Source organism: Streptomonospora halophila (assembly GCF_039542725.1).
GTDB classification, from domain to species: Bacteria; Actinomycetota; Actinomycetes; order Streptosporangiales; family Streptosporangiaceae; genus Streptomonospora; species Streptomonospora halophila.
Map to the genome: position 1 here is coordinate 1 of NZ_BAABIK010000026.1, position 56,179 is coordinate 56,179.

General features: G+C 74.2%; 50 protein-coding genes (1 of these 50 cut by a window edge). 28 read left to right on the plus strand and 22 right to left on the minus strand.

The features are described from left to right. Positions 1-49: 49 nt before the first annotated feature. The 8 genes from ABEA15_RS19680 to ABEA15_RS19715 all read right to left on the minus strand — a co-directional run bounded on the left by ABEA15_RS19680 (position 50) and on the right by ABEA15_RS19715 (position 11,233). The gene (locus ABEA15_RS19680) at positions 50-919 is read right to left on the minus strand and encodes a class I SAM-dependent methyltransferase (RefSeq protein WP_345558114.1); all 870 of its coding nucleotides are present in this window, start codon (positions 917-919) and stop codon (positions 50-52) included. A 34-nt stretch (positions 920-953) separates the two neighbouring features. After that, entirely contained in the window at positions 954-2,675 is a 1,722-nt protein-coding gene (locus tag ABEA15_RS19685) for a class I adenylate-forming enzyme family protein (protein WP_345558116.1), read from the minus strand. Beyond that, complete coding sequence (locus tag ABEA15_RS19690) at positions 2,672-4,591, minus strand: CoA transferase (RefSeq protein WP_345558118.1); 1,920 nt, start codon at positions 4,589-4,591, stop codon at positions 2,672-2,674. Before ABEA15_RS19690 ends, ABEA15_RS19685 begins: the two co-directional genes overlap by 4 nt. Positions 4,592-4,880: 289 nt before the next feature. Continuing rightward, positions 4,881-6,506, minus strand: a complete 1,626-nt coding sequence (locus ABEA15_RS19695; RefSeq protein WP_344142071.1) for an AMP-binding protein — start codon at positions 6,504-6,506, stop codon at positions 4,881-4,883. After that, positions 6,503-7,843: a protoporphyrinogen/coproporphyrinogen oxidase gene (locus tag ABEA15_RS19700; RefSeq protein ID WP_345558120.1), complete on the minus strand. Its 1,341-nt coding sequence runs from the start codon at positions 7,841-7,843 to the stop codon at positions 6,503-6,505. The genes ABEA15_RS19695 and ABEA15_RS19700 overlap by 4 nt, the downstream gene beginning before the upstream one ends. A gap of 49 nt (positions 7,844-7,892) precedes the next feature. After that, complete coding sequence (locus ABEA15_RS19705; protein ID WP_345558122.1) at positions 7,893-8,879, minus strand: UbiA family prenyltransferase; 987 nt, start codon at positions 8,877-8,879, stop codon at positions 7,893-7,895. Positions 8,880-8,888: 9 nt separating this feature from the next. Further along, on the minus strand, positions 8,889-10,043 hold the full coding sequence (locus tag ABEA15_RS19710) for a DegT/DnrJ/EryC1/StrS family aminotransferase (RefSeq protein ID WP_345558124.1): 1,155 nt from the start codon (positions 10,041-10,043) through the stop codon (positions 8,889-8,891). Next, complete coding sequence (locus ABEA15_RS19715) at positions 10,040-11,233, minus strand: DegT/DnrJ/EryC1/StrS family aminotransferase (RefSeq protein WP_345558126.1); 1,194 nt, start codon at positions 11,231-11,233, stop codon at positions 10,040-10,042. Before ABEA15_RS19715 ends, ABEA15_RS19710 begins: the two co-directional genes overlap by 4 nt. Positions 11,234-11,819: 586 nt before the next feature. Between ABEA15_RS19715 and ABEA15_RS19720 the strand changes: the two genes are divergently transcribed. From ABEA15_RS19720 to ABEA15_RS19745, 6 genes are all read left to right on the plus strand, one after another. Then, on the plus strand, positions 11,820-12,929 hold the full coding sequence (locus tag ABEA15_RS19720) for a Gfo/Idh/MocA family oxidoreductase (RefSeq protein WP_345558128.1): 1,110 nt from the start codon (positions 11,820-11,822) through the stop codon (positions 12,927-12,929). Then, positions 12,913-13,866, plus strand: coding sequence for a sugar phosphate isomerase/epimerase family protein (locus tag ABEA15_RS19725; protein ID WP_345558129.1), 954 nt, complete (start codon positions 12,913-12,915; stop codon positions 13,864-13,866). Before ABEA15_RS19720 ends, ABEA15_RS19725 begins: the two co-directional genes overlap by 17 nt. Then, a complete protein-coding gene (locus tag ABEA15_RS19730; RefSeq protein WP_344142082.1) occupies positions 13,863-15,215 on the plus strand; it encodes a M20/M25/M40 family metallo-hydrolase in 1,353 nt (450 codons plus the stop codon). Before ABEA15_RS19725 ends, ABEA15_RS19730 begins: the two co-directional genes overlap by 4 nt. Positions 15,216-15,401: 186 nt before the next feature. Then, complete coding sequence (locus tag ABEA15_RS19735) at positions 15,402-16,610, plus strand: Ldh family oxidoreductase (RefSeq protein ID WP_345558131.1); 1,209 nt, start codon at positions 15,402-15,404, stop codon at positions 16,608-16,610. Beyond that, complete coding sequence (locus ABEA15_RS19740; protein ID WP_345558133.1) at positions 16,610-17,590, plus strand: Gfo/Idh/MocA family protein; 981 nt, start codon at positions 16,610-16,612, stop codon at positions 17,588-17,590. Before ABEA15_RS19735 ends, ABEA15_RS19740 begins: the two co-directional genes overlap by 1 nt. Beyond that, the gene (locus tag ABEA15_RS19745) at positions 17,587-18,039 is read left to right on the plus strand and encodes a DUF6917 domain-containing protein (RefSeq protein ID WP_344142086.1); all 453 of its coding nucleotides are present in this window, start codon (positions 17,587-17,589) and stop codon (positions 18,037-18,039) included. Before ABEA15_RS19740 ends, ABEA15_RS19745 begins: the two co-directional genes overlap by 4 nt. Before the next feature lie 207 nt (positions 18,040-18,246). On the opposite strand, the gene ABEA15_RS19750 is transcribed toward ABEA15_RS19745, so the two are convergent. From ABEA15_RS19750 to ABEA15_RS19760, 3 genes are all read right to left on the minus strand, one after another. Further along, a complete protein-coding gene (locus tag ABEA15_RS19750; protein WP_344142087.1) occupies positions 18,247-18,774 on the minus strand; it encodes an EF-hand domain-containing protein in 528 nt (175 codons plus the stop codon). A gap of 587 nt (positions 18,775-19,361) precedes the next feature. Further along, positions 19,362-20,072: an acetate uptake transporter family protein gene (locus tag ABEA15_RS19755; protein ID WP_344142089.1), complete on the minus strand. Its 711-nt coding sequence runs from the start codon at positions 20,070-20,072 to the stop codon at positions 19,362-19,364. Between the two features lie 318 nt (positions 20,073-20,390). Continuing rightward, a complete protein-coding gene (locus tag ABEA15_RS19760; protein WP_345558134.1) occupies positions 20,391-21,497 on the minus strand; it encodes an oxygenase MpaB family protein in 1,107 nt (368 codons plus the stop codon). A gap of 361 nt (positions 21,498-21,858) precedes the next feature. Here ABEA15_RS19760 and ABEA15_RS19765 point away from each other — a divergent pair, with 361 nt between their 5' ends. From ABEA15_RS19765 to ABEA15_RS19780, 4 genes are all read left to right on the plus strand, one after another. Beyond that, on the plus strand, positions 21,859-22,827 hold the full coding sequence (locus ABEA15_RS19765; RefSeq protein WP_345558135.1) for a DUF1206 domain-containing protein: 969 nt from the start codon (positions 21,859-21,861) through the stop codon (positions 22,825-22,827). A gap of 99 nt (positions 22,828-22,926) precedes the next feature. Further along, on the plus strand, positions 22,927-23,682 hold the full coding sequence (locus ABEA15_RS19770; RefSeq protein WP_344142094.1) for a DUF4429 domain-containing protein: 756 nt from the start codon (positions 22,927-22,929) through the stop codon (positions 23,680-23,682). Between the two features lie 670 nt (positions 23,683-24,352). Continuing rightward, the gene (locus tag ABEA15_RS19775) at positions 24,353-24,574 is read left to right on the plus strand and encodes a hypothetical protein (protein WP_344142095.1); all 222 of its coding nucleotides are present in this window, start codon (positions 24,353-24,355) and stop codon (positions 24,572-24,574) included. Between the two features lie 754 nt (positions 24,575-25,328). Then, the gene (locus ABEA15_RS19780; RefSeq protein WP_345558137.1) at positions 25,329-26,870 is read left to right on the plus strand and encodes a tetratricopeptide repeat protein; all 1,542 of its coding nucleotides are present in this window, start codon (positions 25,329-25,331) and stop codon (positions 26,868-26,870) included. 105 nt (positions 26,871-26,975) lie between these two features. On the opposite strand, the gene ABEA15_RS19785 is transcribed toward ABEA15_RS19780, so the two are convergent. Together ABEA15_RS19785 and ABEA15_RS19790 are read right to left on the minus strand one after the other, a co-directional pair. Further along, positions 26,976-27,257: a hypothetical protein gene (locus tag ABEA15_RS19785; RefSeq protein ID WP_345558138.1), complete on the minus strand. Its 282-nt coding sequence runs from the start codon at positions 27,255-27,257 to the stop codon at positions 26,976-26,978. Next, positions 27,254-27,736, minus strand: a complete 483-nt coding sequence (locus ABEA15_RS19790) for an ATP-binding protein (protein ID WP_345558140.1) — start codon at positions 27,734-27,736, stop codon at positions 27,254-27,256. Before ABEA15_RS19790 ends, ABEA15_RS19785 begins: the two co-directional genes overlap by 4 nt. Before the next feature lie 431 nt (positions 27,737-28,167). Here ABEA15_RS19790 and ABEA15_RS19795 point away from each other — a divergent pair, with 431 nt between their 5' ends. Both ABEA15_RS19795 and ABEA15_RS19800 read left to right on the plus strand, forming a co-directional pair. Then, entirely contained in the window at positions 28,168-28,992 is an 825-nt protein-coding gene (locus ABEA15_RS19795; protein ID WP_345558142.1) for a helix-turn-helix domain-containing protein, read from the plus strand. Continuing rightward, on the plus strand, positions 28,976-29,206 hold the full coding sequence (locus tag ABEA15_RS19800; protein WP_345558144.1) for a DUF397 domain-containing protein: 231 nt from the start codon (positions 28,976-28,978) through the stop codon (positions 29,204-29,206). Before ABEA15_RS19795 ends, ABEA15_RS19800 begins: the two co-directional genes overlap by 17 nt. Positions 29,207-29,233: 27 nt before the next feature. Here the strand turns inward: ABEA15_RS19800 and ABEA15_RS19805 are convergent, their stop codons facing one another. Continuing rightward, positions 29,234-30,133, minus strand: coding sequence for an alpha/beta fold hydrolase (locus ABEA15_RS19805; protein WP_345558146.1), 900 nt, complete (start codon positions 30,131-30,133; stop codon positions 29,234-29,236). Between the two features lie 240 nt (positions 30,134-30,373). Here ABEA15_RS19805 and ABEA15_RS19810 point away from each other — a divergent pair, with 240 nt between their 5' ends. The 4 genes from ABEA15_RS19810 (at position 30,374) to ABEA15_RS19825 (ending at position 33,840) form a co-directional block, all read left to right on the plus strand. Then, positions 30,374-31,351, plus strand: coding sequence for an aldo/keto reductase (locus ABEA15_RS19810; protein WP_345558148.1), 978 nt, complete (start codon positions 30,374-30,376; stop codon positions 31,349-31,351). 291 nt (positions 31,352-31,642) lie between these two features. Continuing rightward, the gene (locus ABEA15_RS19815; protein WP_345558150.1) at positions 31,643-32,455 is read left to right on the plus strand and encodes an ArsR/SmtB family transcription factor; all 813 of its coding nucleotides are present in this window, start codon (positions 31,643-31,645) and stop codon (positions 32,453-32,455) included. Positions 32,456-32,541: 86 nt separating this feature from the next. After that, positions 32,542-33,261: a helix-turn-helix domain-containing protein gene (locus ABEA15_RS19820; protein WP_345558152.1), complete on the plus strand. Its 720-nt coding sequence runs from the start codon at positions 32,542-32,544 to the stop codon at positions 33,259-33,261. A gap of 45 nt (positions 33,262-33,306) precedes the next feature. After that, positions 33,307-33,840 carry a dihydrofolate reductase family protein gene (locus ABEA15_RS19825; RefSeq protein WP_345558154.1) on the plus strand — a complete coding sequence of 178 codons (534 nt, stop codon included), beginning with the start codon at positions 33,307-33,309 and terminating at the stop codon, positions 33,838-33,840. An 84-nt stretch (positions 33,841-33,924) separates the two neighbouring features. On the opposite strand, the gene ABEA15_RS19830 is transcribed toward ABEA15_RS19825, so the two are convergent. After that, positions 33,925-35,160 carry an ROK family protein gene (locus ABEA15_RS19830; RefSeq protein ID WP_344142109.1) on the minus strand — a complete coding sequence of 412 codons (1,236 nt, stop codon included), beginning with the start codon at positions 35,158-35,160 and terminating at the stop codon, positions 33,925-33,927. A 714-nt stretch (positions 35,161-35,874) separates the two neighbouring features. Between ABEA15_RS19830 and ABEA15_RS19835 the strand changes: the two genes are divergently transcribed. Beyond that, positions 35,875-36,711 carry a poly(ethylene terephthalate) hydrolase family protein gene (locus tag ABEA15_RS19835; protein ID WP_345558156.1) on the plus strand — a complete coding sequence of 279 codons (837 nt, stop codon included), beginning with the start codon at positions 35,875-35,877 and terminating at the stop codon, positions 36,709-36,711. Between the two features lie 300 nt (positions 36,712-37,011). Next, positions 37,012-38,595: a PQQ-dependent sugar dehydrogenase gene (locus ABEA15_RS19840; protein WP_345558158.1), complete on the plus strand. Its 1,584-nt coding sequence runs from the start codon at positions 37,012-37,014 to the stop codon at positions 38,593-38,595. On the opposite strand, the gene ABEA15_RS25665 is transcribed toward ABEA15_RS19840, so the two are convergent. Together ABEA15_RS25665 and ABEA15_RS25670 are read right to left on the minus strand one after the other, a co-directional pair. Then, complete coding sequence (locus ABEA15_RS25665) at positions 38,592-39,158, minus strand: alpha-galactosidase (RefSeq protein ID WP_425579416.1); 567 nt, start codon at positions 39,156-39,158, stop codon at positions 38,592-38,594. The genes ABEA15_RS19840 and ABEA15_RS25665 overlap by 4 nt on opposite strands. Further along, positions 39,086-40,051: a glycoside hydrolase family 36 N-terminal domain-containing protein gene (locus ABEA15_RS25670; RefSeq protein WP_425579417.1), complete on the minus strand. Its 966-nt coding sequence runs from the start codon at positions 40,049-40,051 to the stop codon at positions 39,086-39,088. Before ABEA15_RS25670 ends, ABEA15_RS25665 begins: the two co-directional genes overlap by 73 nt. A gap of 159 nt (positions 40,052-40,210) precedes the next feature. On the opposite strand from ABEA15_RS25670, the gene ABEA15_RS19845 reads away from it, so the two are divergent. The 5 genes from ABEA15_RS19845 (at position 40,211) to ABEA15_RS19865 (ending at position 47,281) form a co-directional block, all read left to right on the plus strand. After that, positions 40,211-42,724, plus strand: coding sequence for a glycoside hydrolase family 2 protein (locus ABEA15_RS19845; RefSeq protein WP_345558160.1), 2,514 nt, complete (start codon positions 40,211-40,213; stop codon positions 42,722-42,724). Continuing rightward, positions 42,721-43,611, plus strand: coding sequence for a LacI family DNA-binding transcriptional regulator (locus tag ABEA15_RS19850; RefSeq protein ID WP_344142113.1), 891 nt, complete (start codon positions 42,721-42,723; stop codon positions 43,609-43,611). The genes ABEA15_RS19845 and ABEA15_RS19850 overlap by 4 nt, the downstream gene beginning before the upstream one ends. 176 nt (positions 43,612-43,787) lie before the next feature. Then, entirely contained in the window at positions 43,788-44,810 is a 1,023-nt protein-coding gene (locus ABEA15_RS19855) for a LacI family DNA-binding transcriptional regulator (protein WP_425579415.1), read from the plus strand. Between the two features lie 276 nt (positions 44,811-45,086). Further along, positions 45,087-46,322 carry an AGE family epimerase/isomerase gene (locus ABEA15_RS19860; RefSeq protein ID WP_345558165.1) on the plus strand — a complete coding sequence of 412 codons (1,236 nt, stop codon included), beginning with the start codon at positions 45,087-45,089 and terminating at the stop codon, positions 46,320-46,322. Beyond that, positions 46,319-47,281: a PfkB family carbohydrate kinase gene (locus ABEA15_RS19865; RefSeq protein WP_345558167.1), complete on the plus strand. Its 963-nt coding sequence runs from the start codon at positions 46,319-46,321 to the stop codon at positions 47,279-47,281. The genes ABEA15_RS19860 and ABEA15_RS19865 overlap by 4 nt, the downstream gene beginning before the upstream one ends. Positions 47,282-47,408: 127 nt before the next feature. Here ABEA15_RS19865 and ABEA15_RS19870 read toward each other — a convergent pair whose 3' ends face one another. Then, the gene (locus ABEA15_RS19870; RefSeq protein WP_345558169.1) at positions 47,409-47,741 is read right to left on the minus strand and encodes an antibiotic biosynthesis monooxygenase family protein; all 333 of its coding nucleotides are present in this window, start codon (positions 47,739-47,741) and stop codon (positions 47,409-47,411) included. 63 nt (positions 47,742-47,804) lie between these two features. Between ABEA15_RS19870 and ABEA15_RS19875 the strand changes: the two genes are divergently transcribed. From ABEA15_RS19875 to ABEA15_RS19885, 3 genes are all read left to right on the plus strand, one after another. After that, positions 47,805-48,236 (plus strand): MarR family winged helix-turn-helix transcriptional regulator, encoded by a 432-nt coding sequence (locus ABEA15_RS19875; RefSeq protein ID WP_344142120.1) that lies wholly within the window; start codon positions 47,805-47,807, stop codon positions 48,234-48,236. Positions 48,237-48,863: 627 nt separating this feature from the next. Continuing rightward, positions 48,864-49,466, plus strand: coding sequence for a DUF4352 domain-containing protein (locus ABEA15_RS19880; protein ID WP_344142121.1), 603 nt, complete (start codon positions 48,864-48,866; stop codon positions 49,464-49,466). A gap of 180 nt (positions 49,467-49,646) precedes the next feature. Further along, positions 49,647-50,072, plus strand: coding sequence for a PPOX class F420-dependent oxidoreductase (locus ABEA15_RS19885; RefSeq protein WP_344142122.1), 426 nt, complete (start codon positions 49,647-49,649; stop codon positions 50,070-50,072). A 546-nt stretch (positions 50,073-50,618) separates the two neighbouring features. Here the strand turns inward: ABEA15_RS19885 and ABEA15_RS19890 are convergent. Continuing rightward, positions 50,619-51,569 (minus strand): helix-turn-helix domain-containing protein, encoded by a 951-nt coding sequence (locus tag ABEA15_RS19890; RefSeq protein ID WP_345558172.1) that lies wholly within the window; start codon positions 51,567-51,569, stop codon positions 50,619-50,621. Positions 51,570-51,841: 272 nt separating this feature from the next. Between ABEA15_RS19890 and ABEA15_RS19895 the strand changes: the two genes are divergently transcribed. Continuing rightward, on the plus strand, positions 51,842-52,021 hold the full coding sequence (locus tag ABEA15_RS19895) for a hypothetical protein (protein ID WP_344142124.1): 180 nt from the start codon (positions 51,842-51,844) through the stop codon (positions 52,019-52,021). Positions 52,022-52,267: 246 nt separating this feature from the next. On the opposite strand, the gene ABEA15_RS19900 is transcribed toward ABEA15_RS19895, so the two are convergent. Continuing rightward, complete coding sequence (locus ABEA15_RS19900; RefSeq protein ID WP_345558174.1) at positions 52,268-54,451, minus strand: HelD family protein; 2,184 nt, start codon at positions 54,449-54,451, stop codon at positions 52,268-52,270. A gap of 421 nt (positions 54,452-54,872) precedes the next feature. On the opposite strand from ABEA15_RS19900, the gene ABEA15_RS19905 reads away from it, so the two are divergent. After that, on the plus strand, positions 54,873-55,406 hold the full coding sequence (locus ABEA15_RS19905; protein WP_344142126.1) for a hypothetical protein: 534 nt from the start codon (positions 54,873-54,875) through the stop codon (positions 55,404-55,406). 21 nt (positions 55,407-55,427) lie between these two features. On the opposite strand, the gene ABEA15_RS19910 is transcribed toward ABEA15_RS19905, so the two are convergent. Beyond that, a complete protein-coding gene (locus ABEA15_RS19910; RefSeq protein ID WP_344142128.1) occupies positions 55,428-55,787 on the minus strand; it encodes an ArsR/SmtB family transcription factor in 360 nt (119 codons plus the stop codon). A 127-nt stretch (positions 55,788-55,914) separates the two neighbouring features. Continuing rightward, a protein-coding gene (locus ABEA15_RS19915; RefSeq protein WP_345558177.1) for an MFS transporter crosses the window boundary here: on the minus strand, positions 55,915-56,179 show its 3' portion. The gene runs 962 nt beyond the window's last position; the window shows 265 of its 1,227 coding nt (coding positions 963-1,227); the start codon falls outside the window, past its right edge; the stop codon is at positions 55,915-55,917.

Genomic DNA, 56,179 nt, shown 5'->3' on the forward strand with positions numbered 1-56,179 from the left:
GCGCCCTTCGCCATGCCCGCAGCCGGTTCGGGAAACTCCCATCAACGATCTAGCGGCGGCGGGCTTGGACGGTGTAGAACGCGGGCGAGCACGCGAGGAAGTCCGGGTGCGCCAGCAGGCGGCGCACCCGCTCCAGCTCCTCCTCGGTCATGCCGGCCTCCAGCAGCGCTCCGCGCAGGTGGCGGGTGTGGTGCGCCTGCAGGCGCGCGCCCGGCGACCCGGCGCACCACACCGACACGTGCGGCCGCGGGTCGACGTCGGCGAACCCCGCCCGGCGCAGCGCCGCAGCGGCGTGCGCGCCCCACGCGGGATCGGCCCCCGACGCCGTGAGCGCGCGGAGCTTGGCCCGCTGGAAGCGCGCGTACAGCCGTGCCCCCGCCGCGTCGGGCATCGCCAACCCCGGCGCGTGGCTGGCGTCGAGCTCGTCCAGCTGCAGCCACCCGCCCGGGCGCAGCGTGCGCAGCAGCCGGGCCAGGACGGCGTCGCGCTCGGGCAGGTGCATCAGCACCAGCCGCGCGTGGACCAGGTCGAAGGCGCTCTCGGGCAAGCGCTCGCGCACGACGTCGTGGCGCACCACCCGCATGCCCGGCTCGCGCGGGATGCGCTCGGGCTTGATGTCGGTGACCACCACCGCGCCCTGCGGCGCCACGCGCCGGGCCAGCCACCGGCCCACGCTGCCGCCTCCGCCGCCGACCTCCAGGCAACGCCAGCCGGGGCCCGCACCCGTCCGGGCGAGGGCCTGCGTGGTGGCGGCATCGTAGGCCGCCGCCAGGCAGTCGTGCTGCTCGACGGCGTGGTCGCTGTCGTTGTCGAACAGGTACCCCGTGGGCCCCGGCCGCCCCGCCGCCTCCGGCTCCGCCGCCGCGGGGGCCCTCTCGTTCGCGTCGACCGCGTCGACCGCGTCCGTGGCGTCCGCCATGTCCTCCCCCTGTCCTCCGCCCGGTGTCCCGCGCCTACCTGCCGTGCCGGGCCGCGGCCGCGGGTGCCGGCCCGGGACCGGGCGCGGGCGCCCGGTCGCCGAGGGACGCCGCCCACTCCGCCAGCGTGCGGTGGCAGACCTTGCCGGTGGCTCCCAGCGGCAGTTCGCTCAGCCGCAGCAGCGCCTCCGGCAGCTTCATGCGCTCCAGCCCGGCGCCGTCTTCCAGGAACGCCCTCAGCTCGGCCAGCGCGATCGGCTCCGCGCCCGCGCGCTGCACCACGCACGCGCACAGCCGCTCGCCCAGGTCCTCGTCGGGCACCCCCACGCACACCGCCTCGGCGACGGCCGGATGCGCTGCGACGTGCCGCTCGACCTCGCGCGGGCTGACGGAGTAGCCGCCGCGCTTGACGACGCGCTTGAGCCGGTCGATCACCCGCAGGGCGCCGTCGTCCTCGAACCTGCCACGGTCGCCGCTGCGCACCCAGCCGTCCTGCGACCGGTAGCGCGCGTCCAACTCGGGTGCGTTGACATAGCACAGCGGGCTCATCGGCCCCCGCGCCCAGATCTCGCCCTCGCCGCCGGGCGCGGCGTCGAGTCCGTCGGAGGCCACGATGCGGATCTCGGCCGCGGCCGGGTCCGGGGGCCCGGTCACCCCGCCCGGCCGCGCGCCGGCGCCGTGGGGGGTGTGGCAGTTCATGCCGTCCGCGGAGCCGTAGACGGTGAGCACCGGGCGGCGGAACCTGGCGCGCGCGGCGTCGAGGACCCCGGCCTCCAGGATCGCCGAGCTGGTCACGACGGTGCGCAGCGACGACGTGTCCTCGTCGGGGCGGTGCGGCCGGGCCGCCATCCGGCGCAGCATGGTGGGCACCGCGAACAGGTGGGTGGGCCGGTGCTCGGCCGTCGCCCGCAGGGCGGCGGCGGGGTCGAACCTCTCCAGCACGATCAGCGTGCCGCCCAGTCCCGCGAGGGTCACCGGGACGCCGAGCGATCCGTAGGAGGAGGCCAGCGGCACCAGCACCAGATTGCGCATGGGCACCGAGCCGTCGTGCAGCGCGGCGACGTAGTTGGCGCGCCCGCCGGCGAACGCGTTGTGGGAGTAGGCGATCATCTTCGGTTCGGACTCCGAACCGGAGGTCACCAGGATGCGCGCCGGCGACTCGGGCGGGGCCGCGGCCCCGGGCCCGTCGAACCCCGCCCCGCCGTCGGCGGCGGCCGCGTCCAGCGGCACGGCTCCGGCGCGCGGGTCGGGGCCCGCGCCCAGGGAGAACACCGCGGCCAGATGCGGCAGCTCCGGCCGCAGCCGCGCCAGCTCGGTGAGCGGGTCGGTGCGCCCGGTGGCGTCGCCCGCGATCACCGCGCTCGCCCGCGAGCGGCGCAGCAGCGCCGAGATCCCCGCGCGCCCGCGCATGGCGGGATAGGGCAGCGACACCGCGCCGATCGCTGCGACCGCCAGCTCGGCGGCCGCGGCCCGCCAGCCGTCGGAGATCTGGAGCGCGACGATGTCGCCCGGTCCGAACCCGGCCTCCGACAGGGCAGCGGCGAGGCCGCGCACGCGCGCGTCCAGGGCGGAGTAGTCGAGCGCGCCCTCGGCGTCGACGACGGCGTCGCGGTGCGGGTGCTCGCGCACACGGTGGCGGAAGAGCGTGTAGAGGTCGGTGTCGGGGCAGTACCCCTGCTCCACCCACGCGCGGCGCAGGCGCGAGGGTACGAGGTCGGTGAGCACGATCCCGTTGTTCGACGTCCAGGCAGCGTTCACGGTGAGAACTCCCAGGGTGAGCGGACGAATGCGGCGCCGGCGGCCTCGACGGCGGCGCCGAACCGGGGGTCGGCGGCCAGCTCAGCCAGGTCGGTGCACACGGGGGTGGCGTCCAGCCCGGCGGCGCGCAGCCGCCCGGCCAGTTCGGCCGCCGGGTAGGCGCGGCAGTGCGCGGCGAGGGCCGCCCGGACGTCGCCGGCCGGCGCGGCCGCGCCCAGAGCGCGGGCGACCCGGTCGGGTGCGCCGCGAGCGCGCGACCCGAGCGCGAGCCGGCCGTCGCGTGCGGGCAGCGGATCGTGCAGCGGTCCCCGCAGCGGGCGCCGGTCGGCGCGGCCGTGCACGTCCGCGCCCGCTCCGGCCGCCGCGGCCGAGCCGGTGAGCACGGTCGCGGCGTCGTAGAGGGAGGAGTCGACCCGGGCGCCGCCGGCTCCGCGGCACCGCGCCAGCAGTCCGGCGAGGATCCCCTCCGCGCTGATCAGGCCGCCCAGTACGTCGGTCAGCGTCATCAGCGACGGCGCGGGGGGCTCGCCCCGCGGGCGCACCAGCGCGCCGACCCCGCTGTGTGCCTGCACCAGGAAGTCGGTGCCCAGCGGCCGCGCTCCGCCCATCGCGGAGCCCGCTCCCTCGGCGCGGCCCCAGCCCGAGGCGCAGGCGTAGACCAGGTCGGGGCGCACCGCGTGCAGGTCGGCGGCGTCCAGCCCGAAGGCGGCGGCCTTTCCCGGCGCCCAGTTGTGCAGGAAGACGTCGGCCCCGGCCACGAGCTCGCACACCTCGCGCCGGCCCGCCGGGGACTTGATGTCGATCTCGACGACCCGCTTGCCGCGGTTCAGCGCGAGGAACCGGGCCGAGCACCGGCCGACCGTCGGCGGCATCCAGCGCAGCGGGTCGCCGCCGGGCGGCTCGATGCGCACGACCTCGGCGCCGAGCAGCCGCAGCACGTGGCCCGCCAGCGGTCCCTGGACGCGTCGCGCGGACTCCACGACGACCAGTCCCTTCAGCGGCGATGCGGTTCCGGGGCCGCGGGCCCCGGGAACCGGCTCCGGCGTCCCCGCCCGCGGAGCGGCGGACAGCCGCCACGGGGCGCGGTCGGCGCGGACGGCGGTCGAAGTGTCGGCGCCGCGGACCCGCACGAGGCTGATCCCCGCCGCCTGGGCCGCGTCGGCGATCGCCCGGAAGACGTGCGCTGCGGCCGCGGCCTGCAGCTCCGGCGGCAGCGGGCAGGCGGCTGCGGCGTAGCGGTGCAGGAAGGGGCGCCATCCGCGGGCGAGCGCGCTTTGGTCGGCGCCCAGCAGCGCCCAGAAGCGCTGCCAGGTCTCGGCGTCGAACGTCTCGATCTCGAAGCGCACGCCGTCGGCCGAGTCGAACGGCGGGCCGCCGTGCCGGGGCTCTTCCGGCCGCCCGGCCTCCGGCGCGGTCGCCGCCGCCAGGTACTGGCCGACGCTGAGCAGCGCCGCCTGGGCGACCGAGGTGCGCACACCGGCGGCGCCGGAGCCGCGCAACCGGCCGATGGCGGCGGCGAGCAGGCCGTGGACGGCCAGGACGCCGCCGACCGCGGAGGCGTAGTCCAGCCCGAGCGGACGCGGCTCCCCCACCGCGCGCCCGTGGACGTGCATGATCCCGCAGGCGGCCTGAACGGCGGTCTCGTCGCCGAGGGGTAGGCCGAGGGGACCGGCCCAGCCGATGTCGCAGCCGATACGCCCGCCGGGCACGCCGACCGCCAGGCGACCCGCCGGCGCGTCCGGCGGTGCGCCCTCGGGCGGGGCGCCGCCCGGCTCCGCGGAGGAGTCGGCCCCGAGCATCCGCAGGTGGGCCTCGGCGACGCGCGCCGCGACGGAGTCCCCTGCGCGTTCCACGGTGAGACCCGCCAGCGGCGCCGCCGTGTCGCCGGCGGCGACGCCCGCATCGGACAGCGTCATCGCACTCCCCCGTTTCCGTCGTCCCGGCCGCACCGGAGCCGCTGTGTGCCGCGCCTTCGCCCGGCCGACCGCTCCCGCCCGCCGGAGCCGCCGAGCGGGCGGCCGTGTGCGCAAGGCGGGCACGCCGGGCGCGGGCGCCCCTGCGGCGGCCGGGCACAGCCGAGACCGGCCGGAGGGGTCCGCCGCGCGCCGCACCTCCGCCGGAGCCCTGCGGCCGCCCGGGCGGCGGCGGGCCCGCCGCCGATCACGGGCATCGGTCCGCGGCCGCTGCGCGGGTCCGCTCCGCGGCTCACTGCTCGGCCGAGGCGGAGCCGGCGACGCGCGGACGCGGGATGCGGCGGGCGGTGCCCAGCAGGCGGGCGCGGAGTTCGAGGCGGCGGACCTTGCCGGTTCCGGTGCGGGGGAGGTCGTCCCAGACCGCCACCAGGGGATCGGCCAACCGCGGAAGGTCGGACGTGGCCCGGCGCCAGACGCCGGGGTGGAGCCGGCCCGACTCGGTGACCACGACCGGCAGCGGCGGGCCCTCCCGCGGGCGCAGGACGACGCACTCCAGCACCTCGGGAATCCGGTCGTCGACGACGTCCTCGATCTCCATGCAGCTCATCCGCTCCACGGCGTCGACCTCGCGGTCCAGCACCCGCACCGACCCGCTCCGGGTCACCTCGCCGATGTCCTCGGTGTTCCACCAGCCGCCCAGCTCCTTGGCGGCCCAGCGCTCGGGCTCGCCCACGTACCCGTGGCCCAGCGCCTTCGTGCGGGCCAGGATGAGCCCCGGGCGGCCCCGCGGCTGCGGGCGCAGGGTGGCGGGGTCGACGACGCGCAGCCTGGTCCGGCCCGGAACCGGGCGGCCGAGGTCGCGGGTGGTGGGGCGGCGCTCCCCGACACCGGCCAGCGCTTTGCGGGTCAGGAACCGGAAGGTGAGCGGCCCGGTCTCGCTCTGGCCCCAGCCCTGCAGCCAGACGGGGCGGCGCCGGGCGCTGGCGGCGAGGAAGCCGCGCACGGCGGGCGGGTGAACGGCGTCGAAGGTGCTGATGTAGAGCCGGACCCGGCGGAACACGTTGCCGGCGCCCTGCGCGCGGGCCAGCGGCTGCCAGCGAACGTAGGTGGCCGGCAGCGCCTCCAGCGTGGTGGGCGGGTGCTCGCGCAGGAACGGCTCGGCGCTCTCCGGCGCGTGGTCGGCCACGAGCGCGACCGCGCGCGGGCGCAGCCAGAACACGCTCGCCGTCCAGGCGAACGCGCGGCCGTGCACGAAGGACGTGGCCGAGGCGACCGTGTCGTCGGGGCGGCTGCTGAGCACCGGCCAGCGGTGTGCCTCGAAGCCGATGAGGCGGCGCACGATCGTCCGCGTGGAGTGCACCACCAGCTTCGGGGTACCGGTGGTGCCGGAGGTGTGCACGATGATCAGCGGTTCGTCGTCGCGCCGCCGCTGCGGCGCGGGGGCCCGGTGGCCGCGGGCGTCGGCCAGCGGTACCGCGCCGGGCAGCGCCTCGCGGCTGCCGTCGAGCAGCAGCCGGCGGCGGGCGGGCGGGTCGACGCCGGCGGCGCGCAGGCGCTCGGCCGTGGCGCCGTCGAGGGCCAGCACCTCGGGGCGCAGCCGCGCCAGCATCGTGCCCAGGGTGGGCGGGGCGATGTGCGCGGAGATGGGGGCGGGCACCGCGCCCAGGCGGATGGCCGCCATCGCCAGTAGCACGATGTCCCAGTGGTTGCGCTTGACGAGCGCGACCCGGTCACCGGGGCCCGCCCCCGCCGCCGCCAGCCAGCCGGCGGCGTCCTCGACCAGCGCGGCCAGGTCGGCGACGCCCAGCTCGACGGCGGCGCCGGGGTGGACGTCCAGCGGGCGGCTGAGGTAGGCGGTGGTGGGGCTGCGCCGGTCGGCGAGCGTGTCGAACAGCGTGGCGACGTCGAGCCGTTTCATCGGTTGTCCTTCCCGGGGACTGGACTGACTCGGTGGGCGGGGCACCGTTCGGCGGCGTCGGCGAGGACGCGGGAGGCGGCGACGTGCGCGGAGGCGACCGCGCCCTCGCTGCAGGGACGCAGCTCCACCCAGTCGCCGGCGTAGTCGATCGCGCGGGCGGGGCGCGCGCGGAACGCCGCGCGGGCGCGCAGCGCCGCGGGCGCGGCCTCCGGCAGCCCGTGGGGGAAGCGGTGGACGTGGACGCGGCCGACCATGCCGCGCAGTCCCGGCAGGTAGCGCTCGGCCCGCTCGGCGAGCGCCGCTGTGATCTCGGCGTCGCTCGCGCCGATGAGCGAGGCGGTGGCGGGCGGCGTGCTTATCAGCGAGACCAGGCCGCGCCCGGCGGGCGCGCGGTCGGGATGCTTGTTGTGGTCGAGGGTGACGACGTTGATCAGGTCGTCCTCGGTGGAGGGGACGAGGACGGCGAATCCGCGCATGCCCGCGGCCGCGGAGGGCCGGCGCTCCAGCTCCAGGCTCACGCGCAGCATCGGCGCGAAGGAGCACGCGGCGAGGAAGTCGCGCTCCTCCGCAGGCGCGCCGGGGTGCAGTCCTCCGGCGAGCGGCGCGGGTACCGCGAGCACCGCCGAGCGCGCCGTGACCGCGGTGTCGTCGAGAGTGAGGCGCGCGCCGCAGGGGGCCGCGGCGACCTCGTGCACCACACGGCCGGTTGAGACCTCCAGGCCCGCGGCGAGCCTGCGGGCGAGGGTGTCCATGCCGCCCCGGTAGGTGCGCCAGTGCGCGGTGCTGCCGGTTGACCGCAGGTGGGCGAGCAGCGGCGCGGCGGCGGAGCGCTCCGGGCGCCAGCCGAAGAACCCCGCCGCGAGCGGGTGGAGGAACCCCTCGCGCAGCTCAGGGCTGTGGCGCTCGGCGAACTCCTCCAGGGTGCCGGCCGCCTGGTCGCCGGCGCCGCCGGCCAGGAGCCGCACGAGCTCCACGCGGGCGCGCGCGGAGAGCCCGGCGCCGGTGAGCAGACCGAGCGGGCGCCCCGCGTTGGGGCGGGCGCGCCCGTCGCGCCAGAGGGACAGGGCGCCGGGCACGCGCGGGACGTCGGCCGCGGCCAGGCCCAGTTCGCGGATCAGCGCCCAGGTGGCGGGGTAGCCGGCGGACGGGATCATCTCGGCGCCGGTGTCGACGGTCCATCCGCCGCGGCGCAGGGTGCGCATCCGCCCGCCGACGGAGTCGGCCGCCTCGAACACGTGGACCTCGCGGCCCGCCCGGCGCAGGAAGTGGGCCGTCGCCAGGCCCCCGATCCCGGCCCCCACGACCGCGGCGTCGATGTCGGGGGGTGGGGCCGTCATCGCGGCCCGCCCGCGCGCCGGCGGCCCGCCCCCGCCCGGCGGCGCGGGGTCACAGGGATGCCCCCGGGACGAGGGGGTGCGCCAGGTTGACCGCGATCAGCAGGGCGACGGCCACGCGGTGGATCCTGATGCCCAGGTTCCGGGCGCGCAGGATGTCGCCGCGGACGAAGCCGATGGTCCACTGGAGGGCGCGCAGGGCGACGACGGGCGACAGGGCCAAAGCGAACCAGGGCGCGACGCCCGCGACCGCGGCCCCGACGATGATGGCCGCCTCGGCCGCGGAGACCGCCGCGACGAAGGCGGCGTTGCCGCGCGGCGAGGTCAGCACCGCGACGGTGGGGCGGTGTACCCGGGCGTCGCCGGGGATGTCGTTGGTGTTGGAGTAGACCCCGAACAGCAGGGGGCCCAGTCCGAAGAGCACACCCTGGACGAGCACGAACGCGTCGAGCGTGCCGGAGAGCAGGCCGTAGGGTCCGGCCAGCAGGCCCACGCCCAGCGCGACCAGGAAGACCTCCTGCCAGCCGTGGTAGCTGAGCTTGAGGCCCCAGGAGTACTGGGCCGAGCACACCAGGCACAGCGCGAGCGCGCCGACGGCCCACAGCGGGCTGTGCGGCGCGACGGCGACCGCCGCGCCCCAGATCAGCGCCGTCGCGGCGGCCGCCGCCCAGCCGAAGCGGATGGCCTCGGCCTCGCTGAGCGTGCCGGCGATCAGCGGTTTGCGGACGAGCTTGCGGCGGGGGGCGTCGGGGCCGTAGTTGGCGGCGTCGCTGCCGTCACGCAGCCCGGTGACGTCGTCGAACGAGGTCATGACCGCGACCATGCACAGTTCGCCCGCCAGCAGCAGCACCAGCGCGGCGAGCACGGCGGGGTCGGTGCGCTCGACGGGGGCCAGCAGGCTCCACGCCACCAGCAGGCCGAGGTAGTAGTCGATGATGTCGAGCTTGGCCAGACGGGCGTAGGCGCCGGCCTTGGCCGGCAGGGCGGGACGCTGGAGGGGGCGGGGGGCGGCGGTCCGCGGGGGGTCCTCGGGTGCCATCGGGTCCTCCTAGAGTGCTCGTCGGCTCGGAACGAGGGGGACGCTCCCGCCGTGGCGGGTGTAGGCGCACACGGAGTCGGCGATGTGCTCGACCTGGGAGTCGCTCAGGTGCGGGTAGAGCGGGAGGGACAGGTTGCGCCGGGCGGCGGATTCGGCGTTGGGCCAGGCGGCGCCCGGCGGCGCGTAGGGGGCGAAGGCGGGCTGGCGCGGCAGCGGGCGCGGGTAGTAGACGTGGCTGCCGACGCCGTCGCGGGCCAGGTGGGCCTTGAGGTCGTCGCGGTGCTCGGCCAGCAGCGTGTAGACGTAGTAGCAGCGGCCTTCGCGGCCGGGCGGGGGCGCGACCACGCCGCGGTCGGCGAGGTCGGCGAAGCGGTCGGTGTAGTAGTCGGCGATCCGCGCGCGGCGCTCCAGGCGGTCGGCGAGCCCGGGCAGCCGGTGCAGCTGGAACGCGGCGAGGACCTCGTCGAAGCGGCTGTTGAAGCCCACGCGGTGGTGCAGGAATCGGCGGGCGCCGTCCTGGCCGTGGTTGCGCAGCATCCGCACGGCCCGGCCGAGGCCGGGGTCGCCGGTAACCACGGCTCCGCCCTCGCCCGCGGTGCCGAACGTCTTGACCTGGACGAACGAGAACACCCCGGCTTCGCCCCACAGGCCCGCCGGGCGGCCGGCCAGTACTCCCCCCTGGGCAACCGCGGAGTCCTCGACCAGGCGCAGCCCGCGGTTGCGGGCGATCTCGGCGAAGCGCGGCATGTCGGCCATCACCGAGAACATGTGCGCGGGCATCAGGGCGCGGGTGCGGCCGGTGACGGCGGCCTCGGCGGACGCGGGATCGGCGACCAGGGTCCGGGGGTCGATGTCGGCGAAGACCGGGACCGCGCCGAGCCCGCAGACCGCGGCGGCCAGCGGCGCGCAGCCGAAGGCGGGCACGACGACCTCGTCGCCGGGCTCGACGTCCATCGCCGCCAGCACCAGGCTCAGCGCGCTGGTGCCGCTGGAGCAGGCGACGGCGTCGGCCGCACCCAGCCGCCGGCGCAGGGCGTCCTCGAACGCGGCGGTGCGCCGGCCGAGGATGAACCGCTGGTCGGGGTCGGTGCCCACCGCGTGCAGGGCCTCCAGCAGCTCCGCCCGGTCGGCCTCGAACAGGTCGGGCGGAAAGAACGGGATCACGCCGGCTCCCTTCCGGTGTAGAAGCGGGTGATGAGCGCGCAGACCCGGTCGACCGCGTCCAGGGTGAGGTCGGGGTAGAGCGGAAGCGCGAGCGCGCGGGCGCAGGCGGCCTCGGCGTTGGGGAAGTCGCCGGGGCGGTGGCCGAGGTCGGCGAAGCAGGGCTGCAGGTGCAGCGGCACCGGGTAGTAGGTCTCGGTGCCCACGCCGTGGTCGGCCAGGTGGGCGGCCAGCTCGTCGCGGCGCTCGAACTCGGCCAGGTAGACGTAGTAGACGGGGTCGACGGCCGCCGGGCGCGGCACCGGAGCGGGCAGGCGGACGACGCCGGGCACGCCGCGCAGCCGCTCGGTGTAGGCGGCGGCCAGTTCGGCGCGGCGCCGGATGCCGCCCCCCAGGTCGGGCAGCTTGGCCAGCAGCACCGCCGCCTGCAGGTCGTCCATCTTGCTGTTATGGCCGGGCAGGCTGGTGGTCGTGGAGATGCGGGAGAACGCGTCGAGGGTGTCGCCGCGCCGCCCGTGGTGGCGCAGGGCGGCGGTGGTGCGGGCGGTCTCGGCGTCGTCGGTGATGACCGCGCCCGCGTCGCCGACGGCGCCGAGCGTCTTGGCGGGGAAGAAGGAGAGCACGCCGCCGGCGCCGAGCAGGCCGGCGTGGGTCCCGTTCCAGCGCATGCCGATGGCCTCGGCGCTGTCCTCGACGACGGTGAGCCCGCGACGGGCCGCGAGCGCGCCCAGCTCCGCCATGTCGGCCATCTGGCAGAACAGGTGCACCGGCATCAGCGCGCGGGTGCGGTCGGTGACGGCGGCCCCGGCGGAGGCGGGGTCCATCGCGTAGCTGACGGGGTCGATGTCGGCGAAGACCGGCCGGCCGCGGGCCAGCGCGACGGCCGATGCGGAGGCGATGAAACTGAAGGCCGGCACCACGACCTCGTCGCCCGGGCGCAGGCCGACGGCGCGCAGCAGCAGCACCAGCGCGTCGGTGGCGGAGTTGACGCCGACGACGTGGCCGGCGCCGGTCCACTCGGCGAGCGCGGCCTCCAGTTCGGCGACCTTGCCGCCGTGCGAGAACTTGCCGTTGTCGAGCACCTCGCAGCAGTGGCGGCGGATGTCGGGCCACAGGCGCGCGAACGTGTCGCGCTGGGTGAAGAACGGTACCGGTGACGGTTCCGCGGCGGTCTGCGGGACATGATCGGCCACCGCTGCGGAAACCGCTGAAACGGCGTCCGAAAACTCGCGTTCCATACATCACCTAGGTCGAATATCGGGGGGCCGGCGAAACAACTCGAACGACGGGGGGCACCGTTTTCGACTGCCGGTTTTCCAAGGCGGACCCGATTATGCCCGGGCCGCGGCGAATCTAACCGGGAAATCCGGAAACCCGTCCACCGGACTGCGGGCCGCGGGGCCGGCAGGGCGACGAGGCGCCGTGAAGGCGGCTCCCGGAAGGGCTATTTCCCCTCAATACGACACAGGACTGACAGAAACCGCACTTCCCCGCGCTTACCACCATATCCGAGAAGCAATTGCACGGATTCAATCGCGCCCGGTCCACTCGGCTCGAATAACGCCGGATAGCGGTTGACAAGCGCGGCGCCGCGGCACGAATCTGGACCCGTTCACGAAACCGCCATTGCACGCCGCACCGAAAAACCCGCCCCGCCTCCGCACGCGGAAATCGACCGGTTCGCATTTCCCGGTGCGCCGGAAGCGGCCGTGTACGCCCACCCGCACCCGAAGCACAATTCGCAGATCACCCAGCTCGAGAAGGGATGATGTGGCCGCCATGCTGCAGACGCTCGTCGTGGGGCTGGGCCGCGCGGGACGCGGCCTGCACCTCCCGGCGCTGGCGCGGGCCAGGTCCCTGGCCGGCCGGCGCCCCGTCTTCGCCCCCCGGCCCGTCCTCTGCTTCGACCCGCTCGGCCGCCCCGACCCCCCGCCCCCGGGGACGCAGCCGGTCGCGTCCCTGCGCGCGGCCGCCGACACCGCCGAGGCCGCGGACACCGTCGTCCACCTGTGCACCCCGCCCGGCACGCGCATCCGGTTGCTGGAGGAGCTCGCCGGCCTCGGCTACCGCCGCATCCTCGTCGAGAAGCCGCTGGCCGCCGACGAACGCGAACTGGAGGCCGTGGTGGCGCTGCGCCGCCGCTTCGACCTGCACCTGGCCGTGGTCGCCCAGTGGCTGACCAGCGCGCTCACCCACCGCCTGCGAGCCGCCGTCCGCGAGGGCCGGCTGCACGGGCTCAGTCCGCACGGCGACGGCGCTCCGGTTCCGCCGCCCGAGCTCGGCGGCCTGCGCAGCGTGTCCGTCGTCCAGCGCAAGCCGCGGTTCGTGCGCTCTCTGACCAGCCGCGCCCACCCGACCGTCTTCGACGTCGAGCTGCCCCACTCGGTGGGGGTCGCGCTGGCCCTGGCCGGCGGCGCCCGCGTCGCGTCGGCCAGCTGGAGCGACATGGCGCTGGGCAACGTCGAGGTCCCCCGCCTCGGCCAGGCGGGCCTGGTGCTGCAGCACGACTCCGGCGCCGCCACCGAGATCTTCTCCGACCTGACCGCACCCACCCGCGAACGCCGCATCACCCTGGAGTTCGAGCGCGGCACGCTGGTCGGCCACTACCCCTGCAGCGAGGACGACGACACCTCCCAGCTTCGGGCCGCCACCGAGGACGGCTCGCTGCACCTGGTCTTCCACGACGACGCGCTGGCCGACTTCGTCCTGGGCGCCTACGAGCACTTCGCCGGGCTGCGCAGACCGCCCGTCGAGGACGCCTTCGGCCTGCAGGTCCGCGCGGTGCGCCTGCTCTCGGCCGCGAAGGCGATGTGCGCCGAACGGGCGGCCGCGGGGCCCGGCTCGCCTGTGCGCGCCGGGGAGAGGATCCGCCATGCCGACCCCGCCTGATCTCCGGCCCGGCTCCGCTCCGCCCTCCTCCGCCGGTCCGCCCGGGCCCGCGCCCGGCATCGTGTTCGCCGGCATCGGCGACGAGGCCGGCAGCGGCCTGCGCGACCAGCTTTCCGCGCTCGACCGCCTCGGCTGGCGCTGCCTGGAGCTGCGCAGCGTCGGCGGGCGGGCCGTCGCCGACCTCGACGAGCGCGCCTTCGCCGGGATCGCCGCCGAGCTGGAGGTGCGCGGCGTCGCCGTCTGCTGCCTGGACTCCCGCATCGGCGACTGGGCGCGGCCCGTCACCGCCGACTTCGACGCCGACCTGCGCGAGCTGGAGGTCCTCGCCGGGCGCTGCGCCGCGCTGGGCGCCGGCGCGATCCGCATCATGACCTACCCGAACGACGGCCTCGCCGAGCCCGAGTGGCGCCGCCGCGCGGTGGAGCGGGTGCGCCGCCTGTGCGCCGTCGCCGAGAGCCGCGGAGTCCTGCTGCTGGCCGAGAACTGCGCCGGGTGGGCCGCCGACCGCGCCGAGCGGATGCTCGACCTGCTCGACGCCGCCGCCAGCCCCGCTCTGGGCCTGCTGTTCGACACCGGCAACGGCGTCGCGCACGGCTACGACTCCCCCGCCCTGCTCGCCGACATCGCCGACCGCGTGGCGCACGTGCACGTCAAGGACGCGCTGCCCGCGGCCGGGGGCGGCGAGCCCGTCTACACCGCGCCCGGCGAGGGCCGGGCCGGCGTCGCCGAGTGCCTGCGCATGCTGGTGGAGCGCGGTTACCGGGGTGTCTGGTCCATCGAGCCGCACCTGGCGCTGCGCCCGCATCTGGGCCGCGCGGCGGGGTCGGGCGACCCCGACGGATTCGTCGCCGCGGGCGAGGCGCTGCGCCGCCTCGCCGCGGAGGTCGCGGCCGCGGCGGCGGGCACAGAGGCGACCGGCGCGGGGACGCCGCGGTGAGCCCGGCGCCCCTGTCGGAGGCCGACCGCCGGCTGCTGCTGCGCCTGCTGGAACTGCCCACCGCCGGACTGCTGGAGACCGGCCCCGGAGCCGCACCGCCCCGGTTGCGCGAGGCCCAGGACGCCTACGCGCGCGCCGCCGCCGCCCTGGGCTTCGCCGCCGTACACCACGCGGCCCCGGACCCGGCCCGGGTGGACCGCGCCGACGTCCCCCTGGCCGTGCGCGAGGCCGCGGCCGAGAACCCCGGGTTCCTGGCCGCCGAGCCCAGCCTGGTGCTGCGGCTGGGCCCGCCGCGCCCGCGCGCCGCGACCGCCATGTTCAACGTCCACCTCGACACGGTCTCCGGCTGGGAGCCGCCGCGATTCGACGGCGAGAGCTTCCACGGACGCGGCGCCGTCGACGCCAAGGGCCCGGCCGTGGCGCTGCTCGCGGGCGTCCGCGCGGCGCTGCGCGCCGAGCCCTCCATCGGCACCGGCTCCGGGATCGGCGTGCTGATCCAGGCGGTCGCCGGGGAGGAGGGCGGCGCCATGGGCACCTTCGGCACGCGCCCGCTGGTCGAGCAGGGCCACGTCGGCCGGCTGAACCTGTTCTGCGAACCGACCGGCCTGCGCTACCTGCCGCGATCCACCGCCGCCATGACCGCCCGCGTGCGGGTCGCCGGGCGCGACTCCGTCGACGACCGCCCCGGCGGCGGCCACAACGCCACGGTGCTGCTGGGCTTCCTCGCCCAGCACCTGGCCGCGTCCCTGGCGGAGCGGGCGGGCGAGACCGAGCCGGTGTGCGTGGCGGGGCTGTGCACCGGCACGCGGCACAACCGGGTCTACGGCAGCGGCGACCTGCTGCTCAACCTGCCCTACGCCGGCACCGAGGCCGGGCGGCGGCTGGGCGCGGCGGTCGCGGCGGCCCTGGACGGCGGGCTCGACGCGTTCGCGGCGCGCTTCGCGCAGGCGCCCGGGTTCGCGCTGACGGCCGCCGAGGCACGGCAGGTCACCCACCTGGAGTGGCTCAAGAGCGGCCTGCCCACCCTCGACTGCCGCGACCCCTGGATGCACCGCCTGCTGGGCGAGCGCGCGGGTCTGGCGCTCTGGCCCCCCGACGAGCAGGCGTTCACCTGCGACGCGGTGTGGATGGACGGTGTTCCCGGGACCGCCGCGGCGGTGCTGGGGCCCGGCGACCTGGCCGCCAACAACGCCCACGCCGACGGCGAGTTCGCCCGCCTGGCCGAGCTCGAAGGCTTCGCCGAGGCGGTCGCGCGCGTCCTCACGGCCTTCGCCCGCGAGTACCGGCCCGATCCGCGGGCCTGCGCCCCGCCGGCCCCGCCGTCCCGGACGGGAGACCGCTCCGCATGATCGGCCGCGGTCCCCCAGCGCCCCCGGCGCCGGGCGCTTCGACCGCCCCCCGCCCGCGACCGGGGGGCGGTCCTTCCGCCGGCACCGGTCCGGCGGCCCCTCCCGCGGCGGGCCGCCGGACCGGTGCCGGACCTGCCGAGGGACGCAATCCCAGTACACGACGAGGAGAGGAAGGCGGTACCCACCGTGGTAGCCCCAGACACGCAGCAGTCCCCGGCCGCGGGGGCGGCGGGAGCCGGCACCCCGGCTCCCCCCGCCCCCGTTCCGGAACCGGGCGCCCCGCCTGAGCCGCACGGCGGCGGCCAGCACGTCTTCGCCGCCGATCTTCTCGCCTTCACCGAGCGCCTGTTCGCCGCGCACGGCCTGCCGTTCGAGCGCGCCCGGGCCGCCGCCGAGGCCCTGTGCTACGGCGACCTGTGCGGCCACCCTTCCCATGGGCTGGCCAACCTCGCGCGCATCTACCTGCCCGCGCTCGCCGACGGCCGCGTGGACCCCCGGGCGCGGCCGCGCACCCTGGCCGACAACGGCGCGTCCCTGCTGATCGACGCCTGCCGCGCGCCGGGCCTGTGGCAGGCGGGCGCGGCCGTGGACACGGCTGTGCAGCGGGCGCGGGAGTACGGGGTCGGACTGGTGTCGGTGCGCGGCGCCACCCACTTCGGCTGCGCCGGCCACCATGCGGCGCGCGCCGCCGAGCGCGGCATGATCGGCGTCGTCGCGGCCAACTGCGGCCGCCAGCGCATCGCTCCGCCGCCCGGTGGGCTGGCTCCGCTGCTGGGCACCAACCCGCTCAGCGTCGCCGCGCCCGCTCTGCCCGGTCACCCGTTCGTGCTGGACATGAGCACGACCGGGGCTCCCACGGGCCGCGTGCGCGAGGCCGCGCGGGCGGGGCGCAGCGTCCCCGCCGGCTGGCTGGCGGACTCCGCCGGCGAGACCGTCACCGACCCCGCGGCCTTCGACCGCGGCGACGCGCACCTGCTGTGGCTGGGCGCGGGCGCCTCGGCCCGCTCCGGCGGCGCGTACAAGGGGTTCGGACTGGCGCTGGCCGTGGAGGTGCTGGCGGCGCTGCTGCCCGGCGCGGGCCTCGGCCCCGTGCAGGCGGACCGGAGGGGCGACGGCCGCAGCGACGACGACATCGGCTTCCTCGCTGCGGCCGTCGCCCCGGACCGGTTGCGCGAAGGCTTCGGGGCCGATGCCGGCGACCTGTTCTCAGCGGTGCTGGCAGCGCCGCCGGCCGACGCCGAGTCGCCGGTGTGCTACCCGGGCTGGCACGAGGCCGAGTCGGCGCTGCGCCACCGCCGCGACGGCGTCCGGCTGCCGTCCGCGCTCCTGCGCGAACTCGCCGAGGCCGCCGAGGCCGCGGGGGTCGCGGCGCCGCCTGTCGTCGGAGGGCGCTGATGCCCGAGACCCCCCTGCGCGTCGGCGTCATCGGTCTGGGCGCCATCTCCCGCTTCTACCTGGCCGCGCTGGAGAGCATGCCGTCGCTGCGGCTGGCGGCGGTGTGCGACCGCCGCCCCGAGGCGCTCGCCGCGCCGCGCGGCCGCGTCCGCTGCTACCCGGACCACCGCGAGATGCTCTCCAGCGGCGGGCTCGACGCGGCGGTGGTCAGTGCGCCCAACCACATGCACGCCCCCCTGTGCCGCGACGTGCTGGCCGCCGGCGTGCCGGTCTGCGTGGAGAAGCCACTGGCCCTCCTGCCATCCGACGGCGAGGCGCTGCGGGCCGAGGCCCGGCTGCGCGGTGTCACGCTGTTCACCGCCTTCCACCGGCGCTACAACCGCGCCGTGCGCGCCCTCGCCGAACGGCTGCCCGAGGGGGTGCCGGTGGCCGAGGTGCGTGTGCGCTACCTGGAGCGGATCGAGGACCACATCGGCCGCGATTCCTGGTACCTGGACACGGACCGCAGCGGCGGGGGATGTGTGGCGGACAACGGCCCCAACGCCTTCGACCTGGCACGGATGCTGCTGGGTGAGCTTTCGGTGGCCGAGGCGCACATCGCCCGCGACCGCGAGGCGGTCGACCGGCGAGCCGCGGTCCGGCTGATCTCCGCAGACGGCGCCACCGCGGCGGTGGAGCTGGACTGGTCCTACGACGGCGAGCTCAAGGACGTCTGGGTGCGGCTGGCCGACGGGAGGACCGACTCCGCCGACATGCTGGGCGGCTTCCCGGGCTTCAAGGACTCGCTGTGGCACGAGTACCGGGGCGTGCTGGGCGACTTCGAGAGCCGTCTGCGCAGCCCCGGCACGCGGGACGACGACGGCGGGCCGGCGGCGCTCGCCCTCGTGGACGCCGCCTACCGGTCCGAGTGCCGGGCGCGGCCCGGAGGGGAGCCGGTGCCCGAGGGCACCGCACACGACGCGGAAGGAGCGGGCCGGTGATCGGGGAGGACGGGCCCAAGCGGGCGGTCACGGGCACGGTGGTCAAGGTGCTGATCCATCGGCGCGAGGAGCGCGGGATGGAGCTGCTGGCGTTCGCCGGCCGGTGTGTGCGGGCGGGCGAGGTGCACGAGCTGGTCGCCACCGACCACGCGGAGACGGCGGCGGGGTCGCGGATCGACCGCGTCGCGTTCCTCGGCTTCGCCGAGATGGAGTGCGCGGGCGTCGTCGACCGCGGTGACGAGCTGCGGGTGAACGGGCGCGTGGTCGGTACCGTGCTGGGGTTCGACGGGTGCCACTTCCCCAACCACTACAACATCCTCGTGCACACCCGCTCCCCGCTGACGGGCGACGAACTGGGGCTGCGGCCGGAGGACCGGGTCGAGTTCGCGCCCGCGTCCCGGACCGGGGGGCCGACCGCCGCGGCGGCGGGGGCGGGCCGAGCGGGCTGAGCGGGAGCCTTCGAAAGCGGCACCGGCACCGGCTCCGGTGCCGGAGCGGCGCCGGTGCCGCTCCGGCGGATCGGACGGATCGGAGGGATCCGGTCGGACACCGCATCGCCGCCGGGCGTGCCCGAGGGGATCGGGGCACGCCCGGCGGCAGGAACCGGGGCCGCCCACACCCCCTGTGCTGTGGGCGGCCCAGGCACAGCTGACCGGTTACCGGCCGAGGAGCGGGACGTCGGCGCGCCCCAGGTGGTAGTCGCGCACGGCGGCCATGAGCTCGTCGACGGTCAGATAGCCGTTGCTGTTGGTGTCGACGCTGCGGAAGACGGCCTGGGGGTCGCCGGCCACGCCGACCGCGTCGAGCCAGCGCGCGAACTCGTCGGGGCTGACCCGGCCGTCGCCGTCCTGGTCGAGGAGGTCCACGATCGCCCTGATGGTCGGACGCAGCACGCGGCTGAAGCCTTCGTCGCCCTGGCTGATGATCTCGGCCTCGGCGACCTCCGCGAACTCGTCGGCGTTGAGCGAGGTCTTGCCGGCCTTGCTCGACAGGTAGTCCCACATCTGCGTGTAGGCGTCGAAGACCGCGCGGCCGCGGGGAGTGGTGTCGTCCTCACCGAGGTTGCGCATGATCTCGCGCGCCTCGGCCTCGAAGTCGGAGCGGTCGATGGTTCCGTCGCCGTTGTTGTCCCAGTGCGCGAACCGCTCGTTCAGCCGCTCGCGCTCTTTCACGCCGTTCGCCATAATCGACCCTTCATATAAATGAACGATGGACACGCGGAGGTGCCGTGCAACCGGCAGGCGAAGCTTCGCAAGAAATACATTACCACCGCGCGTGCCGCCGCATAAAGAAAATCCGGCGTCGAATAAGGGGAGATCTTTCGCGCGCATCCGGCGCCTTCGACGGCACCACCGATATTTCGGAACAAATCACAGGAAAAGCTCCGTCGATTCGCCGCGTTCGCTCGGGTATGCCGCGGTTGGCCGCTGAGCCGGAAATTCGCCGCATGTCCGTCTTCGCGTGCCCCTGGAAAACGGCCGACGCTTTCCCTTTTCCCTGTTTCACTGTTCAGGAGGCCCGAAATTCGGGTAGCGGACTCCCGCATCCTTTTTCACCGTGATCGGGCGCCGAAGTCCCACCACGCGTCCGAGCACGCGCGAACCGCACCGCAGGACGCCGCCGGGAATGGCCTGCAGCGCCCCGTCGGCCGCGGCACGACGATGCGGAGCCTCCTGGTCGTGTGCGCCGGGCGCGGCGAGCGGCGGCGCGCGAGCCCGTCCGCCGAGCGCCGACGGTGCCGGGGCGGAGCCCCCTGCCGGCGCGTGCTGAATCAGAGCTGCTCGCGCACGCCGGCTTCGCGCTCGATGCTGCCCAACTGGGAGCCGAGGTTGCCCCGCATCGATGCCCGGCTGCCGCCCCGGCGGAACACGGGCAGGATCGTGCGCTTGCTGATGTCCTCGATGAGCAGCGCGAGCGCACCGTAGAGGGCCAGCACGCTCAACGCGACCCCCGCTGTTCCGGAGATCGTCGCCCATATCGGCGCCCCGGTCAGCTCGTAGCCGGCGGTCAGCGCGAAGCGCGCCGAGGCCGCCAGCAGCACGGCCGCGGCCAGCAGCTTGCCCGTCGCCGCACCCGCTGCGGGCACGAGCAGGCCCACCGAAACCGCCAGCATCAGCACACCGAGCGTGGGAACGGCGATCACGCCCGGCGGGGAGGTCAGCGAGACCACCGCGGTGGACAGCCAGGTACCGCCCAGCATTCCCATTCCGGTCCCGACCACGATGTCGCGGCCCAGGAAGCCGAAAACACAGCCGAGCAGCTGCAGCGGGAAGGCGAAGGCGATCAGCACCAGGGACACGTGGTCCCGCTCGCTTGCGGGCAGCCAGCCCAGTTGGAGCGAGCTGAGCATCAGGGTGGCCACCGCCAGCGCCATGAAGCCCACCGGTGCGGGGCTGGCGATGGGGCGCAGGCCGATACGCACGGCCGGCCGGTCCGGATCGGTCCCTTCGTCCGACGCGCTCTCGGGAGCGGGTCCGGTCACGGTGGCTCCTCGGCGACTCGCTTCCGCGCCGGACGCCGCGTGTCGCCGGCGCGGCCCGGCCGGCGGCCCGGTCACCGCACCCGGAGACCCTCGGGGTGGGGACGCGCGCTGCGCGGGCCGCCGCCCGCGTGCCGCCGCGGCTCGGGCGGCCGAAGCGGCGTGAACCGAGCCGCACTGCCTACCCGGGCACCGTAGCGCGCGGCCGCCGCGCCGATCGCGGCGGCCTCCGCACGGCGCCGGCCCGGCAGTCCGTGGGGGAGCCGGGGGCCGCCTGCGCCGACCGCCTCTTCGGACAAGGCGGCCGACGCCTGCCGCCGGTCAGCCGATGCGGTCGGCCATCTGCGGCTCGGTCTCCTGCCCGGCGGTGAACGCCTCACGGCAGACGCGCTCCACCGCCTTGCCCAGATGCCCGATGACCTCGTCGGACACGGGGTTGTGCCCCACCGGGGAGCCCAGCAGCGTTGAGGCGCCCACCGACGCGGCGTCGGCGCCGAGGTCGAACGCGGAGGTCGGCACCTCGACCATGTCGGCGAACCGGTCGGACAGCGCTTGGCGCAGGAACGCCGGTACCGCGCCCTCCAAGCCCGGCGGCATGTAGGACTCGTACAGGTCGATGCACTCCCGGGTGAGCAGGATGCCCTCCTCGCTGGAGGCCCACTCGTGCTCGCGCCCCTCGTGCCAGAGGTCGGCGGCACGCGTGTGGGAGCTCATCGCCTCGTGGATGTAGGTGTCGGGAACCCCGAGGAAGTGGGCGACGATCGCCCAGGCGTACATGAACCCCTCGGCCTCGTCGCGATCCACCGTCAGCCCGATGTTCTCCATGCCGTCGAGCACGCCCACCGAGAACACCAGCGCCGCTCCGGCCGTGTAGAGCTGGGAGACGGGCATGCCCATCGCCTCGTAGTCCCACTCGCCCGAGCGGCGGTGCAGCTCCCGGATCGCCGCGTGCACCAGCCTCACCTTCTGGCAGGTCGGCACGAGCTTCGAGTGCTCGGTGAAAGCGTCGGAGTCGCCCATGCCCATGAAGATCCGCGTCGACTGGGAGAGCCGTCGGTGCGGCTGGTGGGAGAGCCGGTGGGTGGAGTGCAGCGTGTAGGCGCCCACCGGCGAGAGGTAGGTGCCCACGAGCCCCACTGTCGCCTGCATCGCCGAGGCGGCCATGTGGTGGTGTCGGAAGAATGAGGCGGTGTCGCGCAGGCGCGAGTCCTCCACCCAGTCGGGGAAGGCGCGCGTGGACTCGAAGAACTCGCGCAGCGCGCCGGGGGTCTGCCCCGGGATCGGGGAATCGGCCGCGCCGATCTCGCGGAAGAGGTTGTTGACGCTGTTGATCCGGCCTTCGTCCAGCAGTTCCCTGACGACCTCATCGGCGAGGGGGTCGCCCAGGTCGCGCAGTTCGGCGGCGAAGCCGGTGTAATCCATGGCCATGCGGAGGCCTCCTGTGCACGCGGTCAAGGGTCCGTCGGCGCGCGGTCGCGGCCCCGTGTCCGCGGCGCAGTGCCGCTGCTGGGGGGACGTTGCGACGCATTCGGGAACTCTCCGAATCCGTGCGGTCACCGCGGGTCCGATCGCCGTGGCGTACCTGCTCCCGGCACCGGCACGGCAAACGTTCCACGTGATCCTGGAATACCAGGTCAGAGCCCGGATTCGGTCACGGTCGCGCGCCCGCTACCCCGGACCGCAACCAGTGCGCCGGCCGTAAGGAGGCCCGAGCCCTCGTGCGCGCCGCCGCGGATCGGGCGGTGGCGGCGGTGTTTGCCCGCACCGGGCCGGGGCAAGCGGGACAGGTATGTTCGCGCTCCGCGGCCCCGGACGGGAGGACCGCAAGATCGGGCGCCCGCACCGGGGCGGCACGTCCGATCGCCGCACCGTCGACCGCCGGTCCGCTCCTCCGGCCGAGGCGCCGAGCGGAGACGGCGAGGCGGCCGCGGACCCGGCGAAGGAGGTCAAGCGCAAGGCGCCCGGCGACGGCGGCGGCGCAGGCAGTACGGCCCTGCGGTTCTCGGCCCGCGTGGGCCTCGTCGCCAAGGGCCTGCTCTACGTGCTGGTGGGCTACATCAGCGCCCACATCGCCGCCACCGGCCACTCCGGCGAGCAGGCCAGCGCCCGCGGCGCACTGGAGATGGTGGCGGCCACCCCCGTCGGCGGGATCGCGCTCTGGGTCGCGCTCGGCGGCCTCGGCGGCCTCGCGCTGCGTGAACTGGCCCTGCTCGTCTTCGGCGCGCGGTTGCGGGTGTGGACCACGCGGCGGGTCGCCGCCGTCGGCCGCAGCGTCGTCTACGGCCTGCTGTTCGCCACGGTCCTGCGGGTGGCGGTCGGCGCGGCGGCGACCAACCAGGACCGGCGCAGCGAGCACCTGACGGCGCAGCTGCTGTCGCTGCCCTACGGCCGGGTCCTGGTAGCGCTGATCGGTCTGACGCTCGTCGGGTTCGGCGCGGCGCTGGCGTTCACCATGGTCCGCAGGAACGCCTACACCCACGACATCGACTTCGCCGCGATGCCGCGCCGGATGCGCCCGGCCGTGGTGGCAATCAACGTTCCCGGCAACCTGGCGCGGCTGTCGATCGTCACGCTGGCCGGCGCTTTCGTGGTCCGGGCGGCGCTGGTCCGGGCTCCGGACAGCACGCAGGGCCTGGACGACACGCTGCGGACGGTCAGCAAGGCCCCCGCCGGCCCGCTGCTGCTGGGCGCCATCGCCTTCGGCCTGGTCTGCTACGGGCTGTACTGCTTCTGCAAGGCCCGGTGGATGCGGCCGTAACGGGCGCGCACGAGCCGCAGGGGAACGCGGCCGGGACCGGCCGCCCGAGGGACGGTGCCGGGTCGGCAGGGCGGGGCTCGGCGTCTAGGATCGGCGTCCATGGACGTGCTGCGCGGCGATCGGGCGGAGTGGACCTTCGACGGCGAGTCGGTCGACATCCGCTTCCACACAGGCGCGTTCAAGGACGCCATGCTCAAGGAGCTGGGCCGGTGCACGGTCCCCGTGTCGGCGATCTCCGCTGTCGACTTCGACCTGGCCGACAGCAGGCGAAAGCGCTGGACGCTGCGACTGCGGCTGCACGACCGGACCGACCCCTACGCCGCCGCGGGCGCGATGCTGAGCGAGGGCTCGGAGCCCTTCCGGCTGGTGGGGCCGGCGAGCAGTGAACTGGTCGCCGAGTACCTCGCCGACCAGATCCGCTTCGCCGCGCACCGTGCGGCCGAGGAGGCCGGCGGCTCAGGCCCCGACCCCCGCCTGGCGACCCGCCTCGTGCGCCCGCTGCCCCTGCACATCCAGACGTCGGAGGGCGCCGCCGTGTTCGACGGCGCGACGGTGCGGCTGATCTGGACCGGCGTCTCGGCGGCCGCGCGCAAGAAGAAGGCGCATCGCCGCGAAATCCGGCTCAGCGAGCTCACCGGCGTCGAATGGGTGCCCTCGGACGGCTGGGAGTACGGCCACCTCCGCCTCAACACGGTCGAGGCGGTGCGGACCGAGGTGACCAAGCCCAAGCACGACCTCGCGTGCCTGCTCTGCGACGAGGGCAAAGAGGGCGCCCGGGCCCTCATGATGGCCGCCACCATCACCGCCCACCTGTGGGCGCGCGACCAGGGCGCGATGGGGGAACTGGAGTCCTGACCACCGGGGCCGCGTGCGGGGAACCGCAGGCGCGGCCGGAGCCGCCGCACGCACCGGGAAGCCGCTCCATGAGCGGAGGTCAGTGCGGTGCCGTCATCTTCCGCGACAACTGCGGTGCAGGTTCCGACGAGGCTCAAGCCGCCGATTCGTAGAGGGTGCGGGCACGATGGTTGCGCGACTTGACGTCCAGCAGGCCCCCTGCGCACCTTGGTACCCGAAGGCGCGGTCGAGGATTGCGGCGAGCAGGGCCCCACCCGTTGCCCCGCCCCGCGATGGGCCGACACTATGGCCATGCGCCGCACGCCGCTGAAGCACGGCGACGCCAATGGTGGAACCGGCGTCCGCAGGCATCATGTGCTCCTGATCCGGATCCCCGAGCGCCCGCGCGTGCCACGCCTTCCCGGATTCCCCCAGGCGCACCCGCGCGTGGACCTCGGCCTCTCCGCTCACCAGCTCCGGAGGGCCGACTCGGCGATGCGGCGCAGAGTCGGCATGGAGGGAAGGCGTCCCACGCCTCGTCCCGCGACAGGCTCCGCTGGCCAGCACTTCGGCGAATTTCCCGGGCCAAGTACGTCATTGTCGTAGTCACTACGACCGGAATCACCCTGGAAAGCCCGAATTACGCATGTTAGCGTGAGTTTGCCCGCCCTCTATCGAAAGCAGGATAACCATGAAACTCACCTTGCTCGCGAAGGACAAGCTGTCCGGCGGCAAAGGATGCCCCTCGGTCTACGTCGCCGACACAGGCGATCTGGTCGTTCAGGGTGTAGAGCTGACCGGTTCCGAGATGTCTGAAGTACAGAACCCTCTCGAAGGAGAGGCGGCGGTCCGCATCGATCCGGAGATCGTGATCGAGGCGATCGAGCGATTCAGACAGAGCGAAACCGCTTAGAGTGGGTTGACCGGAGACCTTTCCGAGTTCCATGCGTCCCCGATAGCCCGCCGATCTTGTAGCTACTGCCGCTGTCGGCGGCGTGTCGCGGCGGTAGCTACAAAATCGGTGAGAACACGAAGCCGGTGAAGGTTCATTGCCACCACCGGGGCTGCGGCAGTGGGTGCTGTTCGCGTAGCGCGCGGCACAGCCCGCCGCCGAGCGCACGCTGGACGTTTCGGACGGAGCCGCACCGCCGGTGGACGGGGCTCGGCTCGGCGGAGCGGTGCGGCTTGTGCTCGACGGCAAGCCGTCATCGGCGCTTCGCGCGTGCGGACCCCATTGCCTCAGCTTCTCAGGCGCCCATCCCGCGAGTTTCCCTGAGGCTCCTGCCGGACCCTGTCACGACTGGCGCTTGCGCCCTCCTGAACACGCGTGATTCGCGTTCGCCGCTTCTCCCGGCAATCCAGTGTTTCCATCCCTGAACGACCATACGTGCCGGATGGGTTTAAACCAGGAGAACGCCGCATAGCCGGGTGAATCGCCGTTCGACTGACACGACCATGCCCATGCCGATAAGAGTCAAGGCAGGAACGCCCTCTGACGAAAGGCTCCGCGTGGTCTCTTCAACCACTCGCCCTCCCGTCCGATCCCCGCAACACCCCAGGAGGCGCTGCTGCGCGAAGTCGCCATCGCAATCGAACGCATCATCACCGCCGACCTCGACGGCCGTCCCGCATTCCTCCGCCCCAGACTCAACGGAGCCTGAACACTCGTGGTCTTCTCCCTCCGCGAGGGGGCGCGCAAAGTGACGCTGGAGGCGCTTTCGGTCGAGGAGTCGCTCGCCCTGCTGCGCGAGCACCTGGGTGCGGCGCGCGTCGACGCCGAGCCACGCACCGCCCGCGCGCTGGTGGACCATTGCGCTCGACTGCCCCTGGCGCTGCGCGTCCTCGCCGAGCGGCTGAACGAACTGCCCGGCCTCCCCCTGTCCACGATCGCGGCCGAGCTCTCCGCCGAGGACGAGCGGCTCGACGCGCTCGGCGTCACCGGCGACGAGCTGAGCGACGTCCGCGCGGTGTTCTCCGCCTCCTACAGCGCACTGCCGGACGAGGCCTCCGGGCTGTTCCGCAGCCTGGGCGTGTACCCCGGCGACGACTTCACCCCCGCCGGCTGCGCGGTCGCCGCCGGGCTCCGCCCTTCCCGGGCTCGGCGGCTGCTGGAGCAGTTGGCCGCGGCGAGCCTGGTGCAGCGGCTCAGGCACGACCGCTACCGCATGCACGACCTGCTGCGGGTCTACGCCGCGGAGCGGTTCCGCGCCGAGGAGCCCGAAGGGCGCGAGGCCGCGGTGATCGAACGGCTGGGCGGCTGGTACCTGAGGAGCTCCCGAGAAGCGGTGCGTGTCATCCTGCCGAACTTCCGCTTCGTGCCGCTGGACGGCTACGAGCGGGGCGACGCGCCGGAGTTCGGCTCGCCCGCGGACGCCGTCGCGTGGTTCGCCGCCGAACGCGACGGCATCGTGCAGACGCTGCGCGCCGCGCTCGAACAGCGGCTCGACGACCTCGCGTGGCGGCTGCCCGCGACCGCCTACCCGCTTTTCGAGTACGGGTGGCATTGGTCGGACTGGCGCGAGATCCACCTCATCGGCCTCGAAGCCGCGCGGGCCGCGGGCAGCCGGTACGGCGAGGCGCGCAACATGGTCGGGCTCGGCGACGCCGAGTGGTCGCGCGACGAGATCGCGACCGCCCTGGACGTCTACGAAGCCGCGCTGGCCGGCGCGCGCGAGGCGGGCGACGGCTGGACGGAGGGCTTCGCGCTGCGCCAGCTCGGTGAGCTCCGCTGGGAACGCGACCGCGACCCGCAGGCTGAGGCGCTGCTGTGGGAGGCGACCCACGTGTTCCACCGCGCCGGCGAGCGGCGCGGCCGCGGCATGGCGCTGTTGAGCCTGGCCGCCTACGAGCGCGACGAGGGCCGCACCGGCGCCGCAGAGGAGCACGTCCGCGCCGCGATCGCGCTGTTCACCGAGATCGCCGACACCTGGACCGCGGCGTGGGCCGGCTGCAAGCTGGCCGCGGTCCTCTCAGCGGCGGGCCGCTTCGACGAGTCCGTGGCGGAGTACGAGGCGGCCACCGCGGTCTTCGAGGAGGCCCGCCACCTCGAAGGCGTCGCCGTGGCGCGTTCGGGCGCGGGCCGGGCGCTGGCCGCCGCCGACCGGCCCGAAGACGCGCGCACCCAGCTCACCGCCGCCCTGGACATCCTGGAGTCCATGGAGGACCCCAGGGCCGCGCAGGTGGAGGCCGAGATCGCAGACCTCGGCTAGGCGAACCGCGCCCGCCGGTCCCTGCCCCGCCGGCGTCTGCGGCCTGCAAGGCTTCCCTCGGCGCGGTCGGCCACCCCTGCGAGCCGGCCGCGCCGGGGCGCGGTGTCACCCTTGGGTCGTGCGCAGGGACGGGGGAACCCAGCCCCAGCGCAGGGACCGCTCGGTGACGGTCAGGTGGTTGATCAACTCGATGAGCCAGCGCCGCTGCTCGTGGACGTCGGCGGCGCCCATGTGCAGTCGGGCTTGGACGCCCGGGGCGAGCGTGATGGTGAAGACCCTGCTCGGCGCATCGAAGCAGATGTCCAGTCCGTCGGTGTGCGGGCTGTCGATGACCGTGGGTTCGCGGTGGTCGCCGTGCGGAGCGCCGTCGGGCTGTCGTGTGGTCATGGCCGCATCACCGCCGACGGGATCGGGGAGTCGTATCGGGCGAGCGTGAAGTAGAGGCCGCATCCCTCGGAGCGGATTCCCCAGGCGTCGGCGAAGGCGTCGATAAGGAGGAGGCCGCGCCCTGATTCGTCGTCGCCGCCGGGCGTGCCGAGGGTGGGGACGGTGGCGGCGCCTTCGTCCTCGACGTCGACGGTGAGCGCGTCGCCGATGCGCACCCGGACGGTGAAGGTGCCGCCCGGCCGACTGCCCGACGCCGTGTGGCGCACGGCGTTGGCTGCGGCCTCCGACAGCAGCAACGCGGCGATGGCTGCGGTCGACTCCGGTACCGGCGGGTCGGTCGCCCGGGAGAGAAGGCCCTCCAGCCAGTGGCGAGCGTCGGCGACGCCGGTGCGGAGTCCGGGCAACGTGCGGGAGCGGGAGCGGACGCGTGTGCCGGTGCGCGGGAGGACACGTGTGCGGGCGCTGTCGGCGGCGTTCATCGCACACCTCCCCAGAACAGCGTGAAGTCGGGGAGGCGGGAGAAGCCGGAGACGAAGAGTTCGCCGCGCTGCTGGATGAGCAGGACGTAGGGGCGGACGCGGGAGGAGAGAGCATGCCGCGGCCGGTACCGGCGGCGGGAGCGGGGCGGTTGTGGCGGCGGTGGCAGTGGCGGTGATTGGGCGGTTCGGGTCCGAATTGGGCCGATAGTGTTGCACACGGGTCTCCACCTGGTGTTGCAGGTTGGGGGTCAAGGCCCTGGTTCGGTGTTTCTGCACCGGCCAGGGCCGTTTTCGGCTGCTTTGGCAGATCTCCTGCCGTGTCAATAGCCACCGTGTCACCTGCTCTCGGAGCTAGCCATAGGGGTGACATTGTTGTCGCTTGTTGCGGAAATCTGTAGCCAGTTGTATCCAGACTCTGGCAACCTGTTTCCATGAGCCGCGAAGAGCGAGCACGGTGGGCCAAGTTTGGCGATGAGATGCGAAAGGCAAGGGCTGCATCAGGTATGACGCAGCGCGACCTAGGCATCAAGGTCGGCCTGTCGCACGCCATGATCGGGGCGATCGAGCGAGCCCAACGTCGTCCACAAAAGGACCAAGTAGCCGATTTCGACACCACGTTGGCAACAGGCGGAATCCTGAGCCAGATCTGGGACGAGCTTACGACGGCGTCGAACGTACCTGCGGGCTTCCGCGACGTTCTTCACCTAGAGCAGCAGTCCCGGCAGATCAGGGAGTTCAACGCACAGATAGTTCCGGGGATCCTTCAGACGCGCGACTATGCGCGCGCCCTTATACGCACGCGGAGAATCACGGCCTCGCAGGAAGAGGTGGATCACCTGGTCGAGACCCGGCTGAATCGGCTGGAGAAGCTGCGGCAAGGAGAGCTTCCTCTGTTGTGGTTCGTCATCAGAGAGGCAGCGCTTACCCAGAACATGGGAAACCCAGCCATCATGCGGGGCCAGATGGCGCATCTCACCAAGCTGCGCACGGAGGGCGTCGTTCGGATTCAGGTCATTCCCGATTCCGCGCCGGCTCCGGCAGCGCTGTGCGAGGCGTTCAGAGTGATGACCATCGAGGGGGCGAACACAATCGGGTATGTTGAGCATGCCCTTGGAGGAGAGGTCAAGGCACTAGCGCAGCAGGTAGACGACTTGATCACCTTCTTCGAGACCCTGCTGGGCGAGGCTCTATCGCCCTCCGCCTCCCTCGAACTCATAGGCACGATAAGCGGTGAGCACCATGGAGAGATGGACTAAGTCCAGCTACAGCAATGGGACGGGCGCCAACTGCGTAGAAGTTGCCTGGCGCAAGTCCACCTACAGCACAGGCGGCGCCAACTGCGTCGAGGTCGCCACTCCGACGCCCTCCGTCCTCGTCCGCGACACCCAGCACCGCCCCCTCGGCCACCTGGACTTCCCCGCCTCCGAGTGGGCGGCCTTCCTCACCGCCGCCAGGGCCGCCGAGCTGTAACCCGACCTTCCTCTACCCCCCACTCCCCTACCCCGCAAGAAACCCGGTGAGGTGGCCGGCCACCTGGTCGGGCAGCTCCTCTTGGAGGGTGTGCCCGCAGGCCAGGCCCTGGCCGTCCACCGATCCGGTCGAGACCTCGCGCCAGGTCGCGAGCACGTCGTAGGTCCGGCCGACCGTGCCCTCGGCGCCCCACAGTGCCAGCAGCGGCTGTGTGAGCAGCCGTCCCGCCGCCGCGTCCTCGCGGTCGTGGGCGAGGTCGATGCCGGCGGCCGCCCGGTAGTCCTCGCAGACCGCGTGCACCATGCGCGGATCGCGGTAGCAGCGCAGGTACTCCTGCACCAGGTCCTCTGCAGGCACACCTTCCGTACGGCTCTGCCCGCTCAGGTGCATGCGCAGGTAGGTCTCGGTGGCGCCGGCGATCATCTCCTCGGGCAGCGGCTCGGGCTGGATCAGGAAGAACCACCAGAAGTACCGGGTGGCGAAGTCCCTGTCGGCCCGCGCGTACATGGTGGCGGTGGGCGCGATGTCGAGAACCGCCAGCCGCTCGACCGCGCCCGGGTGGTCCAGCGCCATTCGGTGCGCAACCCGCCCGCCGCGGTCGTGCCCGACGACCGCGAAGCGCTCGTGGCCGAGCTCGCGCATCACGGCCACCTGATCGGCGGCCATCACCCGCTTGCTATAGGGGGCGTGGTCGCCGCCGCTGCCGGGCTTGGCCGAGTCGCCGTAGCCGCGCAGGTCGGTCGCGACCACGGTGAAGCGCTCCGCCAGCATCGGGGCGACGTCGCGCCAGGTGGCGTGGGTCTGCGGGTGCCCGTGCAGCAGCAGAACCGGCGGTCCGCTCCCGCCGGTCGCCGCGCGGATGCGGACGCCTTCCCCGGTGTCGAGGTCGGCCGCGTCGAACCCGGGGATGAGCGTCGTCGGAGCCACGTCTCCTCCAGTCGCGAAGGCGGATTCAGCCCCGCCGCACCCGCCGCGGAGTCCGCGGCGACACTCTACGCCCGGCTGCCCGAACGCACCCCCGACCGGGCCGCGGCGCGCGGCCCCGGCCCCTGCCGCGGCGCATCGGTCGCGCTGGCGGCTGTACCGCGGTGGACCCCGGCCCGTGCCCGCGTCGGGGTGGGTGCCGGGGCGTTGGGAGCGGTTCGGGGCCCGTTAGGGTCGGTGGCCATGGACGAACGCAAGCTGGGCAAGACCGGTAGGAATGTCAGCGCCGTGGGGTTCGGCGCCTGGCAGATCGGGGCGGCGTGGGGTGACGTCAGTGAGGAGGACGCGCTCTCGGCGCTGCGGACCTCCGTGGAGTCGGGGGTCAGCTTCATCGACACCGCCGACGTCTACGGCGACGGCCGCAGTGAGCGGCTCGTGGGGCAGATCCTCAAGGAGTACCCGCACCTGACCGTGGCGACCAAGATGGGACGGCGCGCGCCCCAGGAGCCCGGGAACTACAACCCGGAGAACCTCCGGTCGTGGAACGACGACTCCCGCTCCAACCTGGGCGTGGACACGATCGACCTGGTGCAGCTGCACTGCCCGCCCGATGCGGTCTACGCGTCCGATGCGGTCTTCGACGATCTGGACGCGATGGTCTCCGAGGGCCGCATCCGCTCCTACGGGGTCAGCGTGGAGACCTGCGCGCAGGCGCTCGCGGCGATCGAGCGGCCCGGAGTGGCGAGTGTGCAGATCATCCTGAACGCCTTCCGGCACAAGCCGCTGGAGGAGGTGCTGCCCGCCGCGCGCGAGGCCGGGGTCGGCGTCATCGCGCGGGTGCCGCTGGCCAGCGGGCTGCTGTCGGGCCGGTACACGGCGCAGACGTCCTTCGGTGACGACGACCACCGCAACTTCAACCGCGCCGGCGACGCGTTCGACGTGGGCGAGACGTTCTCCGGCGTCGACTTCGCGACCGGGCTGGCGGCGGTGGAGCGCATCCGCGAGGCCGTACCCGACGGTATGACGATGGCGCAGTTCGCGCTGCGCTGGATCCTGGACCAGCCGGGCGTGAGCACGGTGATCCCCGGCGCGCGGAACGCCGAGCAGGCGCGCGGCAACGCCGCCGCGGCCTTCCTTGCGCCGCTTCCGCCGGAGGTGCACAGCACCGTCCGCGAGGTCTACGACGAGCTGGTCCGCCCCCAGGTGCACCACCGCTGGTGACGGTCGCGGGGAGGAGGCCGCGCCGCGGGTCGCGCGGCCTCCTCACCGCGGCCTCCTCGCGGCGGCCCGCGGCCCGGCGCCCGGCGGCGCCGGGCCCTCGTGTCCGGGGCCGCTGCGGCGGCGGTGCAGGGCACCGCCGCCGCACTGCGGCGCACCATAGCCCCTGCTCATCCCCGCGCGCTCCCCGCTGAACCGGCACTGTGCCCCACCCGCGCATCCATTGACATGCAACCTCTAGGTTGCCTAAACTGATAAGCAACCAAGCGGTTGCATTTAGGATCGTTGGACGGAATGGACGAGGTCTTCAAGGCACTGGCCGACCCCAGCAGGCGCCGGCTGCTCGACGCGCTGAACACGCGCAACGGGCAGAGCCTGCGCGAGCTGTGCTCCGAGCTGGACATGACGCGCCAGGCCGTCGCCAAGCACCTGGCGGTGCTGGAGGCGGCCGGGCTGGTGGCCACGGCCCGGCGCGGCCGGGAGAAGCTGCACTTCCTCAACGCCGCGCCAATCAACGACATCGCCGACCGCTGGATCCACCGCTACGACCGCGCGAGGGCGCGCGCCCTCGCCGACCTGAAACAGGCTTTGGAGGGGAGTCCCATGAGTGGCGACGACACCGGCGGCGCGACGAGCTTCGTCTACGTGACCTACATCAGCACCACGCCCGAGCGGCTCTGGCAGGCGCTGACCGATCCCGCGTTCATCAGCCGCTACTTCGAAGGCGGCGGCCCCGGCTCCGACTGGAAGCCCGGCTCGCCGGTGCTGTGGAAGATGACCGCCGACGACGAGTGGCACGACTGGGACCAGCGGGTCCTCGAAGCCGACCCTCCGCGCCGGCTCTCCTACAGCTGGCACACCTACCAGCCCGAGATGGCCGAGCACACCGGCTGGAGCCTGGAGGAGATCGAGCGGCGGCGGAGCGAACGGCGCTCGAAGGTCACCTTCGACGTCGAGCCCGCCGGCGCGGCGGTGAAGCTGACCGTCACACACGACGACTTCGAGCCCGGCAGCGCGATGCTGCAGAGCGTGAGCAAGGGCTGGCCGGCGATCCTGTCCAACCTGAAGACGCTGCTGGAGTCCGGTGAGACGCTGCAGATGGAGTAGATGCGCGGTGGGCTGAACCCGCTTCCGCGGCGGTGGCCGCACGCGCCAGACTGGACCCGGGTGGCCAGGGGGACCGGGGAGGCGGCATGGCGCTGGAGACCGAGGACCGGGAGTCGGACTCGCCCTACATCGCACGCGTGTGGCGGGGCCGCAGTTGCGGTGTCGAGCGGATGACGTCGGTGGCCACGGCGAACTGGGAACTCGTCGTCTGGACGGAGCAGGGCGTCGTCCGGGCCGCGGTCCGCGGCCCGGAGACGGCGGCGAGCGCGGCCGCGGTGCCCGACGGCTCCGAGTCGTTCGGGATCACGTTCTCGCACGGCACCCGCATGCCGCATCTGCCGGTGCCGCGGCTCGTCAACACGCAGCTGGAGTCCCCGCACGCGACGCCGCGCTCCTTCGTGCTCCGCGGCGAGGAGTGGCCCCTGCCCGGCTTCTCCACCGCGGAGCAGTTCGCGGCCCGCCTGGTCCGCGCGGGGGTGCTGGTGCGCGACCCGCTCGTGGCGGAGGCGCTCGGGGGCGAGCCCCCGAGCGCCGGCACGCGCTCGGTGCAGCGGCGCGTCGCCGCGTCCACCGGCCTGGCCCAGGGTGCCATCCAGCGCATCGAACGCGCCCGCCAGGCGGCGGTCCTGCTCGCCGAGGGCGCCGCGCCCCTCGACGTGACGCACCGGCTCGGCTACTACGACCAGCCGCACCTGGCCCGCTCGCTCACGCGCTACATCGGCCGCACGGCGACGCAGCTGCGGCGCGAGGACGCCGGCGAACCGCTGTCGCTGCTGTACAAGACGGACGCCTGCGGCCGCTCCTAGCCTGACCTCGGAGGACACCCGCGTCCGCAGAGAGGGCAGGAGACCATGGGCAGGATCATCTCGAACTTCTTCATCTCGCTCGACGGCGTCGTCGAGGCGCCGGACAAGTGGCACTTCCCGTACTTCGACGACGACATGGGCGCCGTCGTCAGCGACGGCATGGCCGCGAACACCGCGTTCCTCATGGGGCGCACGCTCTATGACGAATGGGCCGCCTACTGGCCCGAAAGCACCGACGAGCCGTTCGCGAGCCACTTCAACGAGGCCACGAAGTACGTGGTCTCGTCGTCGCTGACGGACCCCGCCTGGCAGAACACCACGGTGCTGCGGGACGTCGAGGCGGTACGACGGGTCAAGGACGCCACCGACGGCGACATCGGCATGTCGGGCAGCGCGACCACCGTGCGCCGGCTGCTGGCCGGCGGCCTGCTGGACGAGCTGCGCCTGCTCGTGCATCCCATCGTCGTCGGCCGCGGTCAGCGCCTGTTCGAGGACACGGCGACGCACAAGCTCGCGCTGACCCGGAGCAGGACCCTGTCGTCCGGGGTACTCGACCTCGCCTACACGCCGGCCTCCTGAGGCACCGCGGTGGCGGCCGGGCGGTGCGGCACGCGCCGCACCGGGAGCCGACCGGGCCGGGAGCGCGCCCCGGTTTCGGCGCGCTCAGCCGCCGGCCGGGCGGGCGGCGGCCTGCTCCGGTTCGGCGAGGTCGCCGGGGATGCGGGTGCCGGCCTGGAGCGGGACCAGCTCCGACTGCAGCACCATGGTGGCCGCGCCGATGGCCGGTGCGGTGGCGGCCGACGTTGAGATCCGCACCGCGACCGGGTGGGTGGCGCGGGCGAAGAACGAGCGGTCCAGCTCCTCCTGGACGACCGGCAGGTACATCGATCCGGCCACGGCCAGGCTCTGCCCGGTGAGCACGACGCGGTCCAGGTCGAGCACGTTGGCCAGGGTGCGGGTGGCCACCGCCAGGTAGCGCGCGGAGCGGTCGACGATGGCGCGGGCGCCGGGCTCGCCGCGGCGCGCCGCGCGTGCCACGGCGGCGAAGTCGGCGGCCACCGAGGAGTGGCGGCGCGCGCCCTCGTCGTCGAGCCCCGCCGCCCGCGCGACCTCGGCGTCCGCGCGGGCACGGGCGACCACCGCGGCCGGTCCCGCCATCACCTCCGTGCACCCGCGCGCGCCGCACCAGCACTCGGGGCCGTCGGGGTCCAGGCAGATGTGCCCGATCTCGCCGGCGTTGCCGCTGGAGCCGTGGTACGGGATGCCGTTGATGAGGATGCCCGAGCCGATGCCGGTGCAGACGTAGACGGCGGCGAAGGTCGAGGCGCCGCTGACCGCTCCGGACCAGTACTCCCCCAGCGCGGCGGCGGTGGCGTCGTTGCCGAGCACGACCGGCAGCCCGATCGCCCGCCGCACCTCCTCGTCGAGCGGGAAGTCCTCCCAGTGGCGCATGATCGGCGGGGCCAGCCGCATGCCGGCGGCGGGGGTGAGCGGCCCGGGCGAGACCAGGCCCACGCCCAGCACGAGCCGTTCGTCGACCCCCACGCCTTCGATGAGCGTCGACACCTCGGCGGCCATGCGCTCCACGACGGCGGGCGGGTCGTCGGTTCCCGCGCCCGCCCGGGTCATCCGGGCCACGACCGAGCCGCCGAGGTCGGTGAGCACGTAGGCGATGCCGGAGTGGTCCAGGTGCACGCCCACGGCGTAGCGCGAGGACTGGTTGAGCTGGAGCAGCACGCGCGGCTTGCCGCCGGTGGACTCCGCGCGGCCGGTCTCGACGACGAGACCGTCCTCGATGAGCTTGCGGACGACGGTGGAGATCGTCGCGCCGGTGAAGCCGGTGGCCCGGATGAGGCCGACGCGGCTGATGGTGCCGGCGGCGCGGATCACGTCGAGCACGGCCGCCCGGCTGCTCGCGTGGGGTATTGCCCGAGCCGGCGCGCCCACCTGGAACCTCCGCTTCACTTCCCCCGTCGCCACCCGGCGCACCTGCGGCGATGCGCGCGGGCGCCTCCGGCACGCGGGCAGTCTACCGCCGCGGCCGTACCGGGCTGCGGGCGCGACCGGGCGCGACCCGCCCCTGTTCGACGGAGAGCGCCGGTCGCCGTGACCGCTCCCCACGGTCGCGCACGGCCTCTCCCCGTTCGGCTGCGCGTCGTCGGCCACGTCGGCTTCACCGACCCCCGGACCGGACCGTGGGCGCGGGGGGAGTACCGCGCCCGTGCAGACGGTGTCCCAGGACCGGCCACCACCCACCGCGGAGGGACGGGGCCCCGCCCCGCCGACAGGACCGCCCCGCCGCCCCGCCGCCGCGCCGGGGCGCGGCGGCGGCGGCCGCGGCCGCGGGACGGGACGCGCGCATCCTTTGCGCTTTCCGAGCCGTTCTCCGCTGTTTTCCCGCACCATTTTTGGTTAACCCGTCACCGAACCCGCATCGGTGGAATCACCCGTGTTCCCGGTCCGGCGTTGACTCCGTTTTCCCGATGCCGAATATTCGGCTTGCAGCGCGCTGTGCAGAATCCAACGCGAAGCGCTCCCGCGGAGGGGACGCAGGTCGCCAAACCGGAGAACGTACCGGACCATCCCCCAGCACGGATTTCGAGGAGCAGCGGAATGAGATCACGAAACCCCGCCCACCGGTTTTCCGCCGCGGTCGTCGCTCTAATCACGGCCACCGCCCTTCTCGCGGGCTCGGCCGGCTCCGCCTCGGCCGCCGGGACCGGCCCCTACGACGCCGAATACACGACCACGCTCCGGCTGTACGGCCACACGGTCTACCGCCCGGCAGACCTGCCCGCGAACGAGCGGCTGCCGATCGTCGTCTGGGGCAACGGCGGATGCCTGGCCGACGGCACGATGTTCGAGAAGTTCCTGCTGGAGATCGCCTCGCACGGCTTCCTGGTGATCGCGAACGGCCGCCCCGGCGGGTCCGGCAGCACTGACGCCGACATGCTCACCGAGGCGATCGACTGGGCGGTAGAGGAGAACGGCCGACTGTTCAGCCCCTACCGGGGACGCCTCGACACCGGTTCGATCGCCGTGATGGGCCAGTCCTGCGGCGGTATCGAGGCCTACGAGGCCTCCGGCGACGAGCGCGTGGACACCACGGTGCTGTGGAACAGCGGCATGCTCAGCGACCTGGACAACTGGCGCCTGCGCCGACTCCACGCGCCCATCGCCTACTTCACCGGCGGCCCGGACGACATCGCCCATGAGAACGCCCTGGACGACTGGGACCGGATCCCCTCGGGCCTCCCGGCGTTCCTGGGCAGCCTGGACGTGGGCCACACCGGCACGTTCGGCGAGCCGGACGGCGGCGAGTACGGCCGGGTCGGCGCCCTGTGGCTGAAGTGGCGGCTCAAGGGCGACCTGCAGGCCGGACAGGCGTTCACCGGGTCCGACTGCGGCCTGTGCTCCACCGAGTGGGACATCAGGCGCCGGAACCTGTAGACCCGGCCGCCGCACGGCTTCCTCGGGGCCGGCGTGCGCTCGGCCCCGGCCCCGCCGCGGCCGGCGGAGTCGGGGCCGCGCCACTCGCCTGCCCTTTCCGCGCGGAATTTCTCCGGCGGGTTTATCCGAATCGACCAGGCACGATCCGTGGGAGCCCTCCCACGAAACCTCGTACATCCCTGGCGGCCGGGAGCTTTACCGGTTTACCCTCAAGGCCGCACACACCACTCCGAGCGAGGTGGCACACACTGGGGGATTCGCGTGCCGAGTGGGTCGATTCCGTATTCCCAGGAGCCGAAAATGTCGAACCACCGACGGGCGCGGCGGCTGGCCGCGACCGCTGGCGCACTCGTTCTCGCGGCGCTGGGCCCGGCCGGACCGGCCGCGTCCGACGAGTCCGCCTCCGCCGCCGACCAGAAGCCGTCCGCCACCGCGGATGCCCGACTACCGCTGAACCGCTTGCAGGTGACCAGTACCCGCACCGACTCCGACCGCCTCGACCGGCCGACCGACATCGAGTCACCGGGCGACGGCAGCGGGCGGATGTTCATCACGGAGAAGGAGGCGGGCGCAGTCCGCGTCTACCACCCCGACAGCGGGCTCGCCGCCGAGCCGCTGCTCGACATCGGCGACCGCATCACCAGCGAGGGCAACGAGCAGGGGCTGCTGGGGATCGCGCTTGCGCCCGACTTCGAGCACGATCCCGCGCTCTACGCCGCCTACACCAGCGCCGACGAGGGCGAACTCACCCTCTCGCGCTTCCCGATGCAGAGCCCCGACCAGGCGAGCGTCCCCGCCGACGGCGAGGAAGTCCTGCTGACCGAGCCGCACAGCGAGTACACCAACCACAACGGCGGCGAGGTGGAGTTCGGCCCGGACGGCTACCTGTACTGGAGCCTGGGCGACGGCGGCAACGCCGGCGACAGCCTGGACAACGGGCAGAACCTCGGCACGCTGCTGGGCAGCATCGTCCGGCTGGACGTGAGCGACTCCTGCGGCGACCTCGCCTACTGCGTCCCCGAGGACAACCCGTTCGTGTCCGAGCCCGGTGCCCGCCCGGAGATCTGGGCCTACGGGCTGCGCAACGCCTGGCGGTTCTCCTTCGACCCGGCCGACGGCTCGCTGTGGATCGCCGACGTCGGCCAGGGCAGCTGGGAGGAGGTCAACCACCTGCCCGCGGGCGAGGGCGGCACCAACTTCGGCTGGCCCTGCCGCGAGGGCTCAGAGGAGTTCGACGCCGAGCGGTGCGAGACCGGAGCCGACTACACCGACCCGGTCTTCGCCTACGACCACCTGGACGGCAACTGCTCGGTGACCGGCGGCGTGGTCTACCGCGGCGACGAGTACGCCGACCTGGCCGGCGGCACCTACGTCATGACCGACTACTGCAGCGCCAACACCTGGGGGATCCGGCGCACCGGTGACGGCGGCTACACCACCGAGCACATCGGTGAGCTGCCGATCCAGGTCACCGCGTTCGGAGCCGACGCGTCGGGAGAGCTGTACGCGGTCACCGACCTGCCCGGCGGCCTGCACCGCGTCGGCTTCGAGGCGCTGCCCCCGCCCGTGCGCTGCACCGTCGACTACACGGTGGACAGCGAGTGGGGCGACGGGTTCAGCGCGTCGGTGGTCGTGACCAACACCGGCGACGAGCCGATCGAGGACTGGACCGCCCGGTGGGACTACACCGGTGGGCAGCAGGTCACCACCGCCTGGCAGGCCGACGTCAGCCAGGAGGGCACGACCGTCTCGGCGAGCGGCCTGGACTACAACCGGGTGATCCCGGCGGGCGGATCCCGGCGCTTCGGCCTCCAGGGCACCATCACCGCCACCAACCCGGCTCCCGAGGAGTTCCGGGTGAACGGCTCGGTCTGCGAAGGCTAGACCGGCGCGGCTGAGCGGCGCCGCCCCGTCCCGCCCGCCCCTCGGGGCCCGCGCGGCGGGCGGCGCCGCGGGCCGGGTGCGGGACCAGGCCGCGGCCGTCTGGCCGGTGCCCGGCCTCGACGAGGCCGCGGTTGTGGTCTCCCACTCCAGGTAGGCGACGGGGTGCTCGGTGAGCGGCGCGTCCAGCCGCTGGAGGGTGGGGCCCCGGGCCTCCGGTCGGCCGAGGCCGAGCACCGCTGCGAGCGAGCGCGGCCGCGCAGGCGGGCGCCGGGGCGGGGGGCCATGATCCCGTCGGGGTGGGCGCGGGCGAGCTCGGAGTCCTCGTCGACCATCTCCGGCTTCACCGAGATGCCGAGCTCCATGCCCGGTCCCGGCACACGGGCGGCGAGGGGATTGAGGCCGCCGGGCCTCGGCGAGACGTACCGGTCGCCCGGCCCTCGGGCGTCGGCGCGGGGGCCGCCGAACCAGTCGTCGTGGAGGACGAACCGCTTCACCCCGACCAAGGGGGCGGCGTCGGCCGGCTCGCGCAGCCGGTCCAGGTGTTGACCACGGGTCGCGGCGATGCGGGGTGGTTGCCGCGGCCGCGCAGGTGCGGTGGGTGCGGTCCCGCGTCGCTGTGTGAGGCGTACTGCCAGGATGGGGTGGAGGCGGCGCCGGGCTCCAGGGCGCCTTGGCGCGAGCATCGGCTCGCCGAAGCCCTGCGGCGAGATCCCGGCGTGGAAGGTGCGTTCGGCGGAGCTGCGGTGGTCGCCCGACCGGGTGCTCGCCCGAAACCTCGCCCGAGGCGCGCGCCGAACCCGGTGGAGACGGCTGCGAGGAGGTAGGCGGAGTCGTAGCCGGTGCGGCCCTCGCGCACCCAAACGCCCCGGGTGAAGGGGGTGCGCTGCGGTGTGCGCTCGCGCATGCGGCGGCCGGTGGAGTCGAGCAGTTCGGCGGCTTCGGGCGGCACCGGCAGCACCGGGTTGACCGCGTCGACGGTGCAGGGGGTGTCGGGCGCGGTCGGCGAGGGCGGCGCGCCGGCGCAGCACGCCGGCCGGGCACACCTCGATCTCCCTGCCCAGCCCGAGGCCGGCGGTGTCGTCCGCGGCTCGCGCCGTGAGCCGGTCGCCGACCGGCCGGTCGGGGTCGGTCTCCCGCTCTGCGCGCTCGACGCGGAACGCGGCGGAGAAGTCGGCGCCCGCGCGGTCGGCAACGACACCGGAGGTGCCCGGCCGGCCGGCGCTGCTCGGGCAGCACCGACGCCGCCGCGGGGCCGTCGGGAGAGAAGCCGATAGGCTGGGGCCGCGTGGGCGGGCGCAGGTCCTCCGGGTCGGCTCCGGTCAGCGGGCCGAGGTCGGCCCCGGTGCGGGGCACACGGCAGGCCGCCGTCGGCGCTGGTCGACGGCGAGGTCGCCACCGCAACCGCATGCGCAGGGCACGGGGGGAACCAACGGGCGGTGCGTCGCTGTGCCACCATGACTCGGTCCGGGCCATCGGCAGACCAACGTGATTGACTTACTTAATTTGGTGACGTAAGAATCTTTCCGCAGACGTCCCGGCCGTCGCACCCCGCATCCCCCGCCGACGTGCCCCCACCACCCCGCCGCGCGGCGGGCGCACCCTGGAGTGATCGCAGATGATGCGTCAGACCCTGCACGAGGACTGGCTGCTGTCCACGACACGAGGCCCGGTGCCCGAGGAGATCGCCGGGCGCAGCGTCCCGGCGCAGGTGCCGGGAAGCGCTCACACCGACCTGCTCGCCGCAGGACTGATCGGCGATCCCTACCTTGACACCGCCGAGACCGACCTCGCCTGGGCCCACCGCACGTCGTGGCGCTACACGTGCACCTTCGAGGCCGACGCGCCGCGGCCCGGCGAGCGCGTGGACCTGGCCTTCGACGGGCTGGACACGATCGCCGAGGTACGCCTCAACGGCCGGCTGCTCGGCGGCACCGCCAACATGCACCGCGCTTACCGCTTCGACGTCCGCGAGGCGCTGCGCGGCGGAGCCAACGAGCTCACCGTCGACTTCTCCCCCGCCCTGGAGTACGCCGAACGGGAGCGTGAGCGGCTGGGCCACCGCCCGCACACCAACGCCCACCCCTACAACATGGTCCGCAAGATGGCCTGCTCCTTCGGCTGGGACTGGGGCCCCGACCTGCAGACCGCCGGCATCTGGAAGCCGGTCCGGCTGGAGCGCTGGCGCGGCGCCCGCATCACCGGGGTACGCCCGCTGGTCACCGTGGACGGGCGGGGCACCGGCCGCGTAGAGGCGCACGTGGGCGTCGAGCACGCCGAGCCCGGGGGCAGCGGAGGCGGCCTCGTGCTCGCGGTCCGCGTCGCCGGACGCGAGACCCGCGTCGCCGTCCCGGCGGGCGCGGACGAGGCGGTCGCGGTCGTCGAGGTGCCCGACGCCCGGCTGTGGTGGCCGGTCGGCTACGGCGACCAGCCGCTCTACGACCTCGACGTCACGCTGTCCGAGCAGGCTGCGGGCGGGCGGGAGGCCGCGGGCGGGTCGGAGGCCGAGGCGGACACCGTGCACCGGCGCATCGGGTTCCGCACGGTCGACGTCGACACCTCGCCCGACGAGATCGGCGCCCGCTTCACGGTCACGGTGAACGGCCGCCCCATCGCCGTCAAGGGCGCCAACTGGATCCCCGACGACCACTTCCTCACCCGCATCACCCGCGAGAGGCTGGCCCGCCGCGTCGACCAGGCGCTGGGCGCGCACATGAACATGCTGCGCGTGTGGGGCGGCGGCATCTACGAGACCGACGACTTCTACGACGTGTGCGACGAGCGCGGCGTGCTGGTGTGGCAGGACTTCGCGCTGGCCTGCGCGTCCTACCCCGAGGAGGAGCCGCTGGCCGCCGAGTTCGAGGCCGAGGCGCGCGAGAACGTCGCCCGGCTCAGCTCGCACCCGTCGCTGGCGGTGTGGAACGGCGGCAACGAGAACCTGTGGGGGTTCGCCGACTGGGGCTGGCCCGAGGCGCTGGCCGGTCGCACCTGGGGCGAGCACTACTACTACGAGCTGTTCCCACGCGTGGTCGCCGAGCTGGACCCCACTCGCCCCTACGTGGACGGCAGCCCGTGCAGCCCCGGACACCGCCCCGGTGAGCTGCACCCCAACGACCCCGACCACGGCTGCCGCCACGAGTGGCAGGTGTGGAACCAGGTCGACTACACCCATTACCGCGACACCGTCCCGCGGTTCTGCGCGGAGTTCGGGTTCCAGGGCCCGCCCACGTGGACGACCCTGACCGACTGGATCCACGACTCCCCGCTCACCCCCACCTCGCCGGCGTTCCTGCTGCACCAGAAGGCCGGAGACGGCAACGGCAAGCTGCACCGGGGGCTGGAGGGGCACCTGCCCGTTCCCGACGACTTCGCCGACTGGCACTGGGCCACACAGCTCAACCAGGCGCGGGCGGTGGCCTTCGGCGTCGAGCACTTCCGCTCCTGGTGGCCGCGCACCTCCGGCACCCTGGTCTGGCAGCTCAACGACTGCTGGCCGGTGACCTCGTGGGCCGCGGTCGACGGCGACGAGCGCCCCAAGCCGCTCTACTACTCGCTGCGCCGCGCCTACGCGCCGCGCCTGCTCACCTTCCAGCCGCGCGATGGCGGGCTCGCGCTGATCGCGGTCAACGACACCGGCGAGGCCTGGACCGGCCACGTGCGCCTCCAGCGCCAGAACTTCGCGGGCGAGGTGCTGGACACGGCTAAGATCGAGCTGTCCGTGCAGGCCCGGTCGGCCGCCCGCCTCGACCCGGCCGAGTCGCTGACCACGCCGGCCGACCCGGGCAAGGAGCTACTCGTGGCCGCCACCGACGACGCCCGCACCGTCCACACCTTCCGCGAGGACCCGGAGCTGGCCTACGACCCCGAGCCGCTCAGCGCCGTGGCGACCGCCGTGCCCGAGGGCTATCGGGTGGACGTCCGTGCGCGGTCGTTCGCCCGCGACGTCGCCGTGCTGGCCGACCGGGCGGCGCCCGACGCCGACGTCGACGACATGCTGGTGCCGATGCTGGCCGGCGAGACCCGGTCGTTCACGGTGCGCACCGGCGCCCGCATCGACCCGGGGGAGCTGACGGCCCCGCTCGTGCTGCGCTGCGCCAACGGCCTTTCCGTACACGCGGCCGGTCCTGCATGACCGCGCCGCAGCACCCCGTCGCCGCGGCGGGCGCGATCGGGCTGGTGCTGGCCCGGCCGGCGCGCCTGCTCGGTGTCGAGCCGTTCTTCATGGAGTTCATCGGGGGGATCGAGGAGCGCCTCGCCCAACGCGACATGTCGGTGCTGCTGCACATCGTCGGCGACCACCGCGCCGAGCTGGAGGCCTACCGGCGCTGGGCCGAGCGGGGCCTGGTCGACGCCGTGGCCGTGGTCAACCTGACCGTCGACGACGAGCGCCCGCGGGTACTCGCCGAACTCGGTTTGCCCGCGGTCCTCGTCGGCGCCTGGGAGGGCGCCCCGGCCGCACCGTCGGTGCGCACCGACAACACCGCGCCGGTGCACGAGGCACTGCGGCACCTGCTGGACCTGGGCCACCGCCGGGTGGCCCGGGTCAGCGGGCCCGCCTCCCTGCTGCACACGCACAAGCGCACCGCCGCGCTGGAGGAGGGCTGCCGCGAGGCCGGCATCGAGCCGCCGGTCGTCCTCGAAGGCGACTACTCCAGCGAGGCCGGTGCGGACCTGACGGCGGCGCTGCTGCGGCGCACGCCGGCGCCCACGGCCGTCCTCTACGACAACGACGTCATGGCGGTGGCGGGGCTGCAGGCCGCCAAGGAACTCGGCGTGGCCGTCCCCGAACGGGTGAGCCTGATCGCCTGGGACGACTCCACCCAGTGCCGGCTGTCCTCGCCACCGCTGACGACGATGAGCGTGGACGTGCACCAGCACGGGATGACGGTCGCCGAATCGGTGCTGGAGGCCGCCGACGGCCTTCCCGTGGCCGAGCGGTGCTCTCCGGCCGCCCGCATCACCCCGCGCGGCAGCACGGCCCGGCCGGGCGTGCACGCGGCCGTGCAGGGCAGCGGCTGAACGCGGCACGGCGCCCCGCACGGCGGGCCGGAGCCCGGAATCCGGCGACCTCGGCTACACGATCGGCGGCGCTCGGGGTACCTTCGGTCGGGCCGGTGGGCACGGACCGGCCACAGCCGGCTGCGGCGCCGCCGCGGCCGGTGCCGCCGCCCGCCGATACGCAAAGGATGAAGACCGTGCGCCGTCCGACTATCGCCGACATCGCCCAGGCCGCGGGCGTCTCCAAGGGTTCGGTCTCCTACGCGCTCAACGGCAGGCCCGGCGTCTCGGAGGCCACCCGGGTGCGTGTGCTGTCCATCGCCGAGGAGCTGGGCTGGGCCCCCAGCACCGCCGCACGCGCCTTGTCGGACGGCCGCGCCGACGCGATCGGCCTGGTCGTCGACCGGCCGGCGCGGACGATCGGCCTGGAGCCGTTCTTCATGGAGCTGATGTCGGGGGTGCAGACCGCGCTCTCGGAGATCTCCACGTCGCTGCTGCTCCAAGTGGCCGCCGACCAGGAGCACGAGATCCGCACCTACCGGCAGTGGCACGCCCAGCGGCGCGTGGACGGCGTGCTCGTCGTGGACCTGCTCAGCGGCGACAGGCGGCCCGCGGCGCTCGCCGAGATCGGCCTGCCCGCGGTCGTCGTGGGCGGCCCGCTGCCGGACGCCGCGCAGCCGTTCGTGTGGTCCGACGACGCCGCCTGGACGGCGATGGCCCTGCGCCACCTCGCCGACCTGGGACACCGCCGGGTCGCCCGCGTCGCCGGGCCGCCGGCGCTGCTGCACACCTCGCGGCGCACGCGGGCCTTCGAGGAGGCGGCGGCGGAGCTCGGCCTAGAACGGCACACCGTCGTGCACGCCGACTACACCGACGAGGCCGGCGCCGACGCCACGCGGCGGCTGCTGTCAGGGGTGCCGCGCCCCACGGCGCTCATGTTCGACAATGACCTCATGGCCGTGGCCGGACTGAGCGTGGCCCAGGAGATGGGCTTCGCGCTGCCCGCGGACCTGTCGGTGGTCGCCTGGGACGACTCCCCGCTGTGCCGCATGACCCGTCCGCCGCTGACCGCCATCGGGCGCGACGTCAAGGGCTACGGCGAGCAGGCGGCGCGGGTCCTGCTGGAGCTTGTGGCCGGAGGCGCACCCGGGAACCGGCGGGGCGCCGAGGCCCGCCTCGTGCCCCGCGCCAGCACCGGCCGCCCGCCCGCGGAGCCGTGAGCGGGGCACCCGCTTCGCCGCTGCGGGCGTGCATGTACGCTCCTGTGGGGGCGACCGCCGAGGCCGAACGAAGGCTGGCGCTGACCTGTGCAGACCTCAAAACTTAACCGGTTCAGCAACCGTCGGTCCCGTCCCCCGGCCGAACGGCCCGCCGCCCGACTCCGCGGTCGGCGCGGGCCGCCGCGCACTGCGCGGGCCGACGTCCGAGGGCGGGCACCACCGGGCGCGCCGCGGGCGGACCGCGGACGACACGCGCCGAGTATGAAGGGAGTCGCCATGGACTTCTCCGCCGACGATCCCGCACCGCCCTCCTGGACGCGGGAGCAGGCCGACGGCCTCATCGCCTGGGCGGAGCGCTCCGGGCAGGCGCAGGGGTTCGCCTGGCTGGACGACGCCGGGCGCCAACGCACCGAGCAGGGAGTGCAGACCTGGATCACCTCGCGCACCACGCACGTCAGCGCGCTGTGCTCGCGCGAGGGCGGCGGCGCGGCGGCCGGACTGGCCGAGCACGGGGTGCGCAGCCTGCGCGAGTCGCTGCGCGACCCCGAGCACGGCGGCTGGTTCTCCACCGTCGCCTTCGACGGCTCGCCCGCCGACACCGACAAGGCCGCGTACCAGCACGCCTTCGTGCTGCTCGCCGCCTCCACCGCGGCGTCCTCCGGGACGCCGGGGGCCGATGAGCTGCTCGGCGACGCGGCGGCCACGGTTCTCGACCGGTTCTGGGACGCCGACGCCGGTCTCTCGGTCGAGTCGTTCGACCGCGCCTTCACCCGCGGCGAGGACTACCGCGGCGCCAACAGCAACATGCACATGGTCGAGGCGTTTCTGGCCGCCGGGGCCGCCACCGGCGACCCCGCCTGGGCGCGGCGCGCGCTGGGCATCGCCGACTTCCTCATCCGCGGCCAGGCCGCCGCGCACGGCTACCGGCTCCCCGAGCACTTCACCGCCCGGTGGGAGGTGCTGCCGGAGTACAACCGCGACCGCCCGGCCGACCCGTTCCGCCCGTACGGCTGGACCCCCGGCCACTCGCTGGAGTGGGCGCGCCTGCTGCTGCACGTCGAGGCGGCGCTGGAGGAGCCGCCCGAGTGGCTGCTGCCCGCCGCCGAGGCGCTGTTCTCGACCGCCGTCGAGGCGGCCTGGGCGCGCGACGGCGCCGACGGCTTCTGCTACACGCTGGACTGGGACGACCGGCCGGTGATCCACGAGCGCATGCACTGGGTCGCCACCGAGGCGGTCGCGGCCGCGCACGCCCTGCACACCCGCACAGGCGGGGCCGGCTACGCCGAGCTCGCCCGCATGTGGTGGACCCACGTGCGCACGTGCTTCGTCGACGGCGGCCAGAACTGGCGGCACGAGACCGACGCCCGGCACCGGCCCAGCACCACCGTCTGGAGCGGGCGTCCCGACGTCTACCACGCCTACACGGCCCTGGCGTTCGCCTCGGGCACCTCGATCCCCGGATACGCGGTGCTGGGCGCGGGTGCCGCGTCCGAGGGGAGCGCGAACGCGTGAGCACCGAGCAGAGCGCGTCTAGCACGCAGCCGGCGCCGCAGGCGGCGATCGCCGGCGAACACGTGATGGACCTGCTTCCGGAGGACGGCGGCGTGCTGCGGCCGGTTCCCGGCGGCGGACCGGCCAACATCGCCGTGGCCGCCGCCCGCTTGGGCACGTCGACGATGCTGCTGTCGCGGTTCGGCGCCGACGCCTTCGCCGAGCGGCTGCGCGCCCGGATGGCCGCCGAGTCGGTCGACCTGAGCCGCTGCCCCACCGGGCTGGGATCGTCGGCGCTGGCGGTGGCCACACTCGCCGACGACGGCTCCGCGCGCTACGACTTCTGGCTGGAGGACGCGCCCGACTGGTCCTGGACGCGCGCAGAGCTTGCCGATGCGCTGCCCGACTCGGTGCGGGTGCTGCACCTGGGCTCGATCGCGGCGCTGCGCCCTCCGGGCGACGCCGAGCTGCTGGAGCTGGCCCGCCGCGAGCGGGAGCGCCGCACGATCGCCTTCGACCCGAACGTGCGCATGGCGGCGCTGCCCGGAGCCGACCACGCCCGCGCGCGCGTGGAGGACTTCTGCCGGGTCAGCCACCTGGTCAAGGCGAGCGACGACGACCTCGCCGAGCTGTATCCGGGCACGCCGACCGAGGAGGCCGCGCAGCGGCTGCTGGAGCTGGGGCCCCGGGCGGTGGTGGTCACGCGCGGCGGCGACGGCGCCGTCGCACTCAGCGCCGAAGGGCGCGCGGAGATCGCCAGTCCCCGCGTGGCGGTGCACGACACGATCGGCGCGGGCGACACGTTCATGGCGGCCCTGGTCAGCGGATGCGCGGCCGACGGAGGCAGGGTGCCGACGGAGGCGGGAGAGCTGCGCGCGCTGCTGGCAACGGCCGCGGCCTGCGCCGCGATCAACTGCACCCGACCGGGCGCGGACCCGCCCACGGCCGACGAGCTCGCGCGGTTCCACGAGGCGCGCTAGCGGCCGGTCTGTCCGGTGATGTTGGGAAGGCGGGAAGCGGGTGGGCCGCCGATCGCGGTGTGGAACCGGTGATTCTTGTTGGTGTGAAGCCTAGCCGGTAGGGCGGATGTGCAGCGGGCCGCTGCTGTCACCGGTGGTGGACCGAATCGACCGTGTAGAGGTGCGGCTCGAACCCGTCGGCGATCGCGGCGGCGCGGTCCATATGCTCCTTGGCCACCGGGTCCTGGAGCATCCGCTGGAAGGACTCGGCGCTCTCCCACTGGGCGTAGTTGACGACGCGCTCACCGTCGCCGCTGATGTGGATGTTGGCGGAGACGAAGCCCGGGACGTGCCGCATGACCTCGTCGGTCGCGGCGGCCAGGCAGTCGGCCAGCTCCCGTTGCCGCTCGGGCCGGACGGTGAAGACGTTGATCAGCGTGGCCACCGGCGCGCCGGTCTCGATGACGGTGGACTCGGGCATGGCGACCTCCGTGTCAGGTTCCTTACATCGTGGGCAACCGCCAACCTATGTAAGGTTCCTGCCATGAGTCAAGAAGACGTGCGGGACCGCATCGGATACCTCGTCAAACAGGTGGCCCAGGCCTTCCGTTCGGCCAGCGAGGAGCGCCTGCGCGGCATCGGCCTGTCGATGGCGCAGTACGCGGTGCTGACGGCCCTGCGGGACGCGCCCGGGGCGCCCGCCGCCGAACTCGCCCGGCGCACCTTCGTCACGCGCCAGTCGCTGCGCGACGTCCTGTCGGGGCTCACCAGGCGCGGACTGGCCGCCGTGGCCGCGGAGCCGCCTGCGGGCGGACGGGCGCAACCGGTCACGCTGACCGACGCGGGACGCTCGCTGCTGGCGGAGGCCGAGGCGATCGTGCTGGAGACCGAGGCGCGGATGACCGCCGATCTGAGCGGCGACGACGCGGAACGGCTGGCGGACCTCCTGCGCCGGTGCCGCGCCGGGCTCGGCTAAGGCGGTGCCGGGGGTCGCCGCACCGGGTTCCTCGATGCCGGAGGGACTGCCGGGTGCCGCGCAAGCGGCGTTCGGCCGTACCGCTGTCCGGCGACGGAAGCGGCTCCCGGGCGGCCCGTCGAGGGGAGCAGCGGGCCGCCCGAGCGCCGAGCGATCCAACGGTAACAGTCTGTTTCGAGGAGTCCGGAGGGTCCGGGCGGCCGACGTCGGCCACACGCCGGTCCGCCCAGGTCCACCCCGGGGCGGACCTGGGCGGACCTGGGCGGACCGGACCCGAGACGGTCGGCGCCGACGCATCGCGCGCGCCGCTCGGGCGGCGTCGCCCTGCACGCCTCTTCCCGGTTTCGGCTGGCCGGATGAGGCCAGCCGCGGGTCGTCCGGCGCCGCGGGCGATCCGCGCAGCCGGGAAGCCATCGGACGGAAAGGACGGAACCGGCACCCCGGGGCGGCCGTCCTAGGAAGTGCCGGAAAGCCGAGCGGGCATGCAGCGGCCGGCCGGCGGCCCACTCAGGCCGGTGCCCCCAACGGCCGGTCCAGCCCTCCGGCGCTTCTGCCCGCTGTACGCTCTTGTGGCCCCCAGAACTCGCATTCGCGACAAAAGCCGCACAACGACCGACAGGGACCCCCGTGTACTCTCAGTATCCTCAGCCGCAGCCCTACCCGCCGCCCCAGCCCGAGAAGAAGCCCAACTACTGGCTGATCGGATGCTTCGGGTGCGGCGGCGCGCTGGCCCTCGTCGCCGGGATCGTCATCATCTTCCTGGTCGTGGTGAGCAGCGGTGACGACTCGGGCGGCTCCGCCAGTGACCAGCCGTCGTCGTCGGCGGGCGCCGGCGACGATGCGGGAAGCGGGCAGGAGGAGACCGCCCCCGCCGACGACGAGCCCGCGGGCTCCGGCGAGCCGGTCGAGGTCGTCGCCGAGCCGGCCGAGTACGAGGCCGGCGCCCTCAGCCAGGGCGGCGACTTCGTCGCCGTGCACGTCACGATCACCAACAACAGCGACGAGCCGCTCTCCGTCAACCCGCTGTACTTCAGCATGGAGGACGCGAACGGCCAGACCCAAGACGCCGACCTGATGGAGTCCGCGGGCCAGGAGGACAACTTCGAGGCCCTCGACCTGGCCAACGGCGAGAGCGAGAGCGGCGTCGTCGTGTTCCCCGGCACCTCCGAGCCGGTGAGCGTCACGCACACCGGCGTCATGGGCGACTCCTACACCGCCGAGGTGGCCTGAACCCGTCCCGGTCCGGCTACCGGCGAGCCCGGCGCTCCGCGGACGGAGCGGCCGGGCTCAGCCGTGCCGGGGCCCTGCCGCGGCGCGCACGGCCGGGGGCTCTCCGCTCCGCGGCGGCGCCACCCGCCGACAGCTCGCACCGGTCGCGGGATGCGGCGGCGGCCCCGCTAGGGTTGCGGCGTGGCTTCCATTGCAGATCCGCGCGTCCGGGACTTCCTCCAAGAGGGCACGCGCACCGGCATCCTCGCCTACACCGCCTCCGACGGCCGCCCGCTCGCCGCGCCCGTGTGGTTCATCCTGGAGGGCGACGAGATCGTCTTCAACACCGGGCAGGCCACGGCCAAGGGCAAAGCGATCGCCCGCGACCCCCGGCTGGCGCTCGTGGTCGACATCGACGCCCCGCCGTACGGGTTCGTCCAGGTGCAGGGGGTGGCCGCGACCTCGGCGGACCCGGATGAGCTGCTGCGCACCGCCACGGTCATCGGCGGACGCTACATGGGAGCCGACCGCGCCGACGAGTTCGGCCGCCGCAACGGCGTCCCCGGTGAACTCGTCGTCCGCCTCCGCCCCACGAAGGTCATCGCCGGCTTCGACACGACCGGCTAGCGCCCGCCACGCGGCGCGCCGTGGCACGCCGCCCGGGCACGATCCGGCCATCAGGGCAGGCAGCAGACGTCTGCGCAGGTCACCGCGGGCAAGACGGCTCTTTCACCGTCCGTCGATTCCTGTTTTTACGCGGAACCGGAATCAATAAAGGCGGCTGTGGGTAACTATCCGATGAGATAGCCGCCCCCGTGAGAAGGACGACGCCTGCACATCCCCCACCGACAGGAAATGCCCGACCGCCCCCGTACTCGCCGGCCTAATCAGGTTCATTCCCATGATTCCCACCGGCCGGCGCAGACAGGTCGACCGCATCCCAGCACGCGTCTGCCCAACCGCGCCCCGGAGGTGCCCGTGGACGACGAATGAGCCGTGGCCATGACTACAGCCGCCGGTAGTGGCCACGCGAGGAGCCACTACGGCGGTTGTCAATGGACGCCTTATCGCACTCCCCCATTCCCACGAAACGCAGCAAAAGGGGCGCCCAGGCGCTCAGTCGTCATCCATCCGGATTTCTCTTCCTACATCTAACCAGTGTCACCTACATCCTTACCACCTCCAGGAGATTCCGGAGTGGAATTCGTCTACTCCCGAAAAATTTTGGAAGTAAAATCCGCTCGGATTCTCTGCAAAGAGGTTATCCGGATGGGCCGGCTCGTCCCTCTCGGTTTCGAACAGGTCGCGTTCGCGAAACCACCACACCTTCCGGGGCAGCGCCGGGGGTGTGAAGAGAACGCGCAGAGCATAGCGTCGGCGGCCGGGGCGGGCCTTGTAGCGGAGGAAGGGCTGGCAGGGGATGTCGCTGTCGACCTTCACCCGGTAGCTGAAGGCATACGTCTCATCTTTTCTCGGATCGAGCTCCCTGCCCAGCCTGACCACCGCGGAGAGGTATCCGAACCGGGTCTCCCGCATTGCCGCGATCCTACACCCGAGGCCAGGCTGAAGATCAAGTACTCCAGCAGTGTGCCGGTCCGGATCTCCCGGCTCTGCATCCCGGTGGTAGTTGTACGTCAGAGAAACCAGGGACACTCCGGGATAAAGCGGCGAAATCACGCGGATGACGTCCACCTCGGAGATCGCGCCGCGCTCGTCGAGCCGGTAAAAGGCCTCGGTTTCCCTGACCTCGTATCCGCTGCGGATACTGTCGGCCGGGGAATCCGGCGTGAGGGTCAGCGGCAGGGCGCGGCGGTGCTGGTTGCGCTGCTGCATTCGCTGGCTGCGCCGGCGCTCCTCGCTGACCTCGCGGGCCTCCGCCAGCGCCCGGCGGGCCAGGTGCTCATCGCAGCCGAACTCGGTCACGTAGAAGTACACCAACTCGGAGGACGGCATGACGTGGCCGTTCTCGACATTGGAGATGTGTCCCGAGGAGTAGTAGGCCACGTCGCGGGTGGTGGCTCCCGCGGCTTGGCGCGCTTCGCGCAGCAGCCGACCGAGCCGGAGGTGCTCCTCACTGACGGGTACGCGGTCGCGCGGCGGGCCCGGCTCTCTCGGAGGCGTCATTCGGCCCATTATCCAGTTCCGCCCGATTCCACGGGAGGGCCGACGGAGTGCGCGGCCCCGCGTGCGCGCGGCGGTCCCGGCGCCTCCTCACGCGCCGGCCCGCTTGCTTGCCGTTCTTGCTTGCCGAGTCTTGCTTGCTTGCCGCGGAAACTGGCCTATCGGCAAGCACGTCGCGGCTGTGGTGCCCTCTTCATAGATGGTCTCCACCCGAATGTCCAACGGCGGCCAGGCGGTGGGAGCCCACCGGTCCCGTCAGGGAAGGGAGAGAGGCAATGGCTGTCCTGATAGTCGCGATCGCGGCACTCGTCTGCGGCTTCGCCGCCGGCTGGGTGCTCACGTCGTCGTACTCGGCCTGGGAGATGGGCCGGATCGTCAACCGACAGCAGCGGGAGATCATCGCGTTGCGCGAGCACGCCGCCGAGCTGGCTCAGAACATGCGCAAGGCGTCCTGAGACCGGGGGCCGCGCGGCGGAGGCGCCCCGCCGCACGGCCCGACAGCAGTCGACTGAGAAGACGGGCGGGAGCCGGCCGGGAGGGGCCGCTCCCGCTCGGGGCGGCGGCGCAGCCGGACGGGGCCGAGCGCGCCGCCGCCCCCAACCCACGGCCCCACCCGCCGGGCCCCGTCCCGGCCATCTGCACCACCCGACCCGTCTGAAACGGACCCGCCTGCAAACCGACCCGCCCGCAGACCGGCCGACCTACACCGCCCGGCAGGCGTGGTCCGCCGCGCCGACCGCCTCGCGGGCGGGGGCCTCCAGCACCGGCGGCAGCGGCTCGGCGTGCACGATGCGCAGGCTCGTGACCGCCCGGGTGAGCACCACGTAGAGCCGGTGCAGGCCCCGCTCCTCGGCCGCGGCGATGCGCGTCGGCTCGTCGACGACCACCGCGTCGAACTCCAACCCCTGGGCCAGCGTCGCCGGGACGCACACCAGCCGCTCGGCCTCCAGCGCGTCCTCGCTCTCGCCCACGAGCGCGGTGCGCAGCCCCTCGGCGCGCAGCCGGCCGGCGACCGCGGCGGCCTCGTCGTCGGCGGTGATGACGCCGACCGAGCCCTCGCCCTCCAGTGCCTCCCGGCAGGCCGCGGTGAGGACGGCGAGCCGCTCGGCCGCGGCGGCGGAGGCGATGCGCAGCGCGCCGCTCCCCTGGCGGACGCCGGTCGGGCGGCCCAGCCCGGGCGCGATCGCGGGCAGCAGCCGGGCCGCGTAGTCGATGATCTCGGCGGGCACGCGGAACCCGCGGTCGAGTACGGCGAGGCGGGCGTCCGGCTGGCCGAGGTGCTCCAGCAGCGTCTCCCAGCGGTCCACCGCCGAGGGAGCGGTGGCCTGGGCGATGTCGCCGAGCACGGTGAGCGAGCCCCGCGAGCAGCGCCGGGCGACCGCCCGGCACTGCATGGGGCTGAGGTCCTGGGCCTCGTCGACGACGATGTGGCCGATGGTGTCGGGCCGCTCGACCAGTCCGGTCGCCTCGTCGATCAGCGCCAGGTCGGCGTTCGACCACTTCGCCGACTTCGGGCCGCGCGGGCGGCCCGGCAGCAGGACGGCCCGCTGCTCCTCGGGGGTGAGGACGCCCTCGGCGGCGCGGTACAGCCGGTCGGGGTCGGTGAGCAGGCCGAGAACCAGGCGCAGGGGATCGGCCTTGGGCCACATGCGCCGTACCACGGCGCTGACAGCGCGGTTGCGGCGCAGGCCGCTCAGCGTGCCCGGTTCCACGGCCTCGCCGGAGTTCTCGATCCGGCGCATCACGAGGTGGGCCACGCGCTGGGCGAGCAGGCCGGGACCGGCGCCGTAGGCCATGTCGCGGGCGCGCAGCTCGTCCAGGACCTCGGCCAGCTCGGCCGCGGGGACGCGCCAGCGGCGCGAGCCGCGCTCGACGACCAGGGTCTCCTCGGGCGGCTGCGGACGCGACCACAGGTCGCGCCGGATGACCTCGGCCATGCGGGCGTCGCCCTTGACGCGCTCGGCCGCGGGTGTGTCGGCCCGGCGTACGGGCGCGGGGGCGATCAGCTCGTCGACGGTGGTCTGGCGGACGCCGACCTCGCCGAGGGCGGGCAGGACCCGGCGGATGTAGGAGAGGAAGGACCGGTTGGGCCCGAGGATGGCGACGCCTCCGTCGCGGCGCAGCCGGTCGCGCTCGGTGTAGAGCAGGTAGGCGATGCGGTGCAGACCCACCGCGGTCTTGCCGGTGCCGGGCGCTCCCTGCACGCAGAGCGTGGGGCGTATCGGTGCGCGAACCAGGTCGTCCTGCTCGGGCTGGATGGTGGCCACGATGTCGCGCATCGGACCGGTGCGGGGGCGCTCGATCTCGGCGTGCAGCAGCTCGTCGCCGAGCCGAGGGCCTGCGGCGGGGTCGCGGCCGTCCGCGGTGGCGGCGGCCAGCGGCTCGTCCTCGTAGGCGGTGAGCTCGGCCGCGTCGGAGAACCCGTAGCGGCGGCGCAGCAGCACCCCCTGCGGGTCGCCGGGCCCGGCGCGGTAGAACGCGGCCGAGATCGGCGCGCGCCAGTCGATCACCAGGGGCGTGCCCCGGCCGTCGTGGACGTGGCGCCGTCCGATGTAGACCCGGTCGGTGTCGGCGGCGCGGGTGGGCCCGGCGCCTGCGCCGGGGCCGTCGCCGTCCTCGTAGACGCGGCCGCGGGGGTAGTCGAGCCTGCCGAAGAACAGCGGGACGTCGGGCAGGTCGACCAGCTCCGCCGCGCGGCGCCGGCGGTCCATCCGCAGAAGGCGGTTGGTGAAGGTGTAGTCGGCGTCCTCGGAGCTGTCCTGCACGGTCTCGGTGGTGACGACGTCCTCGTGCATGCGCCGCAGCGCGGCGCGGGCCTCGGCGAGGAAGGCGCGTTCGGAGCGGATCTCGGGATCGGCGGCGGAATCGGGCAGGCGTTCGGCCATGATGAGGGCAGCCTCGGAGGTTTCGGCGGGACACGGTGTCGACGGCGGCAGCGCGGGTCCCGCCCCGGGATGACACCCGGTGCGTCGCGATCCTCAGCGCGCGGAGAAAGAATTGCCGCCAGGCAAGAGCATAAGATTATACCCGCCGCTGACCGTCTGGTCAAGACACCGGGCGCAGACGGCGACACCGCCGAGACCGGGTCCGCGCTCGCCGACGCAGTGCCCCGCCCGTCCTCTCATCCGGGCGGCGGGAGGCCGGCGCGGCCGCGTCCTCCGCGGGCAGGACTCCGGCCGTCCCGGAGGCGGTGCAAGAACACGAGCGAAGTCGGTAGCGCGCAGGATTCGCGCACCCGCCCGCCGTGGCAGGCTTCGGGGAGTCCCGGGCGCCCGCCGCGCCTCTCCTTCCCCCGCGAGGTGACCTGTGCACGACCTGCTGCTGCGCGACGCCGCCATGACCGCCGCGGTCCTGGCCTTCTTCGCCGCGGCCTGGTTCGGCTGGGCGCAGGAGCACCCGCGTCCGGGGTGGCGGGCGCCGCTGACGGCCGGGTCGGTCGGCGGTCTGCTGGTAGCGGCCGCCGCGGGCGCCGTCGCCGGACTGAACTGGGACAGCGGTTCGGTGCTCGACGCGCCGGACGCGCTCGGTGACTACCTGGTGATCGTGGGAGTGGAGTTCGCGACCGCCGCGGCCGGTGCGGCGATCCTGGCACTGCTGCGCCGCGCCCGCTACATCTCGGCGTGGATCTGCCTGGTGGTCGGCGTGCACTTCTTCCCGATGGCGTCGGTCCTGGGCAATCCGGCGCTGTACGGCCTGGCGGTGCTGCTCACCGCGGCGTCGCTGGCCGCGCCGTTCGCCGCCGCCCGGACCCGCGTTCCGGTGAGCCTGGCTACGGGCGTCCCGGCGGGCGCGGTACTGCTGGGTTTCGCGCTCTGGGCGGGAGGCGCCGCCGTCGTGTGACGCGGCGGGGAGCCACCGGAATCAGTGGTGCGGGGGTTCGCCGGTGACCACGTGGTCGGCGTGGTTGACGGCCTCCAGGACGAGCCGCCGCAGGTGGCCGTCGCGCAGCCGGTAGATCGCGCGCCGGGACTGCTTTCGCGACTCCACCAACCCGGCCAGGCGGAGCTTGGCCAGGTGCTGGGAGACGGCGGTGCGCGAGGCCGCGCAGGCCTCGGTGAGCTCGGTGACGTCGGCCTCGCGGTGCCCGAGCACCCACAGCAGGTGCAGCCGGGTGGGGTCGGAGAGCAGCCGGAAGACGTCGGCGGCCACGGCCAGGCGCTCGGCCTCGGGCGGTGTCTCGTGGGACAGGCTCGCGGCTGCCGGGGTCTCTCGGGTCTCCATGGGGGCAGTCTAGGTCCGCGCCGGGCTCCCCATGCGTCCTCGCATTCCGCGGCCGAGCCGTGCCCGCGCCCGGCCGGACCGGCGCGTTCGCGGCCGTCGGCGGGTCCCGCGCCCGGGGGCGGCGCTGTCAGCGGCCCGCTGCCGCGGCGGTTTCGCGGCTCCGTACCGGCGGCCGCCACAGCAGTGCCGCCGCGCCTCCCGCGAGCGCGGCGACCAGGCCGGATCCCGCGAATGCGGCCTCCGGGGGCAGAGCGGCGCCCGCCCAGCCGGCGAGGGGGTAGGCGGCCAGGAAGCACAGGTGCGAGAGGGAGAACTGGGCGGCGAACAGCGGCGGCAGACCGCAGTCGGCGGCGCTGTCGCGCAGAAGGCGCCCGGTGAGGGTCGCCACGAGC

What these genes read in the sequence shown, in the direction of transcription:
- ABEA15_RS19695 (WP_344142071.1), bottom strand. Translation starts at nt 6,506, where the DNA reads ATGAAACGGCTCGACGTCGCCACGCTGTTCGACACGCTCGCCGACCGG.
- ABEA15_RS19725 (WP_345558129.1), top strand. Translation starts at nt 12,913, where the DNA reads ATGCCGACCCCGCCTGATCTCCGGCCCGGCTCCGCTCCGCCCTCCTCC.
- ABEA15_RS19705 (WP_345558122.1), bottom strand. Translation starts at nt 8,879, where the DNA reads ATGGCACCCGAGGACCCCCCGCGGACCGCCGCCCCCCGCCCCCTCCAG.
- ABEA15_RS19795 (WP_345558142.1), top strand. Translation starts at nt 28,168, where the DNA reads ATGAGCCGCGAAGAGCGAGCACGGTGGGCCAAGTTTGGCGATGAGATG.
- ABEA15_RS19835 (WP_345558156.1), top strand. Translation starts at nt 35,875, where the DNA reads ATGAGATCACGAAACCCCGCCCACCGGTTTTCCGCCGCGGTCGTCGCT.
- ABEA15_RS19785 (WP_345558138.1), bottom strand. Translation starts at nt 27,257, where the DNA reads ATGACCACACGACAGCCCGACGGCGCTCCGCACGGCGACCACCGCGAA.
- ABEA15_RS19775 (WP_344142095.1), top strand. Translation starts at nt 24,353, where the DNA reads ATGAAACTCACCTTGCTCGCGAAGGACAAGCTGTCCGGCGGCAAAGGA.
- ABEA15_RS19845 (WP_345558160.1), top strand. Translation starts at nt 40,211, where the DNA reads ATGATGCGTCAGACCCTGCACGAGGACTGGCTGCTGTCCACGACACGA.
- ABEA15_RS19750 (WP_344142087.1), bottom strand. Translation starts at nt 18,774, where the DNA reads ATGGCGAACGGCGTGAAAGAGCGCGAGCGGCTGAACGAGCGGTTCGCG.
- ABEA15_RS19760 (WP_345558134.1), bottom strand. Translation starts at nt 21,497, where the DNA reads ATGGCCATGGATTACACCGGCTTCGCCGCCGAACTGCGCGACCTGGGC.
- ABEA15_RS19870 (WP_345558169.1), bottom strand. Translation starts at nt 47,741, where the DNA reads ATGCCCGAGTCCACCGTCATCGAGACCGGCGCGCCGGTGGCCACGCTG.
- ABEA15_RS19700 (WP_345558120.1), bottom strand. Translation starts at nt 7,843, where the DNA reads ATGACGGCCCCACCCCCCGACATCGACGCCGCGGTCGTGGGGGCCGGG.
- ABEA15_RS19740 (WP_345558133.1), top strand. Translation starts at nt 16,610, where the DNA reads ATGCCCGAGACCCCCCTGCGCGTCGGCGTCATCGGTCTGGGCGCCATC.
- ABEA15_RS19790 (WP_345558140.1), bottom strand. Translation starts at nt 27,736, where the DNA reads ATGAACGCCGCCGACAGCGCCCGCACACGTGTCCTCCCGCGCACCGGC.
- ABEA15_RS19900 (WP_345558174.1), bottom strand. Translation starts at nt 54,451, where the DNA reads ATGGCCGAACGCCTGCCCGATTCCGCCGCCGATCCCGAGATCCGCTCC.
- ABEA15_RS19825 (WP_345558154.1), top strand. Translation starts at nt 33,307, where the DNA reads ATGGGCAGGATCATCTCGAACTTCTTCATCTCGCTCGACGGCGTCGTC.
- ABEA15_RS19820 (WP_345558152.1), top strand. Translation starts at nt 32,542, where the DNA reads ATGGCGCTGGAGACCGAGGACCGGGAGTCGGACTCGCCCTACATCGCA.
- ABEA15_RS19840 (WP_345558158.1), top strand. Translation starts at nt 37,012, where the DNA reads ATGTCGAACCACCGACGGGCGCGGCGGCTGGCCGCGACCGCTGGCGCA.
- ABEA15_RS19815 (WP_345558150.1), top strand. Translation starts at nt 31,643, where the DNA reads ATGGACGAGGTCTTCAAGGCACTGGCCGACCCCAGCAGGCGCCGGCTG.
- ABEA15_RS19765 (WP_345558135.1), top strand. Translation starts at nt 21,859, where the DNA reads ATGTTCGCGCTCCGCGGCCCCGGACGGGAGGACCGCAAGATCGGGCGC.
- ABEA15_RS19890 (WP_345558172.1), bottom strand. Translation starts at nt 51,569, where the DNA reads ATGACGCCTCCGAGAGAGCCGGGCCCGCCGCGCGACCGCGTACCCGTC.
- ABEA15_RS19875 (WP_344142120.1), top strand. Translation starts at nt 47,805, where the DNA reads ATGAGTCAAGAAGACGTGCGGGACCGCATCGGATACCTCGTCAAACAG.
- ABEA15_RS19800 (WP_345558144.1), top strand. Translation starts at nt 28,976, where the DNA reads ATGGAGAGATGGACTAAGTCCAGCTACAGCAATGGGACGGGCGCCAAC.
- ABEA15_RS19895 (WP_344142124.1), top strand. Translation starts at nt 51,842, where the DNA reads ATGGCTGTCCTGATAGTCGCGATCGCGGCACTCGTCTGCGGCTTCGCC.
- ABEA15_RS19810 (WP_345558148.1), top strand. Translation starts at nt 30,374, where the DNA reads ATGGACGAACGCAAGCTGGGCAAGACCGGTAGGAATGTCAGCGCCGTG.
- ABEA15_RS19910 (WP_344142128.1), bottom strand. Translation starts at nt 55,787, where the DNA reads ATGGAGACCCGAGAGACCCCGGCAGCCGCGAGCCTGTCCCACGAGACA.
- ABEA15_RS19770 (WP_344142094.1), top strand. Translation starts at nt 22,927, where the DNA reads ATGGACGTGCTGCGCGGCGATCGGGCGGAGTGGACCTTCGACGGCGAG.
- ABEA15_RS25670 (WP_425579417.1), bottom strand. Translation starts at nt 40,051, where the DNA reads ATGGTGGCACAGCGACGCACCGCCCGTTGGTTCCCCCCGTGCCCTGCG.
- ABEA15_RS19850 (WP_344142113.1), top strand. Translation starts at nt 42,721, where the DNA reads ATGACCGCGCCGCAGCACCCCGTCGCCGCGGCGGGCGCGATCGGGCTG.
- ABEA15_RS19860 (WP_345558165.1), top strand. Translation starts at nt 45,087, where the DNA reads ATGGACTTCTCCGCCGACGATCCCGCACCGCCCTCCTGGACGCGGGAG.
- ABEA15_RS19720 (WP_345558128.1), top strand. Translation starts at nt 11,820, where the DNA reads ATGCTGCAGACGCTCGTCGTGGGGCTGGGCCGCGCGGGACGCGGCCTG.
- ABEA15_RS19690 (WP_345558118.1), bottom strand. Translation starts at nt 4,591, where the DNA reads ATGACGCTGTCCGATGCGGGCGTCGCCGCCGGCGACACGGCGGCGCCG.
- ABEA15_RS19680 (WP_345558114.1), bottom strand. Translation starts at nt 919, where the DNA reads ATGGCGGACGCCACGGACGCGGTCGACGCGGTCGACGCGAACGAGAGG.